Raw genomic sequence first — 57,671 nt, forward strand, 5'->3', positions numbered from 1 at the left:
CGCGTCCAAGCAGTTAGGCCGGAAACGAGGCAAATCCCGTTTCCATTAAGGCGGAGCTGTGATGGCGAGGGAAATATAGTACCGAAGTTCCTGATTCCACGCTGCCAAGAAAAGCCTCTAGTGAGATGTAAGGTGCCCGTACCGCAAACCGACACAGGTAGGCGAGGAGAGAATCCTAAGGTGTGCGAGAGAACTCTCGTTAAGGAACTCGGCAAAATGACCCCGTAACTTCGGGAGAAGGGGTGCTTTTTAGGGTGAATAGCCCAGAAAAGCCGCAGTGAATAGGCCCAGGCGACTGTTTAGCAAAAACACAGGTCTCTGCGAAGCCGCAAGGCGAAGTATAGGGGCTGACACCTGCCCGGTGCTGGAAGGTTAAGGGGAGAGGTTAGCGCAAGCGAAGCTTTGAACCGAAGCCCCAGTAAACGGCGGCCGTAACTATAACGGTCCTAAGGTAGCGAAATTCCTTGTCGGGTAAGTTCCGACCCGCACGAAAGGTGTAACGATCTGGGCACTGTCTCAACGAGAGACTCGGTGAAATTATAGTACCTGTGAAGATGCAGGTTACCCGCGACAGGACGGAAAGACCCCGTGGAGCTTTACTGCAGCCTGATATTGAATTTTGGTACAGCTTGTACAGGATAGGTAGGAGCCTGAGAAGCCGGAGCGCCAGCTTCGGTGGAGGCGTTGGTGGGATACTACCCTGGCTGTATTGAAATTCTAACCCGCGCCCCTTATCGGGGTGGGAGACAGTGTCAGGTGGGCAGTTTGACTGGGGCGGTCGCCTCCTAAAGAGTAACGGAGGCGCCCAAAGGTTCCCTCAGAATGGTTGGAAATCATTCGTAGAGTGTAAAGGCACAAGGGAGCTTGACTGCGAGACCTACAAGTCGAGCAGGGACGAAAGTCGGGCTTAGTGATCCGGTGGTTCCGCATGGAAGGGCCATCGCTCAACGGATAAAAGCTACCCCGGGGATAACAGGCTTATCTCCCCCAAGAGTCCACATCGACGGGGAGGTTTGGCACCTCGATGTCGGCTCATCGCATCCTGGGGCTGTAGTCGGTCCCAAGGGTTGGGCTGTTCGCCCATTAAAGCGGTACGCGAGCTGGGTTCAGAACGTCGTGAGACAGTTCGGTCCCTATCCGTCGCGGGCGCAGGAAATTTGAGAGGAGCTGTCCTTAGTACGAGAGGACCGGGATGGACGCACCGCTGGTGTACCAGTTGTCTTGCCAAAGGCATAGCTGGGTAGCTACGTGCGGACGGGATAAGTGCTGAAAGCATCTAAGCATGAAGCCCCCCTCAAGATGAGATTTCCCATGGCGCAAGCTAGTAAGATCCCTGAAAGATGATCAGGTTGATAGGTCAGAGGTGGAAGCATGGTGACATGTGGAGCTGACTGATACTAATAGATCGAGGACTTAACCAACGCTTTTTAAAAAATGAAATACCTTCTTATTATCTAGTTTTGAAGGAATGAAAATTCTTCAAAATGAATATAGTCTGGCAATGATGGCGAAGAGGTCACACCCGTACCCATTCCGAACACGGAAGTTAAGTTCTTCAGCGCCGATGGTAGTTGGGGGTTTCCCCCTGTGAGAGTAGGACGTTGCCAGGCTGTTCATTTAAATCTTTAAATGGGTTTTAGGAAACATTATATTATTCCGCAGTAGCTCAGTGGTAGAGCATTCGGCTGTTAACCGAACGGTCGTAGGTTCGAGTCCTACCTGCGGAGCCATATGCTTCCATAGCTCAGTAGGTAGAGCACTTCCATGGTAAGGAAGAGGTCAGCGGTTCGAATCCGCTTGGGAGCTTCCCAATCTATCTATGTACACAAACAGTTCGGCCCGTTGGTCAAGCGGTTAAGACACCGCCCTTTCACGGCGGTAACACGGGTTCGAATCCCGTACGGGTCACCATTTTAAATCATTAATCCGGAGGATTAGCTCAGCTGGGAGAGCATCTGCCTTACAAGCAGAGGGTCGGCGGTTCGATCCCGTCATCCTCCACCATTTTATTCTTTACTTGCCGGTGTAGCTCAACTGGTAGAGCAACTGACTTGTAATCAGTAGGTTGGGGGTTCAAGTCCTCTTGCCGGCACCATCTACAACCATATATTGCGGAGGGGTAGCGAAGTGGCTAAACGCGGCGGACTGTAAATCCGCTCCTTTGGGTTCGGCAGTTCGAATCTGCCCCCCTCCACCATTTTAATAAAATCCTGTGGATCAGTTATATATTCTCTTTATTGGGGAATTATATGATTACCACCTTTTTATTTTGTTGAATATTAATCATTGCATATCATATATTGGGCTATAGCCAAGCGGTAAGGCAACGGATTTTGATTCCGTCATGCGAAGGTTCGATCCCTTCTAGCCCAGCCATTTGCGGAAGTAGTTCAGTGGTAGAATACAACCTTGCCAAGGTTGGGGTCGCGGGTTCGAATCCCGTCTTCCGCTTAATATATTTCATCATATCCCTTAGGGGCCTTAGCTCAGCTGGGAGAGCGCCTGCCTTGCACGCAGGAGGTCAGCGGTTCGATCCCGCTAGGCTCCACCATCAACTACATACACCAAAACTTACGTCTTAAGCCAAAAATGGTTTAAGACTTTTTTTTGTTTAAGGCATAGTTGGGTATACTATTCGCAAGAAAGATCTTTTTTCACCAAAAACATATGTGATAGGAAAACGTGCATCTTTATACATGGAAATGTCGAGTTGAACCAATCGGCATATACGATATAAAATGGTGGAAAGGGGGGATTGTATGTCTATTCAGAAAATTTCCGTCATCGGGTTGCCTATGGACCTTGGTCAAGCAAGGCGGGGGGTTGATATGGGACCTAGTGCCATTCGCTGCGCAGAGATTGTCGAGCGGCTTGAAAGGTTGAAAATAGAAGTAGAGGATTTAGGGGATATAATTGTGGGGCGTCCTGAAAATGCAGATGAGCCTGGGACAAATCTAAAAAACTTACAGCTTGTAGCAAAGGGTAACACCCTGCTTGCCACAAAAGTTGATGAAATAATAGAAGGAGGCTCCTTTCCGCTTGTATTGGGAGGAGACCATTCGATAGCCATAGGTACATTGGCAGGAGTCGCAAAGCACTATGAAAAATTAGGTGTGATTTGGTACGACGCACACGGGGATTTAAATACGGAAGATACTTCACCATCCGGGAATATACACGGTATGCCCCTGGCTGTCAGTATCGGGCTTGGACATCCGGACCTAATCAATATCCATGGTTTTGCTCCAAAAGTGAAACCGGAAAACATCGTAATAATTGGGGCAAGGTCATTGGATGAAGGGGAAAAAGAACTTATTCGTGAGAAAGGGATTAAGGTATTCACGATGCATGAGATCGACCGGTTGGGAATGACACGGGTCATGGAAGAATGCATTGATTACCTAAGGGACAGAACGGATGGCGTCCACCTTTCATTGGATTTGGATGGAGTTGACCCAGCAGATGCACCCGGAGTGGGGACACCGGTGATTGGTGGTATAAGCTATCGGGAAAGTCATTTGGCCATGGAAATGCTTGCGGAATCCAACTTGATTACATCAGCTGAATTCGTAGAGGTGAATCCCATTTTAGATGAGCGAAATAAGACGGCGATCGTTGCCGTGGCCCTAATGGGTTCGCTATTTGGAGAAAAATTATTATAACTGGAAAAATAAAAGAAACAGTAACCGGCTTGTAATGGGTTACTGTTTTTTATATGCTAGAAGACGTAGGTTTATTTTCCAGGGTGTATGTAACAGGAACAGAGTTATAGATAGATGGTTGCAATCGTATATCAGTATTCACTTGAGAGCACGTCTGTCTGTGAGATCTCCATTTTTAGTTAAATGGATGTATTGGATGATTAAAGAATCCAGTTTGCTGCTAACTTCAACAACCTCATTATCCACCATCGAAGAATGGGAAGCCAAAAACATCATCTTCTGTCTGTATTGTTCAATATGGTCTAAAATTTGTTCAGCAGTCATATAGAGAATCACTCCCTTGAATTTTACAATTTCTTACTATATAGCCCTGTTTTTTTTTTCTTAAACATAAAATGTAAAACTTTGTTAAAATTAATGTATTAAATTTTTGAAACCTTTTAGCTTACGATTCGTAGTAATCGTATAGCCGCATGAGCGGGGGTAATACCGGAAAATGGATGCACTCATTAAAGAGAGAATTAATCAAGTATTAAAGGGAGACCATAATGCATTTGGGGAAATTGTCGAAATTTACAAGGACAAAGTTTTCCAAATATGTTTCAGGATGCTCGGAAACAGGCAAGAAGCAGAAGATTTGGCACAAGAGGCCTTTGTAAGGGCCTACGTGAATATTCGGAGTTTCAATATAACTATGAAATTTTCTACATGGTTATATCGGATTGCGACCAATCTTTGTATTGACCGGCTTCGCAAGAAAAAACCGGACTACTATCTGGATGCAGAGGTGGCAGGAACAGAGGGATTGAATATGTATTCCCAAATTGCATCGGATATGGCGAAACCCGAGGAAGAAGTGGAATCTTTAGAACTGCAGGAAACGATTCAAGTGGAAATAATGAAATTGCCCGAGAAATACCGATCGGTAATCGTATTGAAGTATATTGAAGAGTTATCATTAAAGGAAATCAGTGAAATACTCGATTTGCCGGTCGGTACGGTTAAGACGAGGATACATCGCGGTCGGGAAGCCTTGCGTAAACAACTGCGCCATTTATAAAAAGAAGGTGAGAAAAATGAACTGCCATGAGGAAATCATTGAATATATGCATGATTATTTAGATGAGGACATCAAACCGGAGCATAAAGAAGTTTTACGGGAGCACTTGCATGACTGTGCTGAATGCCGGGATTACTTTCATGAAATGAAAAAGGCGGTCGCTCTTGTACAAAGCACTTCCCATATAAAGGCCCCGGATGACTTTACAGCAAAGGTTATGGCTCAATTGCCAAAGGAAACGAAAACAACAGGTGCCAAACGTTGGTTCAAAAGCCATCCTTTCATGACAGCGGCAGCGATGTTCATCATATTGATGACAGGATCTGTTTTTTCCACTTATAATCAGGACGAACATTTTTCAGTATCAAAGCAGCCTAACTTAGTGGTCGATGGTGAAACGGTGATTGTGCCTGAGGGTGAGACAATCAAGGGAAATGTGGTAGTTCAAAATGGTAACATTCAAATAGATGGTGAAGTAGAGGGAGATGTAACAGTCATAAATGGGCATAAATATATGTCTAAAGCAGGGAATGTGACTGGGAGCATCCATGTTATTGACCAAGCTTTTGAGTGGATGTGGTATAAAGTAAAGGACACTGCAACCTCGTTGGTTCCTGCTAAAGAGGAGAAAAAGGAATAAGGAATAGAAGCTGGGAGGGGGCACCGTTTTTCATTTACGGTGACTTCGCTCAGCTTTATTTTTTAAAGAAAAGGGGAACCATTTTTCATGATTCGTTTTTCCTATGTAAATTTCTCACACTAGTTTTTAGATGTATCATTTAAAAGATGGTATACTATTAAGGTTATTGTATAAAGATTGTAATTGGTATTTGGAGTAATACTGACTGGAGGAAACAACATGTCTTTAACCAATTTGACTGTTTGGGACTATGTAGTAAATTTCATTGATATTCTCCTTGTATGGTTTGTGATATATAAATTGTTAACTATTATTCGAGGCACGAAGGCTATTCAGCTGCTAAAAGGAATTTTTGTAATTGTCATTGTAAAAAGCTTAAGCAACCTGTTTGGTTTCAATACACTCGGATGGTTAATGGCACAAGTCATGAATTGGGGAGTATTGGCGATTCTCGTCATTTTTCAACCTGAACTGAGAAGGGCACTTGAACAATTAGGACGCGGGAAGCTCTTTGCAAGGGGCACCGTTCCAGAAGAGAATCAGCAAGAGCGTTTAGTTGAAGAAATCCTAAAGGCGTCCACCTATATGGCAAAAAGGCGTATTGGAGCCTTGATTACGATAGAAAAAGGTACGGAGCTTGGGGATTATGTTGAAACGGGGATACCCCTAAAATCATATATTTCTTCAGAATTGCTCATTAATATCTTCATCCCTAATACGCCGCTCCATGATGGCGCAGTTATTTTACAAAATAACCAGGTGGCGGCTGCAGCATGCTATTTGCCATTATCAGAGAGTCCATTTATTTCAAAGGAGCTTGGCACACGGCATAGGGCAGCCATAGGCATGAGTGAAGTTACGGATAGTCTTACGATTGTCGTTTCAGAAGAAACGGGAGGGATATCCGTCACTAAAAACGGGGAACTTTACCGGGATTTGAATCAAGAATCATTTAAGGCCATGCTTACAAGTGAACTGGTAGTGGAAAACATCAAATCAACTTCCTCAAGCATCTTTAACTGGAGGGGGAAAAAGAATGGATAAATTCACCAATAGCGCTTGGTTTATGAGAATCGTAGCTTTTGCATTGGCAGCACTTTTGTTCATTTCCATTAACTTTGAGATGGAGTCGGATAAAAAATCGCTTGGTTTATCGACAGCGCCTGAAATCAGTACGGAGACCATCGAAAATGTACCGGTTGAAGTCTACTATGACCGTGAAAATCTAGTGGTGAGCGGAGTGCCTGAGACGGTTGATGTTACGCTTAAGGGAGCAAAAAGCCTCTTGATAAATGCGAAAAACCAAAGGGACTTTAAAGTGTATGTAGACCTTTCTGATCCTGCAATCTCAATGGGGGACAGAACTGTCACATTTAAAATAAGTGAGTTGAATGAAAAGTTAGTGGCGACGATCGATCCGGAATATGCCGAAGTCAACGTTCAGGAACGGGTGACGAAGGAATTCTCCGTTGAAGCCGAGTATAATAGCTCATTACTTGAAGAGGGATATACTGCTGGTCAGCCAACAGTCAGCCCGAAAACTGTCAAAATAACGGGTGCTAAAGGTGCGATTGAACAAATTTCGTATGTAAAGGCAAACCTTGAAATAAGTAAGGGACTTAGCGAAACGGTGAACGCCAAGGCAACCGTTAAAGCCCTGGACAGGGACTTGAATAAGCTGGATGTCACGATCGAGCCATCTTCAGTTGCCGTTTCTTTAAAAGTGAGCATTCCTTCCAAGACGGTTTCGATAGAACCGAAGCAAACTGGCAAGGCAAAGGATGGCATCAGGATCACAAGTATGAGTGTCGACCCAGAAGAGGTCACCTTATTCGGTTCGGAATCGGACCTGGAGAAAATAGATGAAATAAATCTTCCTGTAAATATCTCGAAAATAGATGGTGATACAGAACTGGAACTCGATCTTAATAAACCGGAAAGTGTACAAAAAATGTCCTTGGGTAAGGCAAAGGTCAAGATTCGCACCGAGAAAGTTGATGTGGATGAAGAGAGTGCAGAGCCAGTCGTAGAAGAGGAAGAACCTGATACTGAACAAAAACAAGAAGAGCAAGTAGTCGAAGAAGAAGCAGAAAAAGAAAAAGATGAAACGGCTGCCATTGAGTCTAAAACTTTCAACAATATACAAATTGTGCCTGTGGGCATACAGGATGACCAAGATGCCGAATTGGAATCCGATGTAACTAGCATCACTTTGCTTGGTGAGGCGGATGATTTGAAGAAAATAACTAAAGACGACATTAATCTTACAGTAGATGTGAGTAATTTAGATGAAGGTACGCATGATGTGGATTTGGCGGTATCAGTGCCTAAGGGAATGGAATGGGAACTGGATTCTGAAACGATTTCGGTCACCATCACACAAAAAGACGAAGAGACATGACCTTGCTTTAACAACATCATTTAATTCAGTAACGATTTGAAGAAGGAGCGATAAAGATGGGTAAATATTTTGGAACAGACGGAGTAAGGGGTATAGCGAATAGCGAATTAACACCGGAGTTGGCATTTAAACTAGGCCGTTTTGGTGGCTATGTCCTTACTAGAAATACAGAAAAACCCAAAGTGCTGATAGGGCGCGATACTCGTATTTCAGGTGAAATGCTGGAAGGTGCGCTTGTTGCCGGTCTTTTATCCATTGGGGCTGAAGTGATGCGCCTTGGGGTCATTTCGACACCGGGAGTTGCCTATTTAACAAAGGCCTTAAGTGCTGAAGCAGGTGTCATGATTTCCGCTTCGCATAATCCGGTAGCGGATAATGGCATTAAATTCTTTGGACCGGATGGGTTTAAGTTATCCGATGATCAAGAAGCGGAAATTGAAGCACTATTAGATATGGAAAAGGATGAACTTCCACGCCCGGTTGGCGGAGATTTAGGCCATTTGAACGATTATTTCGAAGGAGGGCAAAAGTATCTCCAGTACTTGAAACAATCAGTGGATGAAGACTTTACAGGCATTCATGTTGCTCTTGATTGTGCACATGGGGCGACATCTGCCTTGGCCATGCATCTGTTTGCAGATCTTGATGCAGACATCTCTACAATGGGGGCATCACCCAATGGCTTGAACATTAATGATAAGGTAGGTTCCACCCACCCTGAAGCACTTGCTGAATTCTTAAAAGAAAAAGGTGCGGATGTTGGACTTGCTTTCGATGGTGACGGCGACCGTGTCATTGCCATAGATGAAAAAGGAAATATAGTGGACGGCGACCAAATCATGTATATCTGTGCGAAATACTTGAAGGAAAATAACCGTCTGAAACAGGGAACAGTGGTTTCTACGATCATGAGCAACCTTGGTTTTTATAAAGGTCTTGAAGAGCATGGCATACAAAGCGCCCAGACGGCAGTGGGGGACCGCTATGTGGTCGAGGAGATGCGAAAAGGCGGCTATAACCTTGGCGGTGAACAATCCGGACATATCATCTTCCTGGACTATAACACGACAGGTGATGGCTTATTGACGGGCTTACAGCTTGTGAACATCATGAGCGAAACCCAAAAAACCTTATCGGAGCTTGCTGGCGAGATGAAGAAATATCCACAAACGCTGATCAATGTCAGAGTTACCGATAAACACGCTGTAACCGATAATGAAAAGGTACAGGAAGTCATCAAGGCTGTTGAAGGGGAAATGAACGGAAATGGCCGTATTTTGGTGAGACCATCCGGTACTGAACCGCTAGTCCGTGTTATGGCTGAAGCACCGACAGTTGAGGAATGCACTAATTATGTGGATCGGATCGTCGCAGTTGTAATAGCGGAAATGGGAATAAACGAATAACCAATCCTATGCATAAAAGGAACGAAATTTCCTTTTATGCATATTTTTATAAAGAAGTTCTTTTTCGCAGGTCTTGGTAATAAAGAATTGACCTATGTCCCTTGTTTAAGGTATGATTATCCTGATTTACAACTCATTTTCTAGAAAATGGTTGTTTTAAAAAGGAGGGTAGGCAAGGAGAAACAGATTCACAAAAGCGCCTGAACTAAGTCTGGACGAGAAATGGCTTAGTTGACGAGGAGGAGGTTTATCGAATGATCGGCGGATACCTCCCGGCTGAAGTGCACAGCCGCAATAATTCCAATCTTAAAACAGTAGGGCAACTTACTGCACAAAGGGTTGGAAATGCACAATGGGAAAAAGTGCTTTAGGGCATTTCCTTTATAAAAATATATATCAGAGATGAGGGGGCAGGGATGCCCCCGTGCATTCCTGTTCCCTCGAATCGGTTGGAGGAACAGAAATTATGTGTGGAATTGTTGGATATATTGGACTTAACGATGCAAAGGAAATTTTATTAAAAGGTCTTGAAAAACTTGAATATCGCGGTTATGACTCTTCAGGGATTGCTGTGAGAAATGAAGCAGGCGTGACAATCTTTAAGGAAAAGGGAAGGATCGCGGACTTACGAGCAGCCGTGGATGAAAATACTCTGGCACATACCGGAATTGGACATACGCGCTGGGCCACCCATGGTGTGCCAAGCCGTGAAAATGCCCATCCTCACCAAAGTAATTCAGGTCGATTGACTTTAGTTCATAATGGGGTCATTGAAAACTATGCGATTCTAAAACGTGAATATTTGAAGGATGTTGCCTTTAAAAGTGAAACGGATACGGAAGTCATCGTTCAACTGATAGAAAAGTTCGTGAACGAGGGCACGGAAGTGGAAGAGGCGTTCCGTCAAACACTCACACTATTAGAGGGTTCATATGCAATTGCCCTATTGGATGCTGAAAATGATGAAACCATCTTAGTCGCAAAAAATAAAAGCCCGCTGCTGATCGGTGTCGGAAAAGACTTTAACGTTGTCGCTTCGGATGCAATGGCTATGCTGCAAGTCACAGATCAATTCCTTGAACTGATGGATAAGGAAATGGTTATCGTGACAAATGAAAAGGTAACGATCAAGAACCTTTCCAACGAAGAAGTCATGCGTGCTCCATACACTGCTGAACTGGATGCAAGTGATATTGAAAAAGGTACGTATCCTCACTATATGCTCAAGGAAGTCGACGAGCAGCCAGCTGTCATACGTAAAATCATTCAAGCTTACCAAAATGAAGAAGGTAAACTTGCAATCGATTATAACATTACTGAAGCCGTAAGTGAGGCTGACCGTATTTATATCATTGCTTGCGGAACCAGCTATCATGCAGGGTTGATTGGTAAGCAATTCATCGAAAAAATGACTGAAATTCCGGTTGAGGTACATGTGGCATCGGAATTCACTTACAATATGCCGTTATTATCGAAAAAACCGTTATTCATCTTCATTTCACAAAGTGGTGAAACTGCAGATAGCCGTGCCGTATTAGTGTCCATCAAAGCGCTTGGTCATAAAGCCCTGACCATCACGAACGTACCTGGCTCTACATTGTCACGTGAAGCGGATTATACGCTCTTGCTGCATGCTGGCCCTGAAATTGCCGTTGCCTCTACAAAGGCCTACACAGCTCAAGTGGCGGTCTTATCAATCTTGGCAAATGTAACTGGCCAATTCCGTAACATGGAGTATGGTTTCGACCTTGTAAAAGAGCTTGGAATCGTAGCGACGGCAATGGAAGCCCTATGTGATTCGAAAGAAGAGATGGAAGAAATCGCCCGTGAATATTTGTCCGTTACGAGAAACTGTTTCTTCATCGGCCGTTCCCTTGACTACTATGTAGTGCTTGAAGGGGCCCTTAAGCTGAAGGAAATTTCATACATCCAGGCTGAAGGCTTTGCTGGCGGAGAGCTTAAACATGGAACGATCGCCTTGATTGAAGAAGGTACTCCTGTCATAGCTCTTGCTACGCAAGCAGGCGTCAACCTAAGCATCCGTGGTAATGTGAAGGAAGTGGTTGCCCGAGGCGCCAACCCTTGCATCATTTCCATGAAGGGGCTTGAAGAAGAGGATGACCGTTTCGTCATCCCGGAAGTGAATGAACTATTAACACCCCTTATCTCTGTTATCCCGCTGCAGCTCATTGCTTACTACGCAGCCTTGCATCGCGAATGTGACGTGGATAAACCGCGTAATCTTGCGAAAAGTGTAACGGTTGAGTAAGTTGGAATGAATGCAATGTATGTTGTTGAAAGACAACAAAGTCGGGTACTGAACAACAAAGTTGGGTACCCGATATAAAGATTAAGCACTAGAAGCATAGGGTTATATCCTATGCTTCTTTTTTTATATATAATACTTTTTTAGCGGATAAATAACTAACTCAGCCGAGGACTTCAACAAATATTGATGTTGTGGATTACCTTACAGAGGATGTTGAAGGTGCAAAAGAGTTACAGTTGGATCTCCCTGAAACAGGAGTGTGCAGTATGAATCTAGCTTCTAGTTGCTGCTATTCTGTTACTTCAGCAACTGAATCAAAGGATAGTTCTTCCTGTGGTAGTCCTGTTCTAACGAGATTGGTAATTAAAAATAATTCATGTTACGAATAAACCAAAAGACCAGCCTGGATATTAGGCTGGTCTTTTAAATTTATCCTTTTTATTTCGAGATACAGTATTAATTTACTTTTGGATAAGATTGTTAATCTTATTGTTGGTTTAAAACAAATAGAAGAGACCACCTATTTGAAGTGAACCCAAAAAGTTAGAAGTAGGCATGTAACTTTTATACATAGTTAACGTCTAACAAAAAAAGGTGGGATTAACGTGAAAGTTAAGAAATTATACGCTATATTGATGCTGCTCTTACTTATAGTAGGAGGTTGTTCGAATGAAACCAAAGAAGAACCACCAGAAGTGAAAGTGAAAATAAACGATGTAAATATCGAAACAGCTAGAGGTACTTATCAGTGGGAAAAAAAGAGTTTCCTCTCCAATACGACGGTTATCGCCGATGCTGCTGCACCCTTTCAAATTGCTGAAGATATGAAAGCGGAAATAGTTGAACAAAGTTCAGTTGCAAATGTAGAGTTTAATGATGGCTCCCAACCACAATTACAGGCTTATTTATGGGAAGAAGAAAAACGTGGCGAAGAATTACCTTTGAATCAACACAACATAACCTTACCGTCGGAAAAAGGAAAGTATGTAATTGAAATGAACGCTAAATGGTCAAATGGAGACTCCTCTTATACTTTTGTCGTAGAGGTACGATAATACAGGATTTTTTCCTCAACGAACGGATGCCAAATATCCAATCAGTACCCGACTTGTTAAGTAGATCTAAATAAAGATTAACTGTTTATAAAAAGTTGCGAAGCTTTACCCCTTTGGCTATGATTAGCCAAAGGGGTATTTTTTATGTTTATAACAACGAGAACCTCTCAAGTTGACAAGTGGTTCAAAGCAGGCCAAGGAATGGGAAACGGTGTGCAGTGACAATAAAGTTGTTTAATGCATTCTATCAATCAGTAGGTAATCACGGCATCCATAGAGCAAAGTTAAAGACCTTCCTATGGCGCATTGTTGAAAGAAATACATAAGGCATTAAATGTAGGCGATGTTGAAAATGAAGACTTCATAAAAAAATTTTAATTTAGGAGAGAATGACATGGAAGTTTTTGCAGAATTTTTAGCGAATATTGATAACCCGCAACATAGGGAACGAACGGAAGAAGTCTTGGCTTGGGTAACTAAGAAATTTCCAAATTTAATGCCGAAAATTGCGTGGAATCAGCCTATGTTTACCGATCATGACACATATATCATTGGCTTTAGCGTAGCCAAACATCATTTGGCTGTTGCCCCTGAAAAGGCAGGGATTGATCATTTTTCAGAAGAAATCGTGCAGGCTGGCTATGATCACACCAAGCAGTTGGTACGTATCAAGTGGGACAGTCCGGTTGATTACTCATTACTTGAGAAAATGATAGAGTATAATATTTTTGATAAGGCAGACTGTTCAACTTTTTGGCGGAAATAAAAAAACGGATTATTAATGGTGAACAGAACCTCTATTAAAGTGTCCATTATTCGGGTTCTGTTCATATAAGAAGTGGGATCATGTGGGTCCTGAGGTTATAAGATCTCCATATCTGCAGTCTGATCTAGCTCCATAAATAGTTAAAAGTTCAAAAAAAGCACAGGGAGTTCAAAATTTGGAACTCCTTGTGCTTTTGGTTTTTGATAAAATCGAGATATACAAATATTACAACCAAACTACTTTAAGATATTTATTAAAGGGGGATAAAATAAGTTGAAAAAAGTGCAAATACAAACCTTTATTCTAAAAAAGGGCTTCTTTGAAATTATCGTATAACAAAGGGGTAAAAATGGATACTGATATTAAGCAAAATCATCGCTTTATATTATATATAACGATACTAATTATGATTATTTTTCCTTTTACACAACTTATATTACAAGAACTTTCTTTGCAAATAAGCAAACAATTATTTTTCTTTTTAAGTAAACTGGTTATTATCTATGTGCTTTTTCTTTTCTTAAAAAAGAAAAAAGTAACCTTATCTAGCATTAGGCTAAAAAAGGTACATATAAAATATATTCTTCTTGGTATTTTAATGGGTATTACCGTTCACATGATAACTATGTTTTTTGGTAGGATTCAATATTATCTACTAACTGGGGAATGGCTTACTGCTGAAAAAATTGTTGGTACACTTATGGAGAGTAATGAAAACATAAGTTTTTACAGCATTATGATGATTGGCTTTTCAGTGGCGATTAGTGAAGAAATTCTTTTTAGGGGTATATTATTAAAACAATATCAGAGAATGAACATAAAGTCGGCCATAATTTTAAGTGCACTTATTTTTAGCATTTATCATATGACGGTGGGAAACTTGGTTTTTGCATTTGTAATGGGTATCTCTTTTGCACTATTAACCATCTATACTGGAAGTATCGTACCGGCTATCTTTTATCATTTTGTAGTGAATGAAATAATGAGGATCATCATGCATTTCCCGGAAAAGGTTACTGAAACTTATTTTAAAGTAATGGTGTCTCCAATTACCACCATAACTGGTTTAATACTTTTTCTATCTATATCAACTTACTTATTTATAAAAGTAAGAAAAAATAATCATTTTCAAAGTGAAAAAGTTATGTTCTTTGATAGATACATTATTTTGTTGTTTTTGATGTATGTTATTTTCCTGACAATATATATTATAAAGGTTAAATATGCCGCCAATCCCTGAGGACTACTTTCATAAATAAATCTCTTTTATAGCTCAAAAGTAGCACAAGGAGTTCCAAAATTGCTATTGATTTTTGATAAAGTGAAGATATAAAAAATATTGCAACCAAACTACTTTAAGATATTTATTAAAGGGCTTTATTTGTGAACCTTTATACAAAAACATCAAACGCTCCTATCATGCCTGTAAAAACTGCCACCGTCTCAGGAAGTAATTCTAATACGGAGCCTTCATTGGTGATGATCGGTTTTGGCGGACTTTCAGAAGAAGAGATAGAAAAAGGAATTGCCGTACTTCGAAATGCTTGGTTTTCTGAAATGTAAATTAATGGAAGCTCGACCTCGAACTCATCTTAAAACAAAGTGGAAAGTAACGTTCAAATTTTAATTCCTCAAAAAGCTATCCAGGATAGGTGATTTTATTTAGCTTTCATTTAATTCTACGGAAGGCCAAAAATGTGGTCGGATTAATCTGAAGCAACAATAACTACAAACAGATTTAAACCAGCTGACAAGTCAGCTGGTTTTTATGAAATAGGAAGCAGAATCGTAAAAGTAGTTCCCTTTTCGAGTTCACTTTCCACGGATATGGTCCCTTCATGCATCTCTATAATTCTTTTCACGATGGATAGACCTAGACCGCTGCCGCTTTTTGAGCGTTCCCTTGCCAGGTCTGCTTTATAGAATCGCTCGAATATATGGAACTGGTCGGTTTCGGAAATGCCAATTCCATTGTCGGATATCGTTATGGATGCCAGGCTATCAATCTGTTGTAATCGAATCGTGATCTTTCCGCGATGGCGGGTGAATTTGATACTATTGTGTATTAAATTTGTCCATACTTGGCTCATTAAATCCTGGTCTGCAACTATTGGAACCTTTTCTAACAATATATCCAATTCGAGTTCTTTTTCCAACCAAGCGGGTTCACAAGCCAAAATGATGGTTCGTATTTGCTGATCCAGCCGGAAATCTGTCCTTTCAAAAGGATGATGGTCGGATTCAAGGGATGTAAGCTTTAGAAGGTTATCACTTAATTTAGATAATCTCCGGCTCTCTGTCTCAATTATATTAAGATAATGATTTCGTTCTTCGGTTGTCAGCTTATTAAATTGAAGAGCCTGGGCAAATCCTACAATGGAGGTAAGGGGCGACTGTATTTCGTGTGAGACGTTAGAAATGAATTCCTGCCGCATTTCCTCCATTTGCTTCAATTGCTTGGCCATGTGATTGAAGTGGTTAATGATATCCGTCATTTCGTTTCTCTTTCCCATTTTAAAATCCAATTGTACATTATAATCGCCATTTGCTATTTTCCTTAAGGCATCTATGATCTCGAGGTAAATATTTACCCGTTTATTGTGATGGATAGCGCGGATAAGGTAACCGATGGATATCATGATTGCGATGCTTGTCATGATAGTGGCCAGAAACCGAACATAATCGGTTAACCTTAAGGGCAATAGTTCAATGATATAATAACCGGCGGAAAAGCAAATTGAAATAAACGTAACAAAAAACAGCGTGCCAAACATTTGTTTGAAAAATCGATTGCTTCTCATCTCGTTATCTCCAAACGGTAGCCCAATCCCCAAATCGTTTTAATCCGGAAGGGGAATTCGGATTCAGGAAACCGTTCCCTCACTCTTTTAATATGAACATCGACAGTTCGTTCATCACCTTCATAATCATAGCCCCAAATGTCTTCGATAAGACCTTCCCTGGAAAAAGTTTTTCCAGGATAGCTTGCTAATTTAAACAACAATTCGAATTCTTTTAATGGAATCGTATATTCCTGTTCTTTGAATGACATTTCATGAGTATTGCGATTCATCTTTAATTCGCCGATATTTAATGTTTGTGAAATAGTGATTTTATAGCGTTTTAGTAATGCCTTTATTCTCAGATCCAATTCGATCGGTTCAAATGGCTTTACAAGATAATCATCTGCCCCAAGCCCGAAACCTTTTATTTTCTGTGTTGTTTCCCCTTTCGCAGTCAGCATTAAAATGGGGATATCACTAAATTCTCGTAACTCCTTGCATAATTGCCATCCATCCATGTTAGGCATCATAATGTCGATGACTGCCAAATCGATTTTCACTTTTTCCATTACTTTCAATGCTTGCAGTCCATCTGAGGCCTCATATAGATCGAATCCTTCTTTTCTTAACAACAGGTTTATAAGTTCGCGAATATGTGCATCATCATCGACTATCAATATTTTTGTCATCCTTCTTCTTTCCTTTCGGTGAATTAGGCCAGTTCAAGTTTGTGCAACTGTTGTTGGGCAAACTCGCGGTATAATGAATGCGTATTATACAGCTCTTTATGTGTTCCGCTGCCTGTTATTTTCCCTTTTTCAAGGAAGATGATTTGATCTGAACCGATAACGGTCGATAGGCGGTGGGCGATGACTATTGTTGTTCTGCCTTTCATTAAATCATTCAATGCCTGTTGAACCACTTTTTCTGATTTGCTGTCTAGGCTGGAGGTAGCTTCATCAAGCATTAATATTTTGGGGTTTCTTAAAAATGCACGGGCGATTGCGATTCTTTGTCTTTGACCGCCTGATAATTTCATGCCCCTTTCACCAACCTCTGTATCATATCCGTTCGGAAGCTCAGAAATGAACTGATCTGCATACGCCATTTTAGCCACTTGATTTAATTCCTCATCCGTTATATCCCGTTCGATGCCATAACAAATATTAACTCGAATTGTACCTGATACAATCGGGCTTTCTTGTGAAACATATCCAATCTGGCTTCTCCATGAAAACAGTGTGAAATCATTGATGGATTTCCCGCCTATGGAAATGGACCCTTGCTGTGGTTTGTAAAATCGCTCGAATAATGAAAAAAGGGTCGTTTTTCCGCTGCCGCTTGGGCCGACAATTGCAGTGACCTTTCCGGCTTCAACGTTAAAGCTTATATCTTTAAGTACCTGTTCTCCATTATTATAACTATAGTTCAGGTTCTCCACGCTGATAGATTGACTCATATTTTGAACGGGCTGCTTCGCATCTTCTTCTTCCACTGAATCCAGAATGGAAATGATGCGCTCTGTTGCACCCGTTGCTTTTTGGAATTGTGTAAAGAAACTGGCTAATTGAGCCATTGGCATGATTATTTGGAAAAGATACATGATGAATGCAACTAGAGCTCCAGCTGTCAGGGCTCCTGAAGAAACGCGCATTCCACCATAACCTAAAATCAGCACGAGTAATGCCATCATCACAAAACTCATTAGCGGCGCAATCAACGCTTGGATTTTAGCCTCTTTTAATCCGAATTGAAATAATTTATGGATGCCTTTTTTTCCATTTTGATATTCCAAAGCTTCTGCATTCGAAGCTTTAACAAGGCGTATTTCCGTTAGCACCTGCTGAAGGACTGCGGTGAAGCTTGCTGTTTCGTCCTGCATCCCTTTTGAAATTTTATGCATTTTTTTCCCTAATGGCATTAATATCAAAACAGAGAGTGGAATTGCAGTGAACATCAATAATGTCATTTTCCAATCCAGTACGAATAACACGATCATGGAGCCTACGATGGAAATGATTCCAGTAACGAAATTTGAGAGGTGTTCAGAGATTAATCCCTTCACTACAGTCGTATCATTTGTCATTCGGCTGACTGTTTCTCCCGATGGATGTTCATCAAAATAACTCACGGGTAATACGAGTAATTTTTTCCATAGTTGATCGCGGATACCCGCCACTACAGATTGACCGATCCGATTTAATAAATAGATGGAAAATCCACTGGCCAATGCTTGAACAATGATGGCAAGAACGAGAAGTGTGATCCGTTCAGTGCTTAGTGAACTGATTGAAAAATCATTAATTAGATTTTTTGTGAATAAAGGGACCAATAAACCTACACCTGTTGTACCTAGGCTTAATGCTAATGCAATCCCTATCATTAGTTTAGAAGGCTTCGTCTGTTGAACCAACCGAATGAACTGGCGCCATCCTTTTTGATTTTTTGCTTCTGACATATGTAAATACATCCTTTCTTGGTTTTCATTACAGAGAAGTATATAAAGAAGTTATGAATTGAATATGAACTAGTCTTAGTTATTCCACGAAAATTCTGGTGAACCTTTTCTGAATGGTAAAGTTGAAAAAATATGGCGGACACTTAAAATAGTGTCGGCTTTTTTTAATGAAAAGAAAAGAAAATTAAATATTCGATGGTTAACGGTAAGGGAGATGTATAAGGATCTCAAGACTAGGTTGGGTAGGTAAAAAGATATAGTGATATTTTGATTTTTAATTCATTTTTAATAATAAATACCTATATAAGCTAAAAACTTACCTGTTTTAACCGATTAAATATGGAGATACAAAAAACAGTATAAGTTAGGTGGAAAAAATGATTATTTTGAATGAGTCCATTGTGTCGCCAATTCTTCTAAAGGTGTTAGAGGAAAAGCAAATTCCAGTGCTGGAACAAGGGCAATGGGGAGACAGATTAACATCAGAAAAGCTAAACATTCAAAAGGATACAGAATTTTTCAAGTCCATGGAAATGGACAAAAGGATTCTTACAAACTCTGAAAATGGCATAACATTATTAGGTCATTTTCAACCGAATAGTAATGAATACATTTGGTCAAAGTTATTGAAGGATAAGAGTCAGGTACGAAATTTGACAAAATCTTTATATCCTGATTTCTATTTCCAAGATATTGATTTATCCATTATTAGTGACCTGGATAAAAATCAAATACCGTTTCCGGTAGTTATCAAACCCAATATTGGCTATTCAAGTGTAGGGGTGCACAAAGTCAAGAATGAGCAGGATTGGGATATTGCCGTGAACCAGCTTAAAGCGGATTTACTTCATTCTGATGGATTATATGATTCAGAGGTGATCGGTTCCCAGACCGTTTTAATAGAAGAGTGGATTCAGGGTGAAGAGTATGCCATTGATGGTTATTACAATCAAGATGGTGAACCGGTCATTTTGAATGTCTTTAAACGACTATTCAAGGATGATTACGATACTTCCGATCGAATTTATTATACTTCGAAGTTGGCCATTAATGAAATCTATCATGATGCACTAAAGTTCATGAGGAATATTCAAACGGTCCTTCCCCTTAGGAATTACCCGGTACACTTTGAAATTCGCAAAAAAGGAAACCGGGTGATACCCATCGAAATCAACCCCTTGCGTTTTGCCGGGGCGGGTACAACGGATCTAGGTTACCATGCCTATGGAATGAATATGTATGAACACTATTTTTCAGGAACGAAACCGGATTGGAATCGGATATTGAAAGAGATGGACGATCATATATATAGCTTTTTCTTTGCAGAGGTTCCACTGGAAATAAATCTGGAAGATGTTGCACGTATTGATCATGAAGGACTTCGTCATGAATTCGAACATGTTTTGGAATATAGGCAGCTTCCTTTCCAAAATGACCGGAGCATGGCCATCATCTTTTATAGAAGTGAGGATTTGAATAAAAATCTCCAATTGCTTCATTTGGATTTAATACCATATTTGACTATAAAACACCTGGTTTTCAACTAAGGGGGGCATGGAAATGAGATTTTCAAAGCTGAATCCTAAAAAATCTCTATTGGCAAAACTATTCTTGTTTTATATTATTCCTTTCGTACTTTTCGCAGGGGCCATGGGCCTTTGCTTTTCCTATATTACTAATAAAATGATCAATGAGAATGTCCTTCCGCAATTCGATGATCGTCTTTCTGAAAATGCCCACAGTTTGGCAGCAAGCCTCAATCCCACTTTGATAAACAAGGCTTCGGAACGGGGAGAAGAGATTAAGCGGGAGTTGGATGCCTTTGTTAAAGATAAAAAGGGAATCGAATATGTTTATGTTTTGAAGCGGGAGAACGATGCCGACATGATTGTAGCCTTGAACGGAAGCGAGGACTACATGGTGGAATCCCCCTTCACGCCGGAACAGGCAAAATCGATAAATGGAAAAGAAGATGTATTAAGTGAAATATATAAAGATAAGTGGGGTACACACAAGTCATACTTTACGCCAATCGATGGAACGGATGCGATTGTCGGAATCGATATGGATGCAAAATTCATTGATGAATTGAAAAGCACAATGATATTCTATAATATCTTATTTCTGGCAAGTGCCATTATATTGGGTGTGTTATGCGCCGTTGTCATCGGGAAAAAGATTTCGGGACCCGTCAATGAACTTGTTGGTTACACGAATGAAATGGCAAAAGGGGACTTAAGTAAATCGATTCCAGTTGGTAGACAGGATGAGATTGGCGATCTGTCAAATGGATTTGAAGATATGAGATTAAGTTTGGCGCATATTATCCAGAATGTCCGTGAACATGCTCAAACGATGAATCAAACGACAGTGTCCATTCAGCAATCTTTTGAAGAGATGGTGGAATCCTATGGCCAGATAGTGACGGGGACAACGGAAGAAGCAAAAGCTTCGGAAGAACGTGCACATCATATTGACCGAATTTCCAATATGATCAGTGACTTATCTGATACAATCCGTTTGATGAACGAGCAAACGAATGAAATGAATGAATTTACGATGCATACGAATACACTTGCTGAACAAGGAAGTAAGCAAGTGCAAGATGTAACGAGCCAGATGGATAAAATCATGGAAAATGGCCAAGCGAACAAAGCCAATTTGGTGAGCCTGGAAGAGGATGTAGTGAAGATAAATGAAGTGATTGGTCTAATTAGAGTGATTGCTTCTCAAACGAACCTGCTATCCCTGAATGCTTCCATTGAAGCGGCACGGGCGGGAGATGCGGGCAGAGGTTTTGCCGTAGTCGCTCAAGAGGTGCAAAAATTGGCTGTGCAAACAGATGAATCCATCGATATCATTTCAGAATCCATTATGCGGATTAATGAACAAACAGCCAAAGTCATCCAAAATAATGATGAGAGTTTTCAGGATATATTAAATGGTGTTTCCTTAGTGGAAAACAATGGCGAGATTTTCAATAAGATATTTGAATCCGTAGAGAAATTGCTGAAAGGAACAGAACAATTAGCCGCCCATTCGAAAAAAATCAATGAGTCTTCGGATGAAAGCCTGGCATCCATTCAGGAAATTGCGGCGATTTCAGAAGAAGGAGTCGCAACGACGGAGCAAATCTCGGCCGCTGCCATTCAACAAAGTACCATAATGACTGGATTGAAGGAACAAAATCAAGATTTAGCAAATGAATCGGCAATTTTAGAAGAAATGGTCGAAAAGTTCATTACCGAAAAATAAATATTTGATGTAAACATCTACAAAAACCTTTCGTTATAACGAGAGGTTTTTGTTTGGAGTAATGCATGTAAGAGTTCATGTGTAATAGATAGAGTCACTTTCATTACAGCTTATTTTTTCATCGAATTGAGAGAGTATTAAAAATTGCTGGAAAAAAGTTTATCCAAACCATTTGCAATCGCTACCATTTAATGTTATGCTTAGTCTTAATTATTTTTGTTCGGTACTAAGGATACTAAAAGTACTACTTTTCGTTTTCGATGATGACTTAGAGCAAGGATAGTAATACATTGTGCTTAGATGCACTAGGAGGCAACAACAATGGAACAAGGTAAAGTAAAATGGTTTAACGCAGAAAAAGGTTTTGGATTCATCGAACGCGAAAACGGAGACGACGTATTCGTACATTTCTCAGCTATCCAAAGCGAAGGTTTCAAATCTTTAGACGAAGGCCAAGAAGTTACTTTTGAAGTAGAACAAGGTCAACGCGGACCTCAAGCTTCTAACGTTCAAAAAGCATAATTTCAATAACAAAAAAAGACGGATCCTTGTTATAGGGTCTGTCTTTTTTTTGCTTTGTGAAAATACATAACAAAAAACCCTGCTAAACGATAAGCAGGGTAAATGGTACAAGTAAAGTAAAACGCTTAAAAAGGTTTGACTAAGTATATCATAGTTTTTCTAAAAAATACTAAATTAAATATATTATACTTTTCATGGTATCGATAGGTAATTACTGAAATCATTGAATTGAAGGGACATGAAGGAATTCATGTCCCTTCTTTTTTCGCCTGAAGATAGGCAAGAGGACATCTTAGCAAAATTCCAGGGGAGCAACTCCGAAGTGAAACAAAAAAACGATGGCCCACATATAAAGACATATAGGGCACTTTCACTAACTTGGTGGAAGGAGGAAAGATTCCAATACATTCAAATATAGATTTGAATATTCAGGGAATTGTGTTATATTATAATCAAACGAAGATTTGAATGAGAGGTGTGAGAAGATGACGGAACTAAAAGATATATGTGATGTTCATCTGCATGATGAAGTGAAGGTTAATCGCATTCAAGTAGAAATGGGCCAGGTGGATATATCCAGCATGTCGAAGCTGTTTAAAGTTATAGGCGATGAAAATAGGGCGAAGATAGCTTATGCGCTCTGTACGGACGAGGAATTGTGTGTGTGCGATCTGGCCAATATCATTGGTGCTTCGATGGCAACAACGTCACATCATCTTCGGACCCTTTATAAACACGCAATCGTAAAATACCGAAAAGAAGGAAAGTTGGCTTTTTATTCTTTGGATGATCACCATATAAAGCAATTGATTCTCATTGCGTTAGAACATCAGCAGGAGGTAAGGGTCGATGGCTGAGTCCCCGATGAAAACATATCGTATCCAGGGTCTATCCTGCACGAATTGTGCGGCTAAATTTGAGAACAATGTCCGTGAACTAGAGGGTGTGAATGATGCCAAAATCAACTTTGGTGCGTCGAAGATTGCGGTACAGGGCAGCGCGACCATTGAAGAGATTGAAAAGGCGGGAGCCTTTGATAATCTGAAGATCCGCGGTGAACAGGAACAGGTAACGCAAAAGGAACCATTTTGGAAGCAAAAAGAAAATATTAAAGTGGTGTCTTCGGTTATCCTATTGCTGGTCAGCTGGATATTGGATAATCGATATGCTGATGGAAGCATCATGCCGGTTATCGGTTATGCGGCTGCAATTATAGTTGGAGGATATTCATTATTTATCAATGGTTTGAAAAACCTTGTAAGGCTCCGCTTTGATATGCACACCCTTATGACGGTTGCCATCATCGGGGCGGCAGTGCTTGGTGAATGGGGCGAGGGCGCTACCGTCGTCATTCTATTTGCGATAAGTGAAGCATTGGAAAAATATTCGATGGATAAAGCCCGTAATTCCATCGAATCATTAATGAACATCGCACCTAAAGAAGCCTTGATCCTGAGAGGGCATCACGAAATGATGGTTGCTGTTGATGAGATTGAAGTGGGCGACATCATGATCGTTAAACCGGGTCAAAAGCTTGCAATGGATGGCCGGATCATGAAAGGGGCCTCGACACTTAATCAAGCAGCCATTACTGGGGAATCCGAGCCGGTTTTTAAAACGGTTGAGGGTGAAGTGTTTGCCGGAACCTTAAATGGTGAAGGGCTGCTCGAAGTGGAGGTCACGAAGCGGGTCGAGGATACGACGATTGCAAAAATCATCCACCTTGTTGAAGAAGCACAGGCCGAAAAGGCCCCTTCCCAAGCCTTCGTGGATAAATTCGCAAAATTCTATACGCCGGCCATCATGCTCATTGCCTTGGCCATTGCCGTATTACCCCCGATTGTGATGAACGGGGATTGGAGTGATTGGATTTACCGGGGATTGGCTGTACTGGTTGTCGGCTGTCCTTGTGCTTTGGTCATTTCTACGCCCATCGCCATCGTGACAGCTATCGGAAATGCTGCGAAACATGGTGTGCTGATTAAAGGCGGGGTCCATTTGGAGGAAGCGGGAGCCTTAAAGGCGATCGCGTTTGACAAAACGGGTACTTTAACAAAGGGCGTACCTGAAGTGACTGATTTCAAGGTGTTATCTGATGTGTTGAATGAACAGGACGTGCTGGCTATCGCTGCTGCTTTAGAAAGCAGATCACAGCACCCCCTTGCGACGGCCATTCTTCAAAAGGCGGAAAACCACGATGTGGACTATCATTCTTTATTGGTAGAGGATTTTACTGCGATCACCGGTAAAGGCATAAAAGGGAAAATCAATCAAGAAATCTATTACATTGGTAAACCCCATCTTTTTGTAGAAGAGCCAGGTATAGTTTTCTCTGATGATGTGCTTAAATTAATCAGCGGCTTTCAAAATACAGGGAAAACGGTGATGGTGCTTGGTGATCAAGTGAAGCTCCTGGCACTGATCGCAGTGTCAGATGAAATAAGGGAAAGCAGTAAGGAAGCGATTCGGAAACTGCATGAATTGGGCATTGAAAAAACGATCATGCTGACTGGCGATAATATTGGAACGGCAAAAGCAATTGGAGCGGCAGCTGGCGTTCATGAGATTGAGGCGGAGCTATTGCCGCAGGATAAATTGACCATGATCAAACGATGGAAACAAAAATATGATCGAGTGGCCATGGTAGGCGATGGTGTCAATGATGCTCCGGCCTTGGCAGCTTCCACGGTAGGAATCGCAATGGGCGGGGCGGGCACGGATACGGCCCTTGAAACTGCCGATATCGCCTTAATGGGTGATGACTTATCGAAGCTTCCTTATACAATCCGCTTAAGCCGCAAAACATTAAAAATCATAAAGCAGAACATCACGTTTTCATTGGTGATTAAAATCCTGGCCTTATTATTGATAGCCCCGGGGTGGTTAACACTTTGGATGGCGATTTTTGCCGACATGGGTGCGACGTTATTAGTTACATTGAACAGCCTTAGGTTGTTGAGAATAAAAGAATAGAATAATATGGGCTCCCTGGCGCATCTTAAGGTGCACCAGGGAGCTTTTATTTATGAACTTTCCAATTGTTTCATGTGAAACTTTGAAAAAAAGTAGTCGGTCCTCTTATTTTTTTGTTGAAAGTAAAAGGAGGTCCAATGAAAACACTTTGCTAAGGGCAGCAATCGTTATGCAAGCGATGTCGGGTATGCTACAATGTGGCTGGCTTTTAGGCAGCATGAAAGGTTTGTTTAAGTATAATATAGGGAGTAAGGTAAGTACGGAAGGGATTTGAAATGATGGAATTACAGCAAAGGGCAATCTTGGTTGGAGTTAATCTCAACGGTTCAAAGGATTTTGAGTATTCGATGGAGGAATTGGCCAATTTAACGGAAGCATGTGAGGTAGAGGTTGCAGGGACCATCACACAAAATTTGCATCGGGTGAACTCATCACATTTTATCGGTACCGGGAAGATCGAGGAAGTAAAAAATCTCGTTGAGTATAAAGAAGCTAATGTCGTCATTTTTAATGATCAGCTCTCCCCTTCGCAACTTCGTAATCTGGAGAGGGACATGGATTGCAAGGTGATTGACCGGACAATCTTGATTCTGGACATCTTCGCGCATCGGGCGAAAACGAAGGAAGCACAGCTTCAGGTGGAAGTGGCGAAGCTGCAGTATATGCTCCCGCGTCTTGTAGGTTTGAGGGAGTCATTAGGGCGTCAGAGTGGCGGGGTCGGTACAAACAAAGGTGCAGGCGAAAAGCAGTTAGAGCTTGACCGCAGGAGAATCGAGGAAAATATAAGTGTTTTGAATAAGGAACTGGAAGACCTTGTTGCACACCGGCAAACGCAGAGGAAACAGCGGAAAAAGAATGCCATCCCTGTCGTATCCTTAGTCGGTTATACAAATGCAGGTAAATCTTCGATCATGAATGCTTTGATCGAGATGTTCCATCCAACAGCAGAGAAGCAGGTGTTTGAGAGGGATATGCTGTTCGCTACGCTTGAAACATCCGTCCGAAACATTCCGCTTCCGGATAATAAGGAATTTTTATTGACTGATACGGTGGGATTTGTGTCTAAATTGCCCCATCATCTCGTGAAAGCATTCCGATCAACATTAGAAGAAGTGGTAGAAGCGGATCTGTTGATCCATGTTGTCGATTTTTCCAATCCAAATCATGAGCAGCAAATGGAGATAACGGATAAGACTTTAAATGAGATAGGCATTAAAGGGATTCCGACGATTTTTGCCTATAATAAAGCGGACCTTACCGATTTGGAAATCCCTAAGGTGAATCGTGACTCTGTATATATGTCAGCAAAAAACAAAGTCGGCATCGAGGAATTGATCGATCAAATTCGCCAGCATATTTTTGTCGACTATACTCACTGTGAAATGCTGATTCCATATGATCAAGGGCAGCTTGTTTCCTATTTCAATGAAAGTGGTCACATAACGGAAACTGAATATGAGGCAAATGGATATCGAATAAAGCTTGAGTGCAAGAAAACGGATTATGAGAAATATAAACGATACGTTATTCATCCGGAATGAGCCTGCCTGTTGATAAATTGTTAACGGTTTGTTGATAAGTGGAAAAGTTGATTTCTTAATGTGGATAACTTTTGTTAAAATGCTTCTGTTCCGCAAAAACAAAGAGAATATTGCCATATAATATGTGAATAAGTTGTGGATAAAAGTGAAAAGACCCAGGAAACCCTGAATTGAGTTTCTGGGCTTTTTTTTATGTGGACAAAGTGTTGATAAGTAAGTTTTGGAACAAATCATCCAAATAATATCAGTAAGTATGATGAAAAGTAAGTTTGAATGTAGAAAAATGACGATGTTTATCATTTATTGTTAGGAAATATAACATGAATATTACATATTGCATATCTAGCATCTGGGAATACTTTACACTTTGTATAATGTAACTTGCTTTTCAACATTATAAAATAAAGAATACTCAATTCTCTGAGGTTTTGAGTTTTTAAGATTAGTAGGGGGGGCTTTTTGTGTTAGAAGGAAGCAGGGATAGAGGCGTGACCAGTGAGAGAATGATAGAAAATAATAAACAAAACGAGAGAATTTTGGCTGGAAAATCGCCATGACTTGTTAGTTGAATAAATTGACAGAAACCATGTTGGCAATGATTTCAATCGTTTAAATATGAGGACAGTAGAGAGAAATGCATGCAATTCCTCCCTTTTTATTTTTCAAAATAAATGTTTGGAAGGAGAAATAGTGGATGAGTATGACGAGCCCGTTAAAAGGTGGTCTAGAGATTAACTTTCAGGAAGCGGAGAGGGGTTTATCCCCAAGGGAAGCTTTGGAAGAATCGAATCGATGTTTATACTGCTATGATGCCCCATGTATCCAAGCCTGTCCGACCGGAATAGATATTCCAGGTTTTATTAAGAAGATAGCTTCAGGTAATTTTAAAGGGTCGGCCAAGACGATCATGACGGCCAATCCTGTCGGTGCCAGCTGTGCGCGGGTATGTCCGACTGAAGAGTTATGTGAGGGAGCATGTGTCCTGAACCATTCTACAAAGCCAATCATGATTGGCAATCTCCAGCGTTATTCCACAGATTGGGCCATCCAAAATAAACAAGCCCTATTCAAGGCCGGGAAAAAGAATGGCAAAAAAGTTGCCATTGTAGGAAGCGGTCCGGCGGGTTTGTCTGCAGCAAGGGAATTAGCCTTGCTTGGCTACAGTGTAACCATTTTCGAAGCTGAAAAGAATCCAGGCGGATTAAATACTTACGGGATTGTATCGTTCCGTTTGCCTCAGAGCATTTCTTATTGGGAAGTTGAACAAGTAAAGAGTTTGGATGTTGATATTAAAACGAATACACGGGTCGGAGTGGATGTTTCCGCAAATCAGCTGACTGCCGACTATGATGCGGTCATTTTAGCTATCGGCATGTCCGATGTCCCTAAGCTTGGAATTGAAGGGGAGGATTTGGCTGAAGTTTATGATGCAATCGATTTCGTTAAAGCAACGAAAACAGGGGCAATCACTGATAAATTCATTGGGAAGAAGATGGCGGTAATTGGAGCTGGAAACACGGCGATCGATGCCGCGACCTGTTCTGTACGCCTGGGCGCCGAACAGGTGAGCATTATTTATCGTCGTACCCAAAAGGAAATGACAGCCTATGATTTTGAATATGAGTTTGCCAAACAAGAAGGTGTCGGGTTTCACTGGCTGACTGCCCCCTCCAGGATCCTCGCGGATGAAAGCGGTCAGGTTACGGGCATCGAGTGCGTGAAGATGGTGCTTAGCGAGGCAGGGGAAGATGGGCGGCGCCGTCCAGTCCAAATTCCCGGATCGGAGTTCGTCATACCGGTCGATGGGGTCATTCGTGCTATAGGCCAATCCAGGTATGTAGAATTGATTGAACAGTTCGGCATTAAACATGATGATGGTGTCGTTACATTGGATGGTGATTCCTATAAGACATCGCATGAAAAGATCTTTGCGTGCGGTGACGTGATCTTCGGAAAAGGCCAAGGTGAGGCAATGGTTGTTTCAGCTGCCCAGCAAGGGAAAAAGACAGCCTATGAAATTGACTCGATTTTGAATTGCGAAGCGGTGGATATTGCTTAATAACTATGAAAAATAGGAGGCTTATCATGGCTGATTTATCAATTGATCTTGCAGGTATTAAATCTCCCAATCCCTTTTGGCTTGCTTCAGCACCACCTACTAATTCGGGTTATCAAGTCCAGCGCGCATTTGAAGCTGGCTGGGGAGGAGCTGTTTGGAAGACATTGGGTGATCCCATCCTGAATGTCTCATCACGTTTTGCAGCGGTCAGCTTTAATGGACAGAGAGTTGCCGGGTTCAACAATATAGAATTGATTACGGATCGTCCGCTTGAAGTGAATCTTAAAGAAATATATGAAACGAAGAAAAGGTTCCCTGATCATGCAATCATTGCATCGGTGATGGTGGAGCCGCAACAGGAAAAGTGGCATGAGATCATCAAGCGCATAGAAGATGTAGGGGTAGATGGTTACGAATTGAACTTTGGCTGCCCGCACGGTATGGCAGAGCGCGGGATGGGAGCTGCTTCGGGACAGGTTCCCGAACTTGTGGAAAAGCAAACATACTGGGCGAAAGAAGCTGCTTCCAAACCTGTCATCGTCAAGCTTACACCGAATATAACCGACATTACGGTTACGGCTGAAGCGGCGGTGCGCGGCGGTGCGGATGCAATAAGCATGATCAATACGATCAACAGCTTGGCAGGAGTGGATATCCATTCATGGAATACGATTCCCCATGTTGGCGGCAAGGGGGCTCACGGAGGGTATTGCGGTCCCGCTGTGAAGCCGATCGCTTTGAACATGGTGGCAGAGTGTGCAAGGAATAATAGGATCAATGTTCCCATTTCCGGAATAGGAGGCATTTCAAATTGGCAGGATACGGTGGAATTTTTATTGATGGGTTCCACTGGAGTGCAAATTTGTACGGCTGCCATGCATCACGGTTTTAGAATAGTAGAAGACTTGATTGATGGACTTTCCAATTACCTTGATGAAAAAGGGATATCCTCCGTGATGGATATTGTCGGTAAGTCCGTACCGCGCTATTCCGACTGGGGGAATTTAGATCTTAATTATAAGGTCGTTGCTCGCATTAATAATGATGTGTGCATTAACTGCAATAAATGCCATATTGCGTGTGAAGATACTTCTCATCAATGTATAGATATGTTAAAGGACACGTCAGGCGGCTCCTTTTTGAGAGTGCGCGAAGAAGATTGCGTAGGCTGTAATCTATGCTCGATCGTCTGTCCGGCCGATGGGGCGATCGATATGATCGAATTGACAAATGAATTACCGCCAATGACGTGGAATGAACGACAATCGTTCCTTGGGGGCATAAGCAGTGAAAGTGTTGATTTCGTAAAATGATGGAGGGGTCTAATATGAAGAAAATCATTAAAAATGGAACGATTGCAACGGCTGCAGATACGTATCAAGCCGATATATTGATTGAAAATGAGAAGATTGCAATGATTGGCAAGGACCTCCCGGCTGAGGGGGCTGAAATCATTGATGCAAAAGGAGCTTATATTTTTCCGGGGGGCATTGATCCGCATACACATCTCGATATGCCGTTTGGCGGGACAACGACAAAGGATGATTATGAAACGGGAACGATTGCCGCTGCATATGGAGGCACGACAACGATCATCGACTTTTGTTTGACCGAAAAAGGGGTGCCGTTAAAGAAAGCGATAGAAACATGGCATGAAAAGGCCAATGGAAAAGCGGCCATAGATTACGGTTTCCATTTAATGATCAGTGAGATTAATGATGATGTATTGGCTGAGCTGCCGAGTATCATCGTTAATGAAGGGATTTCTTCCTTTAAAGTGTTCATGGCTTACAAGAATGTTTTTCAGGCTGATGATGCCACGCTATACCGCACTCTGTTGCAAGCAAAGGAACTTGGCGCACTTGTCATGGTTCATGCTGAAAATGGCGATGTCATCGATTATCTTACGAAGCAGGCGCTGGCTGAGGGTAACACGGATCCAATTTATCATGCATTAACAAGGCCTCCGGAGCTTGAAGGGGAAGCAACTGGACGGGCTGCCAAACTGACGGAAATGGCAAATGGCCAGCTCTATGTCGTTCATGTCACCTGTGAAGATGCGGTTGAAAAGATCACTGAGGCAAGAAATAAAGGGGTGGATATTTGGGGGGAGACTTGTCCGCAATATCTGGTTCTTGACCAATCTTATCTTGAAAAGCCCCATTTCGAGGGATCTAAGTATGTATGGTCCCCGCCGTTAAGGGAGAAGAAAAACCAGGAAGTGCTATGGAATGCTTTGAAAATGGGCCAGCTGCAAACGATCGGCTCCGATCAATGCTCTTTTGATTTTAAGGGACAGAAGGAACTTGGACGTGAAGATTTCACGAAAATACCGAACGGCGGGCCAACGATTGAGGATCGCATGAGTATCCTCTTTTCTGAAGGAGTCATGAAAGAGCGCATTACCTTGAATCAATTCGTCGACATGACATCTACGCGTGCCGCCAAGCTATTTGGATTATTCCCGAAGAAAGGGACGATAGCGGTAGGTTCGGATGCTGATATTGTCATTTTTGACCCGAAAGTTGAAAGGGCCATTTCTGCAGAAACCCATCACATGGCGGTGGATTATAATGCGTTTGAAGGTATGGAAATTACAGGTGAACCGGTGTCCGTTTTATCGAGAGGTCAATTCGTCATTAAAGACAAACAATTTGTGGGCGAAGTTGGAAAAGGGCAATTCCTGAAACGGGCAAAATATAATGCGTCGCTGAAGCCGGATACCGGGAAAAAGCTTACAGTCTAACTTTGGTAAGGAATCTTGCAAATTAAATTAGGGGGATTTTTATGAGTGAGAAGAAAGATTATTTAAAGTCTCCCGATTTGCTGCCTATACCTCATAGTGAGAAAAACATAAGTGCAGCCGGATTTGGTTTCATTTGGGTGGGCATGGCTGTAGTATTGGCTGCCTTCGCAATCGGTGGGAACGGTGTCCAAAGTTTATCCTTAGGATGGGTCGTTCTTGCAACGGTCATTGCCTGTGTGGTACTCGGCTTTTTGATGACAATGACAGGGGATATTGGTGTTGAACATGGAATATCATTCCCCGTTTATATGAGGGCGCCGTTCGGTACGATTGGCACCCACATCCCTTCGGTTGTACGGGGGTTTGTAGCGTCTTGCTGGTTCGGCCTCAATACTTACTTTGGAGCTACTGCAATGAACGCTATTTTCACAACCCTTTTTGATTTTGATAATTGGTTTATCTGCTTCCTCATTTTTGCTGTTTTACAATTAGTGAATACGGCAATGGGAATAAAGTCGATAGAACGATTCGCCGACTTGGCGGCGCCCGTCATCATTTTAATTTCCGGCTGGATGTATTTCACTCTATCCGATCAGGCTATAGCCCAAGGAAGAGATGTATGGTCCTGGATTGAAAGTCCGGTCACTGGCGGGGCCGCCGCAACGGCTTTCATGGTCGTCATTATGGCAAATATGGGATTTTGGGGCACGTTGACTGCAGATATGCCTACGCTTTCCCGCTATATAAAGGCACCAAAAAATGAAAAAAATTGGTTCAAGCGCAATAAGGGGCAAATAATTGGGAATATTATCACCTATCCCATCACCCAGACTTTCATGGTGATTATCGGTGCGGTTTCTTATATGGCCGTTTCCAATTATGATCCTGTAGTTGCTATACAGGGATCAGCAAGTGGAATTGCCCTCGGCGTCCTTTTGATCATGATCGTATTTGCTCAATGGTCGACGAATACTACAGCCAATGTCATTCCCGCAGCTACCATTTTCTCCAATGTCATGGGTCCTAAAATGCCATTTTGGGCAGGGGTCGTTGTAGCGGGGGTTATTGGGATAGTAGTTCAGCCATGGAGCCTGTTCGGCATCATCATAGAAGTTTTATTAATAATAGGTGGAATCCTGGCATCCATTGTCGGCATCCTGGTATCGGATTACTATTTCCTTCGTAAACGGAGAGTGAATGTACAAGAACTCTATGAAAGTGAAGGCCAGTATAAGTACTTGAATGGAGTGAATTGGGCAGGAATCATTTCTTGGGTGATTGGAGGAATTGGTGCCACGATTTTTTCAAATTATTCGTTTATTATTGGCTTTCTTCTCGGCGGTGCAAGTTATTTTATATTAGCCAAGTATTGGTGGTTCAAGCGATATGAACAAGCTGAAATCATTGATCCGAGCGATGAGAAATATTTAGGCATTTCCGTCGGAAGGGATTGGATAATCGGAAATGGCCCAGAACTTGAGGAAGAGATGGTTTTTACGGCTACGACCACCGGCAAGGAGAACGTTTGAAAAAGGGGGGAATGGAAATGTCCGAATATCAAGAGTATCGCTTAGAAAGGGAACAAATCGATTTTTTACTTGAAAGAGGATATCGAATCACCCGGGTTTCCGAAAGTTTAAGTGGAGCCTTTCTCGATTTTGAACTGATTGAAGGAACGAAGCAGGAATGGAAGCAATTGAACATCAAAACCCCGGAAGGAAGGAAATACTTCTCTACATTGCTTTTCAAAAAAAAATTGAATTGAAATCGTTTTGGACCGGGCCTATTCCTCACGAATGGGCCCTTTTTGTTCGAGTTTTTTGTAGAATTTTGACGTTAGATTTTCTGACAAGTGTCTGGAGATTTAAGGTTTGTCCGTTTATAATAGATTTTAAAGCAGTTTTATAAAAGGATGTGGCTGGATGAATACATCGATTACAATCGAGGAAATTCTAACACGCAAGCATTTTAATCTGACGGATATAATTGCAGGTAGAAGTGGGATAAAGCGTCAAGTGAAGTGGGTCCACTGCATGGAAGTCACCCAAATCAGCCATTTGTTAAATGGAAACGAACTGATACTGACTACCGGTTTAGGGTGGAAAGACTGCGATGACACATTTCTATCCTACTTAAGACAGTTAATAGAATGCGATGCAGCTGGACTCTGTATAGAGATTGGCGCCAACACCATGGCAGTGCCGCAATGTGCCATCGATCTCGCAAATGAACGGCAATTCCCTATCATCCTATTTCATGAAGAAGTCCCTTTCGTAGAAATCACGCAGGATATACATTCCCTTATCATCAATAAACAATATGAGATGATCTCCAACTTAGAAAACTACTCACAGCAGTTAAATAAAAATCTCCTCGAAATTGACCATTATGAACCAATTCTAAAATTTCTCCACAGCTATTTAAATGTACAGGTTATTCTTATCTTTAATGAAAATGATATAGCCAGCATTCCAAAAATAAAGAAAAAAACAACCTATCAAATGGTGGCGGACATATACGAAGAGAAGCGGAAATTGGATAAAACCGTTCTTGGACAGCGGATTCAAGTGCTCGGTGAAAATTATGCGGAACTGCTCATCTGCAGCAACGACAGAGAGTTGACTGATTTTGATTCACTGATCTTGGATCGAACGGCTACCGCATTGGCACAGCATCTATTAAGGGAGATATATATAGAAGAAAAGAAAATGTCGGAAGAAAGTAAATGGCTTACAAATTGGATTGAAGGTGAATATAGTGACGAAGCAATCCGGGAGAGGCTATCCTATATTGATCCGAAAATGCAGTTGGATGGGGGTATTGTTTGCATTTGCAAACAACACCCAAAGTATGATAAAAGTTCCGCAAAGTTAGATGGAACCTATTTTAAGATTATGTTTCGAACAATTTTTGAACAGTACGGCTTTCAGATATTTTCCATGGAAGTGCATCAGCATCTTGTTTTTATTTTGGGTGATAATCGTCCATCTGAAGATTGGAAATCAAGGGTTACAAGCGCGGTGGATCGAATCATGAAAATGGATGTAAGCGGGCGAAATCGTATGGGTCTGCTTTCCATTGGTTTTGGAAAGCATGTTCAAAGGTTAAGTGAGATTTATAAAAGTTATGAAACGGCCCGTGAAACTTTGCTGCTTCAGGATACGTTACCAGAGGATAACAGGAGCATCTTTTATCAGGACTTACATATGCATCGCATGATTTCGCTCATAAATAAGCATGGTAATCTGGAGGAAACGGTGTACGAATATTTAGGTCCTGTCATTGAATATGACAAGCAAAACAATGGTGAGTTAATGCCAACATTAAAGACCTACCTTGCCTGTAACGGTTCTAAACAGGAAACATCGAAACAACTATTCATTGTCCGGCAAACGCTATATCATAGGCTTGAAAAATTGGAGAAACTGCTAGGTTCTGATTTTATGCGTTCAGATAAGCGTCTGGGCCTTGAATTCATGATTTTTGCATTGGACTTCTTGCAATACAGCAGCAGGAAAATCAGTGGAAAATATGTAGACAAATATATTGGAAGATAAAAATAAGTAAGACTGAAGGGTGTCCCGGGGACATCCTTTTTTGAATGCAAGGAAAGGGAGGCAGATAACAAGGTTAATGCTGACATCAAAATGGCCTATATAGCTCCTTGATGTCAGCATCTTTTATTAATATTCATCTTTTTTGGAAAGGCAGCGGTCACATTCCAAGAGGTAGGATTCAGCTTGTTCAATGATATGGGTCCCGCATTCCGTACATTGTTTAGGCGGCAGTGTCCTGAAGAATTCCAAAGGGTTTTTAGTTTGCATGATGATTCCTCCTCATGATTTGGTTTAATCAGTCTTCGTGTTTGGAAAGGCAGTGATCACATTCCATCAAGTAGGATTCAGCTTGTTCAGTGATATGGGTTCCGCACTCCGTACATTGTTTAGGCGGCAGTGTCCTGAAGAATTCCAAAGGGTTTTTGGTTTGCATGATGATTCCTCCTTTTTGATTTGGTTTAATCAGTCTTCACGTTTGGAAAGGCAGTAGTCACATTCCATTAAGTAGGATTCAGCTTGTTCAGTGATATGGGTTCCGCATTCCGTACATTGTTTAGGCGGCAGTGTCCTGAAGAATTCCAGTGGATTTATAGTTTGCATGATGGTTCCTCCTTTTTGATTTGGTTTAATCAGTCTTCGCGTCTGGAAAGGCAGCGGTCACATTCCATTAAGTAGGATTCAGCATGCTCGTTAATATGTTCACCGCACTCGGGGCAATGTTTTGCAGGGATATTGTTAAAAAACTCAATGGATTTTTTCATTTGCATGATGATTTCCTCCTTTTAATGTTAGATATATTTTCCGATCGCTTTATTCTTCACGTTTGGAAAGGCAGCGATCGCATTCCATCAGATAGGAATCTGAGTGGTCCACATGTGTTTCACCACATTCCGGGCAATGTTTAAATGAATCGATTATGAGTAAATCTGATTGATTTGCTTGCATGTCTCGCTCCCCCTCTTTATAGTACAGTTTTTGTTGTTTGCTTGTTGTTATAATACAGTATATACCCGAATTTGGAAAATGTATAGGTATTTTACAGAAAATTTGAAATTTTTTTCTCTGATTGTCTAAAAACCCTATAGGTAAGGGAATTATCATCTGTTTATTTTTGGATTTTTCTTCACGGCAAGTAGGAAATGGAAGAAATAACGCTTTTTATAAAACGAAAAAACAAAGAGGGAGCGAAACGGACAGACAATTTTCAATGTGTTGTGATAGGCATTAATGTAACAGATGAGAAACAGGAAGATCAGTGATCAATGAATGCCTGTTTCACAGTCGATGTAACATATAAGAGAGCTCGTTCTAAAATGTCAGCAAAATTCAAGCGGCAGCGATTATGTGTAAGTTCCTGTCTGTGTGGTTTTAATACATCAGTAAAGAGGTAACTTGCTAGTAGAAGTACAATAATGGGGGGTAGCATATGTCGAAAGCAATGATTATCGTCAATCCATCTTCAGGCAAGGAAAAGGCAGGGAAGATTTTACCGAAAGCGGAAAAGGCACTTGGTGAAATTTTTGATGAGGTATGCGTTCGTAAAACGGAAGGAGAGGGGGATGCTACGGGTTTTGCTAAGGAGGCCTGTGCAGAAAGGTTCGATGCTGTCATTTCTATGGGTGGGGATGGAACGGTGAACGAGATAGTGAATGGTTTGGGCGAGCAGCAGCATCGGCCTACTTTCGGAATCATTCCACTAGGAACCATCAATGATTTCGCTAGATCTTTGGGAATACCACTGAATCCCAATGCTGCCATCGAGATATTGAAGGATATGCATATTAAGGAATCGGATATAGGGAAGATCAATGACCGTTACTTCATGAATGTGTTGGCAGTAGGGGCAATCGCCGAAGCCACCTATAATGTTACCGTTGAACAAAAAACCCGTCTTGGGTCTTTTGCATATTTCATTGAAGGAGCAAAAGCGATCATTAAAAAGACTCCGTTTCCTTTAACGGTTGAACATGATCAGGGAAAGTGGATGGGCGAGGCTCATTTACTAATTGCAACAATGACTAACTCTGTCGGCGGTTTCGAACAACTTGCACCAGAGGCGGAAGTGAATGATGGAAAGCTGCACACATTCATCATTAAGGATTTATCTCTTCCTCTCATCGTCAAGATCATTCCCAGTTTGATCAGGGGGGAGATCATGGGGAATGACGAAGTTGAATATATTAAAACTTCCAAGCTCCATTTAACTACACCAGAGGAACTTGCAGTCAATATCGATGGAGATGAAGGCATTCTTCTTCCTTTCCAGGCAAATGTACTGCACAAACATCTTCGTCTCTTTGTCCCGGGAACTAAATAACTTGTTATATGGTTCATTGTCATTCATCATGTGGTAAAGCTGATTATGGGTTAGCCAATCAGCTTTTTTTCTATGCGGTTACCCAAGGTTTAATGATGGATTTGATTTGTGATGTTCATCGTGCACAACGTAAGCTCCTTCGCTTTTATAAAAGGTATTATTATTCAGGAGGATTCCAGGTTAGAATAGTTAATGCATGAATGACTGGGTATAAATATGTTACGCTTATAGTTATGATTATAGATGAGAGAGGAAGTTTGATGTTTGTATGGAGTTTTTTCTTGTTATATTAGCTCTTCTTATATTGATTGGAGTGTCTAATGTAATTAACCATTTTATACCCTTTATACCTGTACCATTAATACAAATAGCACTGGGTGTCATATTGGCACTTTTACCCCTGGGTATGCATGTTGAGATGGAGACGGAATTATTTTTGCTATTATTCATCGCACCCCTATTATTCAATGATGGTAAAAATGTACCACGAACAGCACTTTGGAAGTTGAGAGCACCCATTCTGATGCTTGCACTAGGCCTGGTATTCATAACGGTTTGGGCAGGCGGGTATTTAATTAATTGGATGATCCCTTCGATACCATTGCCGGCAGCGTTCGCTTTAGCGGCCATTTTGTCACCTACGGATGTAGTGGCAGTAAGCGCTTTGGCTAGTCGGGTCAAGTTACCGAAGAGCATCATGCACCTTCTCGAAGGCGAAGGGCTAATGAATGATGCCTCAGGTTTAGTTGCCTTTAAGTTTGCCGTTGCAGCTACAGTCACTGGTGTTTTCTCCTTAGTGGACGCAACCTTCAGTTTCATATGGATTGCAATTGGTGGGTTTGTAGGTGGAGCGATACTAGCTTTCATCATTATCAGGCTTCGTGTATTTCTTCGCCGTTTAGGGATGGAAGATGTCACGATGCATATGCTGATCCAAATCCTAACTCCTTTTATTATTTTCCTCGCTGTGGAACATTTCCACCTTTCTGGGATTTTGGCAGTCGTGGCTGGGGGAATTGTCCATGCCATTGAACGAGATCGGGAAATATCACCAACTGTAGAACTTCAAGTCGTTTCAAAGAGTACATGGTCCGTCATTTTATATGTATTGAATGGTCTTGTATTCGTTTTGCTTGGCTTGCAAATCCCAAGCGTTGCGAAAACTATCTTTCAAGATCCAGCCTTCAATAATGGACAAGTGATCCTTTATATCGTGATCATTACACTTTTCCTCTTCGCTTTACGATTCATTTGGCTTACGGCTGCCTGGTCGATTGGCTGGATGACGAAAAAAGCGGAAGCCCAAAAACCAGACTTAAAAGCTGCTGGAATCATTACCATTTCCGGTGTTCGCGGAGCTGTAACGTTAGCGGGTTCGTTCTCGATTCCATATGTGTTGGCAGATGGAAGTCCTTTTCCTGAGCGTTCGTTAATCATTTTCATTGCAGCGGGTGTAATATTGCTGACACTGATTGTTGCGAGTGTATTTCTGCCAATCGTGGCACGGTCAGAAGAAGAGGAAGTGGTGGACAAGCAGGCTGACAAAACGAAAGCTGCTGCCATTCACTCACATCAAGCCGCTATTCGGGTGATTGAGTCCCAAATGACAGATGAAAACCGTGAAGCGGCTTTATCGATCATTTCCAGGTACTGTACCAAGATCAATGAACTGTCCTATATAGAACAGGAGAAAGAACCGGCTGCATTAAGGGAAGAAGAGAAGGACCTTCGCTTCAAGGCCCTTGAAGCAGAGCAAAGATTCCTGGATAAACTTATTAAGGATGAAAAAGTGGACCGGGAAACGGCGTATATATGCAAGGAATACATCCAGCGTATGGAAGGCGCCGTAACAAATCGACTGAAGTTCCGTTTTTTCAGGTCAGTAACGCTTTTCAGAAGAAGTATGCTAAGGGTTTTAAAATTATTTTTCCCTAATAAAAGTGAAATAAGAAAAATCAATCTTGAGAGATTGGAAAAGGTCAGGGATCTTAAAATCAGGATGTATAAAGCTGCCATCCAAGAGATACAAGCCGGAATTACAGCCGATAATCATAAGACATCCTCGATGATCATAGACGAGTATAAAGTGTTGATTTTAAAATGCAAACGTGAAAATAGAGGCCGTACCCCGAGTAAAATGGTCGAATATGAAAGAGAGCTGTTCTATAAAGCGATCCAGGCAGAACGGGACGAAGTGCAGGATATGTTTGAAAAACGACAAATCTCCCGTGATGTTGCCAACATACTCCGCCAGCAAATCAATTTACGGGAAGCACTGACAATCAATGAAAATACACACTGATTAACAGAAGGAGCACTGCCGATATATTCGGCAGTGCTCCTTCCGGTTTGTGAAGGGAATATCGGACCGGGTATCGAATATTTAATGTATCCAATAATTGATGAAAGAGGCTGTACTTAATGGAAAAGGAAATCGGGACCATCACCTTAACACCTTATTTACCGGAACATCTTCACCAGCTTTCCCAGTTTTATTTACCGGGTACACAAACCCCTTTTTCAGCTTTGCCGGAAGAGTCACTGAAATATTGCCGGGAAGATTGCGACAGGCACCCTATCGTAATATTGGCCGATGGTATCCCTGTTGGCTTTTTCGTTTTACACATTGGCGAAAACATCGCCCCTTTCACCAGTGATAAAAAAGCGATATTACTCCGTGGATTTCTTATTGATCAAAAACATCAGGGCAAAGGGATTGCGAACAAAGCGTTGCAAATCCTTCCGGAATTCGCAAAAGGGATTTTTCCAAACAAGGATTCGATCATTCTGGCAGTGGACGTCATGAACGTGATTGCAAAAATTCTTTATGCAAAATCGGGGTTTCAGGATACAGGGATTCAGAAGGAAGGCAGAAGCGGGGTGATGGAGATAATGGAATACAGATTAGATACGCTGAACAAGGATATGGAATAAGGGATGAATTACAAATATTGTTGGCATGTAGACTTTTCCAAAAGGGGAGGTCTTTTTTTTTGTCCAATTTGTTACAGGTTTCATTATTAAACCAGTGATTTAGAAGGGCTGCTTTTAATAATGCCGCTGCCTTATGGTACACTTTACTTAATGTAAAATTCGTTAATCGAGGTGTAGTCCTAATGAAAACAGTCGTAGTCGTAGGTGGGGGCATTACCGGTTTATCAACCATGTATTATTTACAAAAAACAGTTAAAGCGAGAAGTCTCTCGGTGCGATTGATATTAATAGAAGGAAATGAGGAACTTGGCGGTAAAATAAGGACTGTACACGAAGGTCCTTTTAAAATTGAAGCGGGTGCCGATTCGATTGTCGCCAGGAAACAAAATATACAACCATTTCTTAAGGAATTGAACCTGGAGGATCAAGTTGTCTATAATGCGACGGGAAAGTCATTCATCCATACAGACGGGATGCTGAAGGGAATCCCCGAAGAAGCCCTATTCGGAATACCAATGAGCCTGGAGTCGCTGGCGAAAAGTGATCTGGTTTCTGCCCAAGGGAAGGTCGACGCTTTAAAGGATTTTTATACAAAAAATGAGACCTTTACGAAAAATGACTCTATCGGTTTATTTCTTGAAAGCTTCTTAGGCAAGGAATTGGTGCAAAAGCAGATATCGCCTGTCCTTTCGGGTGTTTACTCAGGAAAATTAAATGAATTGACCATTGCCAAAACACTGCCAGAGATGCTGGATTATAAAAATCAATATGGCAGTATAATACGCGGTCTATCGGAAAATAAGCATAAATACCAAAGCAAGGGAAATAAGAAGTTCCTTTCGTTTAAAAATGGCTTATCAACATTGGTTGAACGAATTGAGGAAAGCCTCGATATGGTCGAGATTTTAAAAGGGGTCCGTGTAGCTGAAATTGGAAGAAATGATGAGGGGTATATCATTTCATTGGCAAACGGTGAAACGCTCGAAACGGACTTTATCGTGTTGAGTACACCGCATACTGTTGCCCAGAAATTATTGGGAGATCGGGAGTTGGATGAGGACTTCGACGGTTTGATCAATAGTTCGATGATTAGCGTTTATCTTGGATTCGATATCCCGGACAGCATGCTTCCTAAAGACGGGACAGGTTTCATTGCAGGTGATAATAGTGATTTGATCTGCAATGCATGTACCTGGACAAGCCGGAAATGGGAGCATACTTCTGAAAACAGTCAGCTTTTGGTAAGGCTTTTTTATAAAAGCTCAAGTCCTGACTATGAACGATTACGGTCACTTACAAACCAGGAATTAATCTCCGTGGCTTTACGCGACATTGAAAACAGTCTAAGTATTTCTGGGAATCCAATTACGAGTGAAGTGACGAAATGGCATGAAAATATGCCAAACTACCATATTAAACATCCTCAAATCGTTCAATCGCTAGAGGCGAAAATCTCCGAGAATTATCCGAATGTTTTACTTGCGGGCTGTTCATACAATGGTGTCGGAATCCCGGACTGTATTGCTGATGGGGAAAAGAAAGCAAAAGAAATATGTCTGAAGTTGTAAAAGGGGGACTGCCAGATGGCGGTCCTTTTTTATGCATGCCGGAAATTCCGTTTGAAGTTTCCGGCATTTCCTGTATAATGATATTCGTAAAATTAAACTGAAAGTTTACTTATATAAAACTTTATCTACTGTGGGTTTACTATAAGTAAACCGATTGAGGGTAAATGTGATGCAAATTGGAAAAAAAATAAAGAACCTTCGCTTGAAAAAAGGATTGACCCAGGAAGAATTGGGGGAAAGAACGGATTTAAGCAAAGGATATATTTCACAGTTGGAAAGGGACCTTAGTTCCCCTTCAATTGAAACTCTTTTCAATATTTTAGAAGTACTTGGCTGCACACCGAAGCAATTCTTCGATGAAGAGGATCAGGTCCAAAAGGTAGTGTATGAAGAAGAGGCACAAACGTTTTTCATTGATGAAGAACGCGGGTATCAAATCCAGTGGCTCGTGCCTGAGTCGAATGAGAAGGAAATGGAACCTATTCGACTGACTCTCCAAGAAAAGGGGGAGTTCAAACAATTTGAACCATCCTTGTCGGAAACATTCGGCTATGTATTAAGCGGAAGAGTCATTGTAAAGCTTGGTAAACATACGTATTTCGTCAAGGCAGGGGAATCGATTTATTTTCATGCTTCAGATGAACATCAAATCATCAATGATTTTGAAGGTCCTTCCGAGTTATTACTCGTGGTGACGGAATCATACTTATAGAATTCAAAACAAATGCAATCACTGAAGATTGATTGATGAGTAAGGTAATGGAGAGAGGGAAGAGCTATGGCAAACGGGAATATAATACGCTTCGATCAGGTTACGAAGCAATTCGATGATGATACGGTAGTTCTCGATAATGTTAGTTTTGAAATCGAGAGAGGGAAGTTCTATACGCTATTGGGTCCTTCAGGATGCGGGAAGACTACGATCCTTCGTTTGATTGCCGGATTTACGGAAGCCTCCAAAGGTGATATTTACTTTGAAGGAAAAAAGATCAATGATGTGCCAGCCAATAAAAGGCAAGTGAATACGGTATTTCAAGATTATGCACTTTTTCCGCATTTAAATGTGTTTGAAAATGTAGCATTTGGTCTTCGGATCAAAAAAATGAAAAACTCGGAAGTGGAAATAAAGGTGAAGGAAGCCCTCAGCTTTGTTAATTTGGAGGGTTATGAAAAACGGGAGATCAGGGAAATGTCCGGCGGTCAGCGGCAACGGGTGGCGATTGCCAGGGCGATCGTCAATGAACCGGAAGTCATCCTTCTTGATGAACCGCTATCTGCCCTCGATTTGAAATTGCGTACAGAAATGCAATATGAATTGCGGGAGCTGCAACAGAGGCTTGGAATCACGTTTATCTTCGTCACTCATGACCAAGAGGAAGCATTAGCGATGTCAGATGAGATTTTTGTCCTTAACAAAGGGAAAATTCAGCAAAGCGGGACCCCTACGGATATTTATGATGAACCGCTGAATCGATTCGTTGCTGATTTCATCGGCGAGTCCAATATTGTAAAAGGAAAAATGATTGAAGATTACCTCGTTGAATTCGTCGGCAGACAGTTCGAATGTGTTGACCAAGGATTGAACAGTAATGAGGCTGTCGATATTGTCATCCGCCCGGAAGATTTAGAGATTACTTCCGTCAATCGCGGGAAACTGCAAGTTCGTGTGGACTCCCAGCTATTTCGCGGAGTTCATTATGAAATCAGCTGCTATGACCATGATGGGAATGAATGGCTTGTCCAATCAACGAGAAAAGTGGCAGTTGGAGATGAAATAGGTCTGTATTTCGATCCGGAATCTATCCATGTCATGCGATTGGGTGAAACTGAAGAGGAATTCGATAAGCGTCTGGAAGCGTATCATGATGGGGAAAGTCATGAAGAATAAAATATCCCGGAATATTTACTTCATACCCTATGTCTTATGGATTGCTTTATTCGTGATCGCGCCCATTTTGTTGATCCTTTACTATTCCTTCTTTGATATTGAAGGCAATCTATCTTTGATTAACTATCAAAAGTTCTTTACGCCAGTATATTTAAAAATGACTTTAAGCTCATTTTGGTATGCGTTCCTGATTACGGGGATATCCCTTTTAGTTGCTTATCCGACAGCATATTTGTTAACGAAAACCAAGCATAAGCAGTTGTGGCTTTTGCTGATTATCGTACCTTCATGGATCAATTTACTTTTGAAGGCATATGCCTTCATTGGTATCTTTGGCACGTATGGTGTGGCGAATGGTTTTCTGGAGGCGGTAGGAATCGGAAAGCAGCAGATTCTCTTTACCGATTTCAGCTTCATATTCGTTTCGGTTTATATTTTCATCCCGTTCATGATCTTACCTATATTCAATGCGCTTGATAAAATGAATCCAACTCTTCTGGATGCGGCCAATGACTTGGGGGCGTCCAGATGGATGACATTCCGCCGAGTCATTTTTCCATTGACGTTAGATGGTGTAAAGACGGGATGCCAGGTAGTCTTCATTCCTGCACTTTCATTGTTCATGCTTACAAGACTGATTGCCGGTAACCGCGTCATTACGCTAGGTACGGCTATCGAGCAGCACTTCCTTGTGACACAGGATTGGGGAATGGGTTCCACAATTGCGGTATTTTTGATTATTATAATGTTCCTGATTATGTTTGTAACGGGTAACCGAAAGCAGGGTGTGTAAATTGGGCTATAAATTATCACCAATATCAAAAGCGTTTCTCGTTTTGATTTTTCTCATACTCTATGCACCGATTTTCTTTTTAGTCTTTTACTCTTTTAACAGCGGTGGAACGATGTATGACTTTAAAGGGTTCACGATGGAGTGGTACAAGGAGCTGTTCCAAGATACGAGACTGTTGATCATTGTATTGAATACACTTGTGATTGCTTTATTATCTGCATTGATCGCAACGATCATCGGGGTGATAGGGGCAATTGGAATACGCTCCTTTACGAGCAGTAAAGCTAAAAATACGGTATTGTCATTGAATAATGTATTGATTGTCAGTCCCGATGTGATCATCGGTGCTTCCTTCCTGATTTTATTCACAATGGCCGGGATCAAGCTAGGATTCTACTCGGTACTGTTGTCGCATATCGCCTTCAGTATCCCGATCGTTGTGCTGCTGGTCCTTCCGAAACTTCAGGAAATGAGCCCTACTTTAATTGATGCGGCAAGGGATTTAGGGGCAAGCCGGTGGGATGTATTGACCAAGGTCATCCTTCCATACATCCTACCAGGTATCTTTGCTGGTTTTTTTATGGCATTGACTTATTCACTTGATGATTTTGCGGTTACGTTCTTTGTGACCGGTAATGGCTTCTCCACTCTTTCTGTGGAAATCTATTCATTGGCACGCCGTGGAATTTCATTGAATATCAATGCACTGTCGACACTGCTGTTCGTCGTGACACTGCTGTTGGTTGTCGTTTATTACTTTATAACTCAACGTGTAAGGCAAACGGGAATGGGGGGTAAACGATGAAAAGGCTTGTCCAAATGTTTTTGATCATCTCCCTCGTATCGGCTTTGCTTCTATATGCGATTTCAAGATTGAATTCATCACAGGGGTTTACGAGCAGCAATACGCTTACCATCTATAATTGGGGCGATTACATCGATACCGATCTAATCGAACGTTTTGAAGAAGAGACGGGCATAAAGGTCATTTATGAGACATTTGATTCGAATGAGGCCATGATGACAAAGATCGAACAGGGCGGTACGACTTATGATATTGCCATTCCGTCTGAGTATATGATCGATAAGATGAGGCAAGAAGACTTGCTTGTCCCTTTGGATCATTCCAAGCTTCCGAATTTGAAAAATATTGATGAGCGATTCATCGATCTGCCATTCGATCCGGAGAATAAATATTCCGTGCCGTATTTCTGGGGAACGGTTGGAATTGTATACAATTCCAAGATGCTCGGTGGAAAGGAAATAACGGCCTGGGCGGATTTATGGGATACAGATTTAAAAAATGAAATCCTTTTGACGGATGGAGCTAGAGAAGTGATGGGCATGGGCCTGAACTCTTTGAATTATTCATTGAATGATATAGATGAAGAACACCTTCAAGAGGCAAAATCAAAGCTTGATGCCCTCACCCCGAATATTAAAGCGATCGTCGGAGATGAAAGCCGCATGCTATTGGAAGCCCAGGAAGCGGCGATTGGCCTGGTTTGGTCGGGAGTTGCTTCTGAAATCATGGCTGAAAACGAAGATCTCGAATACGTTGTTCCAAAAGAGGGGTCCAATTTATGGTTTGATAATATGGTCATCCCGAAAACAACCAAAAATGTCGATGCGGCTCACCAGTTCATCAACTACATGCTGGACCCGAAAGTTGCGGCACAGAACGCTGAATATGTAAGTTACTCGACACCTAATAAAGAAGCACTGAAATATATGCCTGAAGAAGTGGTGAAGGATGAACGTTTCTATCCATCGCCGGAACTGACGAAGAAACTGGAAGTGTACGAAAACCTGGGGAAGAAAAACTTAGCCCATTACAACGAACTCTTCCTTGAATTCAAGATGCATCGTAAATAACACACAAAAAAAAGCATGGTGTAGGAATTCCCTCCGTACACCATGCTTTTTCGTTTCTGTGTTTCACGAGTATTTGCTCCAAATTCACGAGAAAAAGCCCGAAACTCACGAGTATTTGATCCAAATTCACGTGTTAAAGCCCAAAACTCACGAGTATTTGCTCCAAGTTTACGAGAAAAAGCCCGAAACTCACGAGTATATCTCCAAACTTACGAGTAAAAGCCCGAAACTCACGGGTATAGCTCCAAACTCACGAGTAAAAGCCGAATTGCACTCTGTTACCTATATAAAAAGTTCATATAAAGGTATAATATCGTTTTTTGAAATGATTAACCAAAATTTTAATGTAAATCTGTAGCAGAATGAAATACTCTAAAATATCTGTAGGGATATAAGTATGTTAGTATAATGATTGAGTTAGTGCATATTGAAGGTGGAACTAAAATCTTAAGGATTAATTAATATTTCCAAGCTATCATAATAGAAAACTTAAGGGAGAGTATTCATGAAACTATTAAGAAGCACGAAGGCATATATTTGGGCAGGGAGCATTTTAATCATTGCCGGGATCATGGCATTTGCGATGATTTCGTCCATGGATAAGACAATTGCGAGTATCGATGGCGAGAAAATCAATGAGGATGAGCTGTATGACGCGCTTGTTGCGGGATACGGAGCAGATACTTTAGACCTGTTAATTACGAATAAATTGGTTGAATTGGAAGCGGAAAAAGCAGGAATTAAAATTAAGGATGAAGAAATCCAGAAAGAAATCGATGTTATGGTAGAGTCCTATGGTGATGAAAAGTCGCTAAAAGAGCAATTGGAAGCAAGCGGTTCTTCAATGGAAGCCTTAAAAAAGGACATCGTGGTTTATCTGCAAACGAAAAAACTGGTAGAACCGAGAATTACCGTGACGGACGAAGAAATCAGTACGTATTTTGAAGATAACAAAGATACATTTGCTCAAGCGGAACAAGTGGAAGCCAGTCATATTTTAGTCGAAGACGAAAAAACGGCTAAAAAGGTTGCGAAAGAAATCGAAGATGGCGGTGATTTCGCTAAATTGGCAGCTGAATATTCCACTGATACCGAAACGGCGGATAACGGTGGAAGCCTAGGGTATTTTGGGAAAGGTGATATGGTGGAAGAGTTTGAAAATGTTGCCTTTGATCTTGATATAAATAAAGTCAGTGATCCAGTTAAATCCGAATATGGGTACCATATCATAAAAGTAACCGGTAAGAAGGAAGCAAAAAAAGCTAATTTAGAAGACAGTAAAGATGTAATTAAAGAAACGCTTCTTTCTGAAAGATTACAAGAGGAATATCCCGTTTGGTTAGCTGAAGTGAAAAAAGACCATGAGATAACGAATAAATTGGAGGGCTCTAACTAAGGTTATCAAGTGAAGGATATAACGAACAAAGAAGCTGAGGCAAAATGCCTCAGCTTTTATTATGGCTTCTACGATTTGGATGTTGATTTCCGCTTCAGGCACTCGCTTTCCGCGGGCGGTCTTGGAGCCTCCTCGGCTTGCGCCTGCGGGGTCTCCCCTAGACGCGCTTTTCCCGCAGGAATCTCGTACCTTTCACTCCAATCAACTCTGTTATTAAACTTAAATCGAACCATACCTATGGAGTAGAGGGTGTTGCTTTGGGTCATATGTTGGGCCCATTTTCTCTACAAAAAAAAGCTGAGGCATAACGCTTCAGCTTTTTTATATATTAGAAGTTGGATGAAATTGATTTTTGATTGGATAATCCAGATTTTTTAACGATTTCATCACTCTCTTTTTCACCTTTATCATTATCGGATTTCAATGATTGTGATGGCGTTTCTTTCAGCTGTTTACCGGCAACGACCACCTTTGAACTGATGTCTTTTAATTCACTTGTTGCTTCCTTCGCTGTACCAAGGGCATCAGTGGAGATATCCTTTACTTCCGATACTTTACCAACCACGTCTTCATTGACGGTTTCATATAATGTTTCGACGTCACTGATTGCTTCTTTAATCGTTTCGGTTGCCCCTTTGACTCCTGATACCATCTGTTCCTTCATTTCGCCAGGGTTTTCCTTGACCTGTTCAAACATATTCATGGAGTTGTCTTTTAAAAGGACGGCTGAACGCTTTACTTTATTTCTTGTGTTGGAGTCAAGTAAGGTCAACGCACCACCAACAAGCCCCCCGATTAGAATCCCTTTTAAAAGTTTGCTATTCGTTTGAGTTTCGATAGTTGATTGAGTCATTTATATTTCCTCCTTTAGAATAGTAGATTATTTGCTTACTTTGGGTTTTCCCTTATTTACCATAAGTTAAACTGGAAATAATAAACTGTCATGGGATTGACATAATAAATAAAACAATAGTAATCTACATATAGTTAAATGACTGAACTACTTTTTGGGAGGTGCAACGATGACTAATGAAAAAGTTACTGGATTGATTGATCGATATATGAAGGTGTCTTTCAATGTCAATAAGATGGGGGAGCTTCTAATAAAAGATCAGATTTGTGATGTGCTGACGAACGAACAATACTATACTTTACGGTTCATTCAACAACAGCGGTTGTGTACATCGACGGAAATCAGTGATGCCTTTTATATTAATAAGAGTGCCGTCACATCCAACATCAATAGGCTGGAAGGCAAAGGATTGATAGAACGGGAACAGGACCTGGTTGACCGAAGGGTCTTTCACTTGAAGCTTTCAAAAGTGGGGGAAGCATTGTTACAGGAAACGGAAAATAAGATTCATAAGTTGGTAGAGAGCATCATGACGAAATTCGATTATGAAGAGATCGTAGGATTCCTTGATACATATGAGAAGCTTTCACAAATTTTCATTCAAATGAAGAATGAGGAATGGGAGGGAATATAATGAGGGGGATCATAAAGGGAAGATGGCTGGTCATTATCGCTTGGGTTGCAATTACGGCAGGTTTATTGTTTGCTGCACCGAATATGGCGGACCTTGTCCGGAATAAGGGACAGCTGGATGTACCGGCAGAGTACTCCTCTGGGATGGCCAATGAGCTAATGAAAGAGATCCAGGATAAGGATGAGTCACAAGTGGCCCTCGTATTTCATGGTGATAAGAAGCTGTCTTCCTCGGAATTGAAAGAGATTGAGATAGCGATCCAAAACCTTGAAAAGAATAAAGCAGAGCTTGGCATCAAAGAGGTCATGACCCATTTTAAAGAGCCCTCGCTAAAAGGTCAGTTGGTCTCGGAGAATGAAACAACGGTTTTGACATCCATCACGATGGTCAAGGGGGACCGAGAAGCTAAGGAAGTGATAGATGCCCTTTATAAAGAACTGGAGCAAGTGGATGTCGATCATTATTACACAAGCAGCTGGATGATCGATGAAGATCTTAATGCCAATTCCCAAGAAGGGCTGAAGAAAACTGAAGGCATCACGGTTGTCTTCATTCTGACTGTATTGCTGATAGTCTTCCGTTCAGTGGTGGCACCGATCATTCCGTTGGTAACGGTAGGTTTCACTTATTTATGTTCACAATCCATCGTCTCATTCCTGGTGGATAAATGGGACTTTCCGATTTCGTCTTACACCCAAATATTCCTGGTAGGTATTTTATTTGGAATCGGGACTGATTATTGCATCCTGCTGCTTAGCCGTTTCAAGGAAGAGCTATCGTCACAGGAGTCCTTGCCTGAAGCGATCGTCGAGACATACCGAACTGCGGGTAAGACGGTCTTCTTCAGTGGGCTGACTGTAATGATTGGCTTTGCGGCAATCGGTTTTTCAACTTTTAAGCTCTATCAATCTGCGGCGGCCGTTGCCATAGGGGTTTTCATTTTAATGATCGCCCTTTATACGATCGTTCCATTTTTCATGGCGGTTCTTGGCAAAAAGCTATTCTGGCCGGCAAAAGGGAAACTTGCGCATAGTGAAAGTAAACTATGGGGAATTCTCGGTAACTTCTCCATGAACCGCCCATTGTTGGCGTTGATGATAGTTGCAATCGTCTGTGTTCCCTTTTTGTTTATGTATGATGGGAAGATTTCATATAACTCCCTTGAAGAAGCGGGTGATGATGTTCCTTCCATCATGGCATTTAATATCATTTCCGATGAATTCGGACCGGGACAATCCATGCCAACACAGATTATCATAAAGAATGACGAACGCATGGATTCGGAAGAATACGTCGCGCTTGCTGAAAAAATCAGCCAGGAAGTCGTCAAGGTGGATGAAGTCGATGTAGTTCGATCCATGACCCGCCCGACAGGTGAACCGATTAAGGACTTATTTGTAGCGAACCAGGCCGAAACTTTGGAAAAGGGAATCGGGGAAGGAAATGAAGGCATTAAACAAATCAGTGATGGATTAAAAACGGCAGGCAGTGAGCTTTCAGATTCAGGACCGCGGTTGAAGCAAGCGACGGACGGAATAGGTGGTCTCATTACCGGGACCAATGAATTAAAGAGCGGCGTAGGCCAGGTGGAGAAGGCGTTAACAAGCATTGAAGCAGGCATTCGCGATGGTTCTTCAGGTACTGGGGATATAAAAAACGGACTGAATGAGATCAAGGCAAACTTGGAGAAGCTCGCCACCGGAAGCGGACAGCTCCTCGAAGGCTATAAACAATCAGCTGATGGGTTAAGTGAGCTCACAGGTGGATACAAAGAGATTCAAACTAATCTTACGGGCGTATCACAAAGCCTTGCTGGTTTAAATCCTTCCTTTGAGCAAATGGAAGCCACTCATCCAGAATTACAGGCGGATCAGTCCTATCAAACGATCAAGCAAACAGTGCAAGGGGCACAGGGTGGCTTGGAGCCCATGGCAGCAGGCCTTTCCGAGCTCAATAGGAATCTTGGTTCAGTGTCTGGAGGTTTGAATACGGCGAACGAAAATATGGCCCAAATCGTAAATGGTCAAACCTCTCTTGGAGAGGGCCTGAACCAATTGATTTCAGGTGTTGACACTTTACAAAAAGGTCTAAGCACGATGGCCAATGGTCAGGGGGAAGTCATAAATAATCTGTCAGGATTTAAAGGAGGGCTTACCAGCTTAAGTAATGGGCAGCAAGAACTCCTAAATGGTTTTTCAAGCCTCGGCGGGCAACTTACTGATTTGACGGATGGCTTAAATGAAAGTGCGAATGGTCTGAATGAAGTCCATGATGGACTATCGTCCGCACAGGGTTATTTATCAGGGCTGGCAAAAACTGATAAAACGGTAACAGGCATGTACATTTCCAAAGAAGTAGTCGAAAGCGAAGAATTCGGGGAAGCATTGAATGCGTATTTATCTGAAGACGGTAAAACCATGACCATGGATGTGGTGTTCAAGGCGAATCCATATTCCAATGAAGCGATCGAGCAAATCGATTCGATTGAGGCAACCGTTGAAAGAGTAACGAAAGATACAAAGCTAGAAAATGCGCAAGTGGCGATAGGGGGAATCACAAGTACACATCATGACTTGGGCATGATGTCTGGGGAGGATTTCTCACGGACGGTTGTTTTGATGCTGTCGGGTATCGCAATCATTCTCTTTTTCATGCTGCGATCCCTGGTCATGCCGGTCTATTTGATTGTGTCGCTCGTTTTGACTTATTATACAGCGGCAGCCATTACCGAGTTGATTTTTGTTAATATTCTCGGTTACGCCGGCATCGGCTGGGCAGTTCCTTTCTTTGCTTTCGTCATCTTGATTGCTCTTGGAATTGACTATAGCATTTTCTTGATGGATCGCTTTAACGAATGGAAAGATAAACCGGTCAAGGAAGCGATGTTACTGTCCATGAGAAAAATGGGAACGGTGATCATCTCGGCGGCTGTCATTCTGGGCGGAACCTTTGCTGCCATGATGCCAGCAGGAGTTTTATCGCTCTTGGAGATAGCCACTTTAATATTGGTGGGGCTTGCTTTATATGCGTTTGTCATATTGCCATTGTTTATCCCGGTTATGGTTGCGACGTTCGGAAAAGCGAATTGGTGGCCGTTTTTGAAAAATAAGGAATAAACTTAGATTAAAGAAGGCATCCGCATGGATGCCTTCAGTTTTTCGACTGAATGGGGGTTCTTGAATGGATGGAACCTCCCTAGATCGAATAAAGTGCGTGGCAGGTCGAATAAAACCGTGAACGGTCGAATAAAGTGCGTGGTAGGTCGAATAAAACCGTGAACGGTCGAATAAAGTGCGTGGTAGGTCGAATAAAACCGTGAACGGTCGAATAAAGTGCGTGGTAGGTCGAATAAAACCGTGAACGGTCGAATAAAGTGCGTGGTAGGTCGAATAAAACCGTGAACGGTCGAATAAAGTGCGTGGCAGGTCGAATAAAATCGTGAACGGTCGAATAAAGTGCGTGGCAGGTCGAATAAAACCGTGAACGGTCGAATAAAGTGCGTGGTAGGTCGAATAAAATCGTGAACGGTCGAAAAAAAGCTCCGATGACGAATAACTGGGCTCCGGCTGAAATCAACTAAATATAATCAAATAAAAAAACTGCAGACAAACTCGCTTTTCCTCGAGTTTGTCTGCAGTAAGAAGGCATCCGAATGGATGCCTTCTTTAATTATGTATTCCTTTTTGGCTAAATCGATTCATAATTGGGGGATTCTTGTTTTATATTTCGCGATGATCTTTTGATTGTGTTCATCTGCCCCTTCGATATTACTGCTTAGGAATACGGGAGGGGTCTCTCCTGATTCAATAATCGTTTGGATGACTTGCGTGAAAATCATATTGAGGAGAACGGCCCCGACCACAGTCGATCCAGAACCAAAAGGTATATTATTTGATTTCAGTAATGTGTCACCTTTGGCAATATGATTGTCTATGACCAAATCAACGACATCGTGGAGATAATGCTTCTGTTTATGCCGTGAAGAACAAATTTTTGCATACTCCGGTGATGTTAGTCCAATGACGAAGGCCCCTTTTTCTTTGGCGATAGTGGCGACATCTATGGGAACGGGATTTACGCCGGATGATGAAATGACGATACAGACATCACCAGGACGGATATCCTCCGCATGCATGAATTTTTCTGATAGGTCATTTTGCCGTTCAAGTTGGGATGATCTTGATGCACCCTTAAAAAGCATCAAATCTTCAACGAAAATAGGACGAATTGCGGCTAACCCACCTGCCCGGTAGAATACCTCTTCGGTCAAAATATGAGAGTGTCCGCTTCCGAATAGATGGATGATTCCATCTGACATCACTGCTTTTGTGATATGTTCCACAGATTCCTTAATTGATTGCTTTTCCTGTTCTTCCACAATTGTGAGTAAAGCCTGTACTTCTTCAAAGTATGAGTTCATATATGTGACACCCTCCGGTTGAAAATATTCAATTTTATCTGCTTATATTGATACTGAACTTGTACCTGTCCGCACGATAAGCCGATTTAACATATTCAAGGGGAGTTCCATCTATTAGGAACGTATGCCTTTGAATGAATAATATGGGTGAGTGCTTTGGAATCGCTAAATGGGTGACTTCTAATTCAGAAGCAATCGATGATTCCAACGTTTGTGTAGCATAGTCTATTTTAAGTTTAACGTAGTTCTCCACATATTGGTAAAGAGAAAGGTTAATGATTTCTTCAGTTAATCCTTTAATTAAATTGGCAGACATGTACACGGTCTCGAGCGCCATTGGAACATCATCAGCCAACCGAATGCGTTTTATTTCATAAACGGGAGCATAAAGGGAAATGTGCAATTCACTGGCAATCTTCTTATCAGCCGGAATGATTTCAAAGCTCAGCAGCTTACTGCTTGGATTCAATCCCCTGGCTTTCATGTCCTCGGTAAAACTGGTCAACCCATTGAGCTGCTGCTCCAACTTCTTATCGGCGACAAAGGTTCCCCTTCCTTTTTGACGGTATAAGTATCCGTCATTCACCAAATTATTTATGGCTTGCCGGACTGTCATCCGGCTAATTCCGAATTGCTCGGCATATTCACGTTCAGATGGAAGGGCATCGTGCGCTTGGAACTCACCGTTTTCTATTTGTTTTTTTATTTGTTCTTCGATTTGAAAATAAATCGGAAGAGGTGAGTTTTTATCAATCATCGACTTTCGCTCCTTTAGGGTATTATCACACCGGATAATGCTTTTTGGTCTGCGATAATTGTAACATTATTATGTTTTTTTAGGATAGAAGCAGGGAATTCCTCTGAAATGTCACCGTGTATCAATTTCTTCAGTGTTTCGGCTTTTTCTTCACCAGATATCAGCAACAGAATTTCTTTGCTTTTCATGATTGTTGAAATGCCCATCGTAACGGCATGTGTAGGAACTTCGTCTATGGAATCGAAATAACGTGCATTCGCTTGACGCGTGGATTCTTCGAGTGTCACGACATGTGTACCGGATGTGAAGGAAGTTCCGGGTTCATTAAAACCAATATGGCCATTTTGCCCAATGCCAAGTATCTGAAGATCAATCCCTCCCGCGGAATCAATTATTTCATCATATCGTTTACATTCTCCGTTGGTGTCATCTGCTGTGCCGTTTGGCAGGTGAGTGCTCTCTTTATTTATATTGATGTGATTGAATAAGGAGTCATCCATATAATAATGGTAGCTGTTTGGATCATTTGGTTTTAAGCCGATATACTCGTCAAGATTAAAAGACGTTACATTTTCGTAAGAAGTATGATTACGCACGTGATCTTCAATCAAATTATCGTACATTCCTTTAGGGGTACCGCCTGTTGCAAGGCCCAATTTGATATTTGGATTTCCTTTCACTTTTCCGATCACTATTTCTGCGGCTGTCCGGCTCATTTCCATGTAGTCCTGCACTTGTATGATATTCATTATACATTCTCCTTTTTAAAAGCTAAATTTCCTCTGCAGAACGTCATTTCAACGTCCAAGCGGTCATTCAATATTACAAGATCGGCGTCTTTGCCGACCTGGATGCTTCCTTTTCTGTCAAAAATCCGAAGCTGTTTGGCAGGGTTTTCCGCCGTCATTTTTATAATGTCAGTCATGGAACAATCGGTATATTCCATTGTGTTCTTGATGGCATCGTTCATTTTCAAGATACTGCCGGCTAGTGTACCATCTGAAAGCGTTGCTCTCGTTTCGTCAACATTAACAGGCTGACCACCTAAATCATAGGTTCCCTTTTCAAGCCATTTGGCACGAAGTGAGTCCGTTATCAAGATCATGCGTTCGCTGGTAATTTGGTTATATGCCAGTTTGATCATTTCCGGCCTGCAGTGAATGCCGTCAGCGATAAGTTCAACATATAGCTCGTCTCGAAGATAAGCAGCTCCCAAAACACCAGGTTCACGGTGATGGAGTCCCCGCATCCCATTATAAAGATGTGTAACGTGGGTAGTCCCTGCTTGGATTGCTTCATCGATTTGGTCATATGTTGCATCTGAGTGTCCAATGGAAGCGACGACGCCAGTTGCCTTTAAGTGAGCGGCAAGATCTAATCCGTTTGGTTGTTCAGGAGCAAGCGTTACAAGCTTGATTTGATTTTCTGCCATTTTCTGCCACCTTTTAAATAGAGTGACATCAGGGTCAACGATATGCTCTTCAGGCTGTGCTCCTTTACGGACCGGTGAAATGAAAGGACCTTCTAAATGGATTCCAATTATTTCAGCGTGTTCTTGAGATTGATTTTCGATATATTTACCAGCATTAAGAAGTGCTGATTCAATGGCTTCGGTAGATTGAGTCATTGTAGTGGCCAGAAAGCTGGTGGTTCCTTCTTTGGGAAGAGTCTCTGCCATTGTGGATAATGCTTCATGTGTGGCATCCATTGCATCAGAATTGGATGCTCCGTGAATGTGGATGTCGATTGCACCGGGAATTACCTGATAATCCGGTGAAAGAGTAATTACCTTGGCATCATCGTCCTGTTTGTATTGGCTGACTGGACCAACTTCGGTAATTTTTCCATCCACGACTTTAATATACCCATTTTTGTATGTTTCCTTTTCGCTATGAACTATTAGATTATTAATAATGAATGTTTTCATACATAATCTCCTTTATGAAAGTAAAACTTAATGAATGAGTCTCATATATTTTGCCCTCATTTTATCGTTTTTATTAAAAGTTGTCTAGACCAGTTAGGGTGTATCAGGAATAAAAAAGCATTTTTCGCTTTATTTTCGAAGAATATAGTATATTTTTAAGTGAATTGGTATAGACATCTATATATTTTCTGTGCTAGTATAAGCCAAAGAAAAGTTATTATATTGATAAAATGAAAACGCTTTATACGTCTTTTCGTTCTGCTGAATCAAAAGAAGTTAGGAACAAGGGAGATGAGTTCGATGTTAAATTTTTTACAAAAGATAGGTAAGGCTTTAATGTTACCGATTGCTGTTTTGCCAGCAGCGGCTTTATTGCTTCGTTTAGGGCAACCGGATTTACTTAATATTCCTTTTATGGCTGCCTCGGGACAAGCTATTTTTGATAATCTTGCCATATTGTTCGCTTTAGGTATAGCGATTGGATTATCCAAAGATGGAAGCGGTGCAGCGGCATTGGCAGGTCTTGTTGGTTACTTTGTTTTAACGAATGGTACACAAGCGATTAATAAAGATATCAACATGGCTGTTTTAGGCGGTATTATATCCGGTATAGTTGCCGCTCTTCTATATAATAGATACTCCGACATAAGACTCCCTGAATGGCTTGGATTCTTTTCAGGGAAACGATTCGTCCCGATCATCACTTCGCTTGCGATGATTATACTTGCGGCAATATTCGGTTTTGTTTGGCCGCCGATTCAAGACGTAATCAATAGTGTTGGAGACTGGATTACAGGTGCAGGGGCATTGGGTGCCGGCGTATTCGGCGTATTGAATCGCTTATTGCTTCCAGTAGGACTGCATCATGTCTTGAATAGTATGGTTTGGTTCGTCTTTGGTGAGTACAATGGAGCGACAGGTGATATAAATCGTTTCTTCGCAGGGGACCCGACTGCTGGGCCCTTCATGACCGGCTTTTTCCCGATCATGATGTTCGGTCTTCCAGCTGCGGCATTAGCGATGATAGCAGCTGCTAAGAAAGAGAAACGTAAATTGGTGACGGGGATGCTTGTTGGGTTAGCTTTCACTTCTTTCCTTACAGGAATCACTGAACCGATTGAATTTCTGTTCATGTTCATCGCACCGGTGCTATATG

At 41.6% G+C, this 57,671-nt stretch carries 50 protein-coding genes, 9 tRNA genes and 2 rRNA genes (2 of these 61 cut by a window edge); 47 read left to right on the forward strand and 14 right to left on the reverse strand.

Annotated elements, in window-relative coordinates:
* The 12 genes from ABOA58_RS00940 to rocF all read left to right on the forward strand — a co-directional run.
* Positions 1–1,421: ribosomal RNA gene (locus ABOA58_RS00940) — 23S ribosomal RNA — on the forward strand (it extends 1,512 nt beyond the left edge of the window).
* A 73-nt stretch (positions 1,422–1,494) separates the two neighbouring features.
* Positions 1,495–1,610 (forward strand): 5S ribosomal RNA (gene rrf / locus ABOA58_RS00945).
* 45 nt (positions 1,611–1,655) lie between these two features.
* Positions 1,656–1,730, forward strand: a tRNA-Asn gene (locus tag ABOA58_RS00950).
* Between the two features lie 3 nt (positions 1,731–1,733).
* A tRNA-Thr gene (locus ABOA58_RS00955) sits at positions 1,734–1,806 on the forward strand.
* 30 nt (positions 1,807–1,836) lie between these two features.
* Positions 1,837–1,911 (forward strand) — tRNA-Glu (locus tag ABOA58_RS00960).
* Positions 1,912–1,928: 17 nt separating this feature from the next.
* A tRNA-Val gene (locus ABOA58_RS00965) sits at positions 1,929–2,004 on the forward strand.
* 15 nt (positions 2,005–2,019) lie between these two features.
* Positions 2,020–2,095: transfer RNA gene (locus ABOA58_RS00970), tRNA-Thr, on the forward strand.
* An 18-nt stretch (positions 2,096–2,113) separates the two neighbouring features.
* Positions 2,114–2,197: transfer RNA gene (locus tag ABOA58_RS00975), tRNA-Tyr, on the forward strand.
* A gap of 104 nt (positions 2,198–2,301) precedes the next feature.
* A tRNA-Gln gene (locus ABOA58_RS00980) sits at positions 2,302–2,376 on the forward strand.
* Positions 2,377–2,379: 3 nt separating this feature from the next.
* Positions 2,380–2,451: transfer RNA gene (locus ABOA58_RS00985), tRNA-Gly, on the forward strand.
* Positions 2,452–2,475: 24 nt separating this feature from the next.
* Positions 2,476–2,551, forward strand: a tRNA-Ala gene (locus ABOA58_RS00990).
* A 214-nt stretch (positions 2,552–2,765) separates the two neighbouring features.
* The gene (gene rocF / locus ABOA58_RS00995; RefSeq protein WP_350302759.1) at positions 2,766–3,662 is read left to right on the forward strand and encodes an arginase; all 897 of its coding nucleotides are present in this window, start codon (positions 2,766–2,768) and stop codon (positions 3,660–3,662) included.
* Positions 3,663–3,800: 138 nt separating this feature from the next.
* Here rocF and ABOA58_RS01000 read toward each other — a convergent pair whose 3' ends face one another.
* Entirely contained in the window at positions 3,801–3,986 is a 186-nt protein-coding gene (locus ABOA58_RS01000) for an aspartyl-phosphate phosphatase Spo0E family protein (RefSeq protein ID WP_350300884.1), read from the reverse strand.
* Between the two features lie 172 nt (positions 3,987–4,158).
* On the opposite strand from ABOA58_RS01000, the gene sigW reads away from it, so the two are divergent.
* The 10 genes from sigW (at position 4,159) to ABOA58_RS01050 (ending at position 14,822) form a co-directional block, all read left to right on the forward strand.
* On the forward strand, positions 4,159–4,722 hold the full coding sequence (gene sigW / locus ABOA58_RS01005) for an RNA polymerase sigma factor SigW (RefSeq protein WP_048685727.1): 564 nt from the start codon (positions 4,159–4,161) through the stop codon (positions 4,720–4,722).
* Positions 4,723–4,738: 16 nt separating this feature from the next.
* A complete protein-coding gene (locus ABOA58_RS01010; RefSeq protein WP_350300885.1) occupies positions 4,739–5,362 on the forward strand; it encodes an anti-sigma factor family protein in 624 nt (207 codons plus the stop codon).
* 219 nt (positions 5,363–5,581) lie between these two features.
* Positions 5,582–6,406, forward strand: coding sequence for a diadenylate cyclase CdaA (cdaA, locus tag ABOA58_RS01015; RefSeq protein ID WP_137020543.1), 825 nt, complete (start codon positions 5,582–5,584; stop codon positions 6,404–6,406).
* Positions 6,399–7,763, forward strand: coding sequence for a CdaR family protein (locus ABOA58_RS01020; protein ID WP_350300886.1), 1,365 nt, complete (start codon positions 6,399–6,401; stop codon positions 7,761–7,763). The genes cdaA and ABOA58_RS01020 overlap by 8 nt, the downstream gene beginning before the upstream one ends.
* 56 nt (positions 7,764–7,819) lie before the next feature.
* Positions 7,820–9,169, forward strand: a complete 1,350-nt coding sequence (gene glmM, locus ABOA58_RS01025; RefSeq protein WP_350300887.1) for a phosphoglucosamine mutase — start codon at positions 7,820–7,822, stop codon at positions 9,167–9,169.
* Between the two features lie 466 nt (positions 9,170–9,635).
* On the forward strand, positions 9,636–11,438 hold the full coding sequence (gene glmS / locus ABOA58_RS01030; protein WP_350300888.1) for a glutamine--fructose-6-phosphate transaminase (isomerizing): 1,803 nt from the start codon (positions 9,636–9,638) through the stop codon (positions 11,436–11,438).
* A 605-nt stretch (positions 11,439–12,043) separates the two neighbouring features.
* Entirely contained in the window at positions 12,044–12,493 is a 450-nt protein-coding gene (locus ABOA58_RS01035; RefSeq protein WP_350300889.1) for a hypothetical protein, read from the forward strand.
* A 394-nt stretch (positions 12,494–12,887) separates the two neighbouring features.
* Entirely contained in the window at positions 12,888–13,259 is a 372-nt protein-coding gene (locus tag ABOA58_RS01040; protein ID WP_350300890.1) for an iron chaperone, read from the forward strand.
* A gap of 349 nt (positions 13,260–13,608) precedes the next feature.
* Positions 13,609–14,499 carry a CPBP family intramembrane glutamic endopeptidase gene (locus ABOA58_RS01045; protein WP_350300891.1) on the forward strand — a complete coding sequence of 297 codons (891 nt, stop codon included), beginning with the start codon at positions 13,609–13,611 and terminating at the stop codon, positions 14,497–14,499.
* Between the two features lie 143 nt (positions 14,500–14,642).
* Positions 14,643–14,822: a hypothetical protein gene (locus ABOA58_RS01050; RefSeq protein ID WP_350300892.1), complete on the forward strand. Its 180-nt coding sequence runs from the start codon at positions 14,643–14,645 to the stop codon at positions 14,820–14,822.
* Positions 14,823–15,025: 203 nt separating this feature from the next.
* On the opposite strand, the gene ABOA58_RS01055 is transcribed toward ABOA58_RS01050, so the two are convergent.
* The 3 genes from ABOA58_RS01055 to ABOA58_RS01065 are packed head-to-tail and all read right to left on the reverse strand — an operon-like array spanning position 15,026 to position 18,512.
* The gene (locus ABOA58_RS01055) at positions 15,026–16,060 is read right to left on the reverse strand and encodes a sensor histidine kinase (protein WP_350300893.1); all 1,035 of its coding nucleotides are present in this window, start codon (positions 16,058–16,060) and stop codon (positions 15,026–15,028) included.
* Positions 16,057–16,731: a response regulator transcription factor gene (locus tag ABOA58_RS01060; RefSeq protein ID WP_350300894.1), complete on the reverse strand. Its 675-nt coding sequence runs from the start codon at positions 16,729–16,731 to the stop codon at positions 16,057–16,059. Before ABOA58_RS01060 ends, ABOA58_RS01055 begins: the two co-directional genes overlap by 4 nt.
* A gap of 23 nt (positions 16,732–16,754) precedes the next feature.
* Complete coding sequence (locus ABOA58_RS01065; protein ID WP_350300895.1) at positions 16,755–18,512, reverse strand: ABC transporter ATP-binding protein; 1,758 nt, start codon at positions 18,510–18,512, stop codon at positions 16,755–16,757.
* Positions 18,513–18,877: 365 nt separating this feature from the next.
* On the opposite strand from ABOA58_RS01065, the gene ABOA58_RS01070 reads away from it, so the two are divergent.
* From ABOA58_RS01070 to ABOA58_RS01125, 12 genes are all read left to right on the forward strand, one after another.
* Complete coding sequence (locus ABOA58_RS01070; RefSeq protein WP_350300896.1) at positions 18,878–20,047, forward strand: ATP-grasp domain-containing protein; 1,170 nt, start codon at positions 18,878–18,880, stop codon at positions 20,045–20,047.
* Between the two features lie 13 nt (positions 20,048–20,060).
* A complete protein-coding gene (locus ABOA58_RS01075; protein WP_350300897.1) occupies positions 20,061–21,755 on the forward strand; it encodes a methyl-accepting chemotaxis protein in 1,695 nt (564 codons plus the stop codon).
* A gap of 321 nt (positions 21,756–22,076) precedes the next feature.
* Positions 22,077–22,277 carry a cold-shock protein gene (locus ABOA58_RS01080; RefSeq protein WP_034304915.1) on the forward strand — a complete coding sequence of 67 codons (201 nt, stop codon included), beginning with the start codon at positions 22,077–22,079 and terminating at the stop codon, positions 22,275–22,277.
* A gap of 485 nt (positions 22,278–22,762) precedes the next feature.
* Positions 22,763–23,134 carry an ArsR/SmtB family transcription factor gene (locus ABOA58_RS01085; protein ID WP_101225672.1) on the forward strand — a complete coding sequence of 124 codons (372 nt, stop codon included), beginning with the start codon at positions 22,763–22,765 and terminating at the stop codon, positions 23,132–23,134.
* Positions 23,127–25,250, forward strand: a complete 2,124-nt coding sequence (locus ABOA58_RS01090) for a heavy metal translocating P-type ATPase (protein WP_350300898.1) — start codon at positions 23,127–23,129, stop codon at positions 25,248–25,250. The genes ABOA58_RS01085 and ABOA58_RS01090 overlap by 8 nt, the downstream gene beginning before the upstream one ends.
* Before the next feature lie 275 nt (positions 25,251–25,525).
* Positions 25,526–26,791 carry a GTPase HflX gene (hflX, locus tag ABOA58_RS01095; protein ID WP_350300899.1) on the forward strand — a complete coding sequence of 422 codons (1,266 nt, stop codon included), beginning with the start codon at positions 25,526–25,528 and terminating at the stop codon, positions 26,789–26,791.
* 700 nt (positions 26,792–27,491) lie between these two features.
* On the forward strand, positions 27,492–28,850 hold the full coding sequence (locus ABOA58_RS01100) for an NAD(P)-dependent oxidoreductase (protein WP_413020443.1): 1,359 nt from the start codon (positions 27,492–27,494) through the stop codon (positions 28,848–28,850).
* A 26-nt stretch (positions 28,851–28,876) separates the two neighbouring features.
* Positions 28,877–30,163, forward strand: a complete 1,287-nt coding sequence (gene preA, locus ABOA58_RS01105; RefSeq protein ID WP_350300901.1) for an NAD-dependent dihydropyrimidine dehydrogenase subunit PreA — start codon at positions 28,877–28,879, stop codon at positions 30,161–30,163.
* 14 nt (positions 30,164–30,177) lie between these two features.
* A complete protein-coding gene (hydA, locus tag ABOA58_RS01110) occupies positions 30,178–31,596 on the forward strand; it encodes a dihydropyrimidinase (protein ID WP_350300902.1) in 1,419 nt (472 codons plus the stop codon).
* Between the two features lie 41 nt (positions 31,597–31,637).
* The gene (locus ABOA58_RS01115; protein ID WP_350300903.1) at positions 31,638–33,125 is read left to right on the forward strand and encodes an NCS1 family transporter; all 1,488 of its coding nucleotides are present in this window, start codon (positions 31,638–31,640) and stop codon (positions 33,123–33,125) included.
* Positions 33,126–33,142: 17 nt separating this feature from the next.
* Complete coding sequence (locus tag ABOA58_RS01120) at positions 33,143–33,361, forward strand: hypothetical protein (protein ID WP_034304894.1); 219 nt, start codon at positions 33,143–33,145, stop codon at positions 33,359–33,361.
* 157 nt (positions 33,362–33,518) lie between these two features.
* Positions 33,519–35,153 carry a PucR family transcriptional regulator gene (locus ABOA58_RS01125; RefSeq protein ID WP_350300904.1) on the forward strand — a complete coding sequence of 545 codons (1,635 nt, stop codon included), beginning with the start codon at positions 33,519–33,521 and terminating at the stop codon, positions 35,151–35,153.
* 126 nt (positions 35,154–35,279) lie between these two features.
* Here ABOA58_RS01125 and yhfH (ABOA58_RS01130) read toward each other — a convergent pair whose 3' ends face one another.
* From yhfH (ABOA58_RS01130) to yhfH (ABOA58_RS01150), 5 genes are read right to left on the reverse strand one after another with little or no spacing between them, the layout of a single operon-like run.
* Entirely contained in the window at positions 35,280–35,420 is a 141-nt protein-coding gene (gene yhfH / locus ABOA58_RS01130; protein WP_072274044.1) for a protein YhfH, read from the reverse strand.
* A gap of 28 nt (positions 35,421–35,448) precedes the next feature.
* A complete protein-coding gene (gene yhfH / locus ABOA58_RS01135) occupies positions 35,449–35,586 on the reverse strand; it encodes a protein YhfH (RefSeq protein ID WP_101225681.1) in 138 nt (45 codons plus the stop codon).
* 29 nt (positions 35,587–35,615) lie between these two features.
* The gene (gene yhfH, locus ABOA58_RS01140; RefSeq protein ID WP_096340823.1) at positions 35,616–35,753 is read right to left on the reverse strand and encodes a protein YhfH; all 138 of its coding nucleotides are present in this window, start codon (positions 35,751–35,753) and stop codon (positions 35,616–35,618) included.
* 29 nt (positions 35,754–35,782) lie between these two features.
* The gene (gene yhfH / locus ABOA58_RS01145) at positions 35,783–35,920 is read right to left on the reverse strand and encodes a protein YhfH (protein WP_350300905.1); all 138 of its coding nucleotides are present in this window, start codon (positions 35,918–35,920) and stop codon (positions 35,783–35,785) included.
* A 43-nt stretch (positions 35,921–35,963) separates the two neighbouring features.
* Entirely contained in the window at positions 35,964–36,098 is a 135-nt protein-coding gene (yhfH, locus tag ABOA58_RS01150; RefSeq protein ID WP_137017534.1) for a protein YhfH, read from the reverse strand.
* Positions 36,099–36,579: 481 nt separating this feature from the next.
* Here yhfH (ABOA58_RS01150) and ABOA58_RS01155 point away from each other — a divergent pair, with 481 nt between their 5' ends.
* From ABOA58_RS01155 to ABOA58_RS01200, 10 genes are all read left to right on the forward strand, one after another.
* Entirely contained in the window at positions 36,580–37,470 is an 891-nt protein-coding gene (locus tag ABOA58_RS01155) for a diacylglycerol/lipid kinase family protein (RefSeq protein WP_350300906.1), read from the forward strand.
* A 268-nt stretch (positions 37,471–37,738) separates the two neighbouring features.
* Positions 37,739–39,772, forward strand: a complete 2,034-nt coding sequence (locus tag ABOA58_RS01160) for a Na+/H+ antiporter (RefSeq protein ID WP_350300907.1) — start codon at positions 37,739–37,741, stop codon at positions 39,770–39,772.
* A gap of 119 nt (positions 39,773–39,891) precedes the next feature.
* A complete protein-coding gene (locus ABOA58_RS01165) occupies positions 39,892–40,404 on the forward strand; it encodes a GNAT family N-acetyltransferase (protein WP_350300908.1) in 513 nt (170 codons plus the stop codon).
* A gap of 182 nt (positions 40,405–40,586) precedes the next feature.
* On the forward strand, positions 40,587–41,972 hold the full coding sequence (locus ABOA58_RS01170) for a protoporphyrinogen oxidase (RefSeq protein WP_350300909.1): 1,386 nt from the start codon (positions 40,587–40,589) through the stop codon (positions 41,970–41,972).
* A gap of 169 nt (positions 41,973–42,141) precedes the next feature.
* Positions 42,142–42,684 (forward strand): helix-turn-helix domain-containing protein, encoded by a 543-nt coding sequence (locus ABOA58_RS01175; protein ID WP_137017539.1) that lies wholly within the window; start codon positions 42,142–42,144, stop codon positions 42,682–42,684.
* Between the two features lie 66 nt (positions 42,685–42,750).
* On the forward strand, positions 42,751–43,860 hold the full coding sequence (locus tag ABOA58_RS01180) for an ABC transporter ATP-binding protein (RefSeq protein WP_137017540.1): 1,110 nt from the start codon (positions 42,751–42,753) through the stop codon (positions 43,858–43,860).
* Entirely contained in the window at positions 43,850–44,653 is an 804-nt protein-coding gene (locus ABOA58_RS01185; protein WP_063236153.1) for an ABC transporter permease, read from the forward strand. Before ABOA58_RS01180 ends, ABOA58_RS01185 begins: the two co-directional genes overlap by 11 nt.
* Before the next feature lies 1 nt (position 44,654).
* Positions 44,655–45,458 carry an ABC transporter permease gene (locus ABOA58_RS01190; RefSeq protein WP_350300910.1) on the forward strand — a complete coding sequence of 268 codons (804 nt, stop codon included), beginning with the start codon at positions 44,655–44,657 and terminating at the stop codon, positions 45,456–45,458.
* Positions 45,455–46,528: an ABC transporter substrate-binding protein gene (locus tag ABOA58_RS01195; protein WP_350300911.1), complete on the forward strand. Its 1,074-nt coding sequence runs from the start codon at positions 45,455–45,457 to the stop codon at positions 46,526–46,528. The genes ABOA58_RS01190 and ABOA58_RS01195 overlap by 4 nt, the downstream gene beginning before the upstream one ends.
* Before the next feature lie 505 nt (positions 46,529–47,033).
* Entirely contained in the window at positions 47,034–47,924 is an 891-nt protein-coding gene (locus tag ABOA58_RS01200; RefSeq protein ID WP_350300912.1) for a peptidylprolyl isomerase, read from the forward strand.
* A 328-nt stretch (positions 47,925–48,252) separates the two neighbouring features.
* Here the strand turns inward: ABOA58_RS01200 and ABOA58_RS01205 are convergent, their stop codons facing one another.
* Positions 48,253–48,777 (reverse strand): YtxH domain-containing protein, encoded by a 525-nt coding sequence (locus tag ABOA58_RS01205; protein WP_350300913.1) that lies wholly within the window; start codon positions 48,775–48,777, stop codon positions 48,253–48,255.
* A 169-nt stretch (positions 48,778–48,946) separates the two neighbouring features.
* On the opposite strand from ABOA58_RS01205, the gene ABOA58_RS01210 reads away from it, so the two are divergent.
* Positions 48,947–49,411, forward strand: a complete 465-nt coding sequence (locus ABOA58_RS01210; RefSeq protein ID WP_350300914.1) for a MarR family winged helix-turn-helix transcriptional regulator — start codon at positions 48,947–48,949, stop codon at positions 49,409–49,411.
* The gene (locus ABOA58_RS01215) at positions 49,411–52,527 is read left to right on the forward strand and encodes an MMPL family transporter (protein WP_350300915.1); all 3,117 of its coding nucleotides are present in this window, start codon (positions 49,411–49,413) and stop codon (positions 52,525–52,527) included. The genes ABOA58_RS01210 and ABOA58_RS01215 overlap by 1 nt, the downstream gene beginning before the upstream one ends.
* 581 nt (positions 52,528–53,108) lie before the next feature.
* Here the strand turns inward: ABOA58_RS01215 and ABOA58_RS01220 are convergent.
* From ABOA58_RS01220 to nagA, 4 genes are read right to left on the reverse strand one after another with little or no spacing between them, the layout of a single operon-like run.
* On the reverse strand, positions 53,109–53,831 hold the full coding sequence (locus tag ABOA58_RS01220; protein WP_350300916.1) for an SIS domain-containing protein: 723 nt from the start codon (positions 53,829–53,831) through the stop codon (positions 53,109–53,111).
* 34 nt (positions 53,832–53,865) lie between these two features.
* Positions 53,866–54,588, reverse strand: coding sequence for a GntR family transcriptional regulator (locus ABOA58_RS01225; protein ID WP_350300917.1), 723 nt, complete (start codon positions 54,586–54,588; stop codon positions 53,866–53,868).
* Between the two features lie 14 nt (positions 54,589–54,602).
* Complete coding sequence (nagB, locus tag ABOA58_RS01230; protein WP_350300918.1) at positions 54,603–55,337, reverse strand: glucosamine-6-phosphate deaminase; 735 nt, start codon at positions 55,335–55,337, stop codon at positions 54,603–54,605.
* Positions 55,337–56,515 (reverse strand): N-acetylglucosamine-6-phosphate deacetylase, encoded by a 1,179-nt coding sequence (nagA, locus tag ABOA58_RS01235; RefSeq protein WP_350300919.1) that lies wholly within the window; start codon positions 56,513–56,515, stop codon positions 55,337–55,339. Before nagA ends, nagB begins: the two co-directional genes overlap by 1 nt.
* Positions 56,516–56,815: 300 nt before the next feature.
* Here nagA and nagE point away from each other — a divergent pair, with 300 nt between their 5' ends.
* Positions 56,816–57,671: the beginning of an N-acetylglucosamine-specific PTS transporter subunit IIBC gene (nagE, locus tag ABOA58_RS01240; RefSeq protein ID WP_350300920.1), read on the forward strand. Its footprint extends 1,055 nt past the window's final position; only the first 856 of its 1,911 coding nucleotides appear in the window; it begins with the start codon at positions 56,816–56,818; its stop codon lies beyond the right edge, outside the window.

This window comes from Peribacillus frigoritolerans, from assembly GCF_040250305.1.
Classification (GTDB): Bacteria; Bacillota; Bacilli; order Bacillales; family DSM-1321; genus Peribacillus.

Coding starts and splice junctions, on each gene's coding strand:
- ABOA58_RS01075 (WP_350300897.1), top strand. CDS start 20,061: ATGAGATTTTCAAAGCTGAATCCTAAAAAATCTCTATTGGCAAAACTA.
- ABOA58_RS01225 (WP_350300917.1), bottom strand. CDS start 54,588: ATGATTGATAAAAACTCACCTCTTCCGATTTATTTTCAAATCGAAGAA.
- ABOA58_RS01160 (WP_350300907.1), top strand. CDS start 37,739: ATGGAGTTTTTTCTTGTTATATTAGCTCTTCTTATATTGATTGGAGTG.
- ABOA58_RS01185 (WP_063236153.1), top strand. CDS start 43,850: ATGAAGAATAAAATATCCCGGAATATTTACTTCATACCCTATGTCTTA.
- ABOA58_RS01205 (WP_350300913.1), bottom strand. CDS start 48,777: ATGACTCAATCAACTATCGAAACTCAAACGAATAGCAAACTTTTAAAA.
- ABOA58_RS01175 (WP_137017539.1), top strand. CDS start 42,142: ATGCAAATTGGAAAAAAAATAAAGAACCTTCGCTTGAAAAAAGGATTG.
- ABOA58_RS01045 (WP_350300891.1), top strand. CDS start 13,609: ATGGATACTGATATTAAGCAAAATCATCGCTTTATATTATATATAACG.
- ABOA58_RS01120 (WP_034304894.1), top strand. CDS start 33,143: ATGTCCGAATATCAAGAGTATCGCTTAGAAAGGGAACAAATCGATTTT.
- ABOA58_RS01115 (WP_350300903.1), top strand. CDS start 31,638: ATGAGTGAGAAGAAAGATTATTTAAAGTCTCCCGATTTGCTGCCTATA.
- preA (WP_350300901.1), top strand. CDS start 28,877: ATGGCTGATTTATCAATTGATCTTGCAGGTATTAAATCTCCCAATCCC.
- hydA (WP_350300902.1), top strand. CDS start 30,178: ATGAAGAAAATCATTAAAAATGGAACGATTGCAACGGCTGCAGATACG.
- ABOA58_RS01010 (WP_350300885.1), top strand. CDS start 4,739: ATGAACTGCCATGAGGAAATCATTGAATATATGCATGATTATTTAGAT.
- ABOA58_RS01195 (WP_350300911.1), top strand. CDS start 45,455: ATGAAAAGGCTTGTCCAAATGTTTTTGATCATCTCCCTCGTATCGGCT.
- ABOA58_RS01210 (WP_350300914.1), top strand. CDS start 48,947: ATGACTAATGAAAAAGTTACTGGATTGATTGATCGATATATGAAGGTG.
- yhfH (WP_101225681.1), bottom strand. CDS start 35,586: ATGCAAACCAAAAACCCTTTGGAATTCTTCAGGACACTGCCGCCTAAA.
- ABOA58_RS01060 (WP_350300894.1), bottom strand. CDS start 16,731: ATGACAAAAATATTGATAGTCGATGATGATGCACATATTCGCGAACTT.
- ABOA58_RS01090 (WP_350300898.1), top strand. CDS start 23,127: ATGGCTGAGTCCCCGATGAAAACATATCGTATCCAGGGTCTATCCTGC.
- ABOA58_RS01040 (WP_350300890.1), top strand. CDS start 12,888: ATGGAAGTTTTTGCAGAATTTTTAGCGAATATTGATAACCCGCAACAT.
- ABOA58_RS01165 (WP_350300908.1), top strand. CDS start 39,892: ATGGAAAAGGAAATCGGGACCATCACCTTAACACCTTATTTACCGGAA.
- glmM (WP_350300887.1), top strand. CDS start 7,820: ATGGGTAAATATTTTGGAACAGACGGAGTAAGGGGTATAGCGAATAGC.
- cdaA (WP_137020543.1), top strand. CDS start 5,582: ATGTCTTTAACCAATTTGACTGTTTGGGACTATGTAGTAAATTTCATT.
- yhfH (WP_137017534.1), bottom strand. CDS start 36,098: ATGCAAGCAAATCAATCAGATTTACTCATAATCGATTCATTTAAACAT.
- nagB (WP_350300918.1), bottom strand. CDS start 55,337: ATGAATATCATACAAGTGCAGGACTACATGGAAATGAGCCGGACAGCC.
- ABOA58_RS01155 (WP_350300906.1), top strand. CDS start 36,580: ATGTCGAAAGCAATGATTATCGTCAATCCATCTTCAGGCAAGGAAAAG.
- glmS (WP_350300888.1), top strand. CDS start 9,636: ATGTGTGGAATTGTTGGATATATTGGACTTAACGATGCAAAGGAAATT.
- hflX (WP_350300899.1), top strand. CDS start 25,526: ATGATGGAATTACAGCAAAGGGCAATCTTGGTTGGAGTTAATCTCAAC.
- ABOA58_RS01065 (WP_350300895.1), bottom strand. CDS start 18,512: ATGTATTTACATATGTCAGAAGCAAAAAATCAAAAAGGATGGCGCCAG.
- ABOA58_RS01220 (WP_350300916.1), bottom strand. CDS start 53,831: ATGAACTCATACTTTGAAGAAGTACAGGCTTTACTCACAATTGTGGAA.
- ABOA58_RS01180 (WP_137017540.1), top strand. CDS start 42,751: ATGGCAAACGGGAATATAATACGCTTCGATCAGGTTACGAAGCAATTC.
- ABOA58_RS01200 (WP_350300912.1), top strand. CDS start 47,034: ATGAAACTATTAAGAAGCACGAAGGCATATATTTGGGCAGGGAGCATT.
- ABOA58_RS01055 (WP_350300893.1), bottom strand. CDS start 16,060: ATGAGAAGCAATCGATTTTTCAAACAAATGTTTGGCACGCTGTTTTTT.
- ABOA58_RS01020 (WP_350300886.1), top strand. CDS start 6,399: ATGGATAAATTCACCAATAGCGCTTGGTTTATGAGAATCGTAGCTTTT.
- nagA (WP_350300919.1), bottom strand. CDS start 56,515: ATGAAAACATTCATTATTAATAATCTAATAGTTCATAGCGAAAAGGAA.
- ABOA58_RS01170 (WP_350300909.1), top strand. CDS start 40,587: ATGAAAACAGTCGTAGTCGTAGGTGGGGGCATTACCGGTTTATCAACC.
- yhfH (WP_350300905.1), bottom strand. CDS start 35,920: ATGCAAATGAAAAAATCCATTGAGTTTTTTAACAATATCCCTGCAAAA.
- ABOA58_RS01100 (WP_413020443.1), top strand. CDS start 27,492: ATGACGAGCCCGTTAAAAGGTGGTCTAGAGATTAACTTTCAGGAAGCG.
- ABOA58_RS01215 (WP_350300915.1), top strand. CDS start 49,411: ATGAGGGGGATCATAAAGGGAAGATGGCTGGTCATTATCGCTTGGGTT.
- yhfH (WP_072274044.1), bottom strand. CDS start 35,420: ATGCAAACTAAAAACCCTTTGGAATTCTTCAGGACACTGCCGCCTAAA.
- ABOA58_RS01080 (WP_034304915.1), top strand. CDS start 22,077: ATGGAACAAGGTAAAGTAAAATGGTTTAACGCAGAAAAAGGTTTTGGA.
- ABOA58_RS01085 (WP_101225672.1), top strand. CDS start 22,763: ATGACGGAACTAAAAGATATATGTGATGTTCATCTGCATGATGAAGTG.
- yhfH (WP_096340823.1), bottom strand. CDS start 35,753: ATGCAAACTATAAATCCACTGGAATTCTTCAGGACACTGCCGCCTAAA.
- sigW (WP_048685727.1), top strand. CDS start 4,159: ATGGATGCACTCATTAAAGAGAGAATTAATCAAGTATTAAAGGGAGAC.
- ABOA58_RS01125 (WP_350300904.1), top strand. CDS start 33,519: ATGAATACATCGATTACAATCGAGGAAATTCTAACACGCAAGCATTTT.
- ABOA58_RS01000 (WP_350300884.1), bottom strand. CDS start 3,986: ATGACTGCTGAACAAATTTTAGACCATATTGAACAATACAGACAGAAG.
- ABOA58_RS01070 (WP_350300896.1), top strand. CDS start 18,878: ATGATTATTTTGAATGAGTCCATTGTGTCGCCAATTCTTCTAAAGGTG.